Raw genomic sequence first — 55642 nt, 5'->3', positions numbered from 1 at the left:
GGCACCAGCTTGAAGTCGACCGGCTTGCCGACCGCAACCTTCTGCGGATTCGCGCCGAGCTGCCCCGTTTCGGCATCGCGGCTGAACACGTAGAACGTATCGCTGTCCTGGTTGCCGACGATCAGCCACTTGCCGGTCGGATCGATCAGGAACTCGCGCGGCGTCTTGCCGAGGCTCGACTGGCGGCCGACGTGCTTGAGCCGGCCGTCGGCCTTGTTCACCGCGTAGATCACGATGTCGTTCGCGTCGCCGCGGTTGCTCGCATACAGGAAGCGGCCGTCCGGCGACAGATGAATCGCACCGCCGCCGACCTTGCCCTTGAAGCCCGGCGCCGTCATCGGCACCGTCTCGACCGGCGTCAGCTTGCCGTCGTGGTAGCCGAACACCTCGACCGACGCGTTCAGCTCGCTCGTCACGTACGCGAACCGGCCGTCGGCGCCGAACACCATGTGACGCGGGCCCGAACCGACCTTCACCGTCGTGTAGCGCGTGTCGGTCGGGCCGATCAGCCCGCGGCTGCCGTCCACCGTGTAGCGGTAGCCGTAGATCTTGTCCGCGCCGAGATCCTGCACGAACAGGTAACGACCGTCCGGCGAAAACACCGTCGAGTGCACGTGCGCGCCGTCCTGGCGGCCCTTCACGGGCCCCGTGCCTTCATGGTGCACGGTCAGCACGGCCTGGCCGACCGCGCCGTCGTCGCGCAGCGGGAACACCGCGAAGCTGCCGCCCGGATCCGCCGCAACCGAATAGTTGGCCGTCACGAGGTACTTGCCGTCCGGCGACAGCGCGAGATAGCAAGGATCGTTCCCCTCCGACGACACGCGGTCGATGAAGGTCAGCGCGCCCGTCTTCGCGTCGAAGCGGAACGCGCTGACGCCGCCGCGCTGCGTCGCCGGCCCGTCGTCGCCGGGCAGTTCGTTGACCGCGTAGACGGTGCGACCGTCGCGGCTCGGCAACAGATAGGACGGATTCACGGTCTTCGCCGACGACACCGGCGCGACGCTGCCGGTTTTCGTATCGAAGCGGTAAACATAGATCCCGTCGCTGCCGCCACCCGTATAGGTGCCGACGAGCAGGTTGTAGACGCCGTCGGCCGGGGCGGGCGATTGCTGCGCAAATGCATGGGTCGCGGACAGTGAAAGCACGATCGCGAAACCTTTCATCCAGTGAGCGAGCCTAAGCGGGAACCCTCGTGTCGAAGCGCGTGCGTCATGCTCGCGTAAACGGTTGGGCATTGAATCCTCCTTGCATCGAGTCGCTTCAAGTGTTGAGATAGGACGAAACGCCGGCCGTTCACGCGCTCCGCCGCCCGGCCGAGTATACGGGGCGCAGCGCCGGCACGTGAAGCCCGGGCGCCGCCGTCCGCATTGTGAACTCGAAACCAAGGATCGCCTGCCCATGCCCGCCCTGATCGAAGACTACGCCCTCGTCGGCGACGGCCACACCGCCGCGCTGATCGCAAAAGACGGCTCCGTCGACTGGCTGTGCTGGCCCCGCTTCGATTCGGGCGCCTGCTTCGCGGCGCTCGTCGGCACGCCCGAGCACGGTCGCTGGCTGCTCGCGCCGGCCGACGCCGCCGCGATCACGCACACGACCCGCCGCTATCGCGGCGACACGCTGATTCTCGAAACCGATTACGAAAGCGCCGACGGCGCCGTCACCGTGATCGACTTCATGCCGCCCGGCAACGGCTGGTCCGAACTCGTGCGGATCGTCGTCGGCCGCCACGGCACGATGAAGATGCGCATGGAGCTCGTGTTGCGCTTCGACTACGGCTTCTCGGTCCCGTGGGTCACGCAACTGACCCGCGAGGACGGCATGAAGGCGATCGCCGGCCCCGACACCGTCGTGCTGCGTACGCCGGTGCCGCTCACCGGCAAGAATCTCCATACGATTGCGGAATTCACGGTGAGCGCCGACGAACGCGTGCCGTTCTCGCTCAGCTACGCGGCATCGCACATGCGGCTGCCGCCCGCGCGCGATCCGCTGTCGATGCTCGCGCGCACCGAGAACTACTGGCTCGAATGGTCGGGCCGCTGCCAGGTGCAGGGCCGCTACGCGGCCGCCGTGCGCCGTTCGCTGATCACGCTGAAGGCACTCGCGTACGAGCCGACCGGCGGCATCGTCGCGGCGCCGACCACGTCGCTGCCCGAGAAGATCGGCGGCAACCGCAACTGGGACTACCGCTACTGCTGGCTGCGCGACGCGACGATCACGCTGCTCGCGCTGATGCGCGGCGGCTACTACGACGAGGCGCGCGCATGGCGCACGTGGCTCGGCCGCGTGATGGCCGGCTCGCCCGAGCAGATCCAGATCATGTACGGGATCGCCGGCGAACGCCGGCTGCCGGAAATGGAACTCGACTGGCTGCCCGGCTATCAGGACTCGAAGCCCGTACGCATCGGCAACGGCGCCGCGAACCAGCTCCAGCTCGACGTGTTCGGCGAGGTGATGGCCGCGCTGCACCTCGCGCGCGTGGGCGGGCTGCAGGCCGACGACACGGTCTGGTCCGTGCAGTGCGCGCTGCTCGACCATCTCGAGAAGATCTGGCAGGAACCCGACGAGGGGGTCTGGGAAACGCGCGGCGGCCGCCGTCATTTCACGTTCTCGAAGGTGATGGCGTGGGTTGCGTTCGACCGCGCGATCAAGTCTGCGGAAATGTTCCGGCTGCCCGGCTCGCTCGACCGCTGGCGCACGCTGCGCGAGCGGATCCATGCCGACGTATGCGACAACGCGTGGCACAAGGACAAGCAGGCGTTCGCGCAGAGCTACGGCAGCGACGAGCTCGACGCGAGCGTGCTGCTGATGCCGCTGCTCGGCTTCCTGCCGCCGGAAGACCCGCGCATCGTCGGCACGGTCGAAGCGATCGAGCGGGAATTGCTGCACGACGGGCTCGTGATGCGCTACCGCACGACCGAATACGACGACGGCCTGCCGCCCGGCGAAGGCACGTTTCTCGCGTGCAGTTTCTGGCTGGTCGACAACTACGCGCTGCTCGGCCGGATCGACGACGCGCACCGCCTGTTCAGCCGGCTGCTCTCGCTGTCGAACGATCTCGGGCTGCTCGCGGAGGAATACGACCCGGTTGCCGGGCGGCTCGTCGGCAACTTCCCGCAGGCGTTCTCGCACGTGGCGCTCGTGCATACCGCGATGAACCTGATGCACCACGAAGACGCAATGGCGCGCGCGGCCGGCCAGCCCGCACCGGCGATGGCCACGGGGCGCTGAACGAGGCGCGGGCAGCTTTTTCAGAGAACGTCAAATCGCAAAATTTTGATGAAAAATCGCGGAAATGTTGCATTGCAACATTCATCGTTGTCCGATATGATCGACACGATTGACCGGCCGCAGTGCAACATGGCCGGCCGCTGACCCCCACGGCACGCCGCGACGCCCCACGCCGCCCTTGCGCACCGTCCCCCACGCGGGAGTAGTCTGCATGCTTTACCAACTGCACGAATTCCAGCGGGCGATGCTGAGCCCGCTCACGGCCTGGGCCCAGGCCGCCTCCAAGTCGTTCGCCAATCCGTCCAGCCCGTTCTCGCTGATGCCGGGCGCGACGCGGATGGCCGCCGCGTACGAACTGATGTACCGGCTGGGCAAGGATTACGAGAAGCCCGAATTCAACCTTCACCAGATCGTCAAGGACGGCCACAACATCCCGATCGTCGAGCAGACGATCGTCGAGAAGCCGTTCTGCCGGCTGCTGCGTTTCAAGCGCTATTCGGACGACGCCGACGCCGTCACGCAGTTGAAGGACGAGCCGGTCGTGCTGGTCTGCGCGCCGCTGTCGGGCCACCACTCGACGCTGCTGCGCGACACGGTGCGCACGCTGCTGCAGGATCACAAGGTCTACATCACCGACTGGATCGACGCGCGGATGGTGCCGGTCGAGACCGGCCCGTTCCACCTGCACGACTACGTCGCGTACATCCAGGAATTCATCCGTCACATCGGCGCGCGCAACCTGCACGTGATCTCGGTGTGCCAGCCGACGGTGCCGGTGCTCGCGGCGATCTCGCTGATGGCGAGCCGCGGCGAGGACACGCCGCTCACGATGACGATGATGGGCGGCCCGATCGACGCGCGCCGCAGCCCGACGTCGGTGAACTCGCTCGCGACGCAGCACTCGACCGCGTGGTTCGAGAACAACGTGATCCACACGGTGCCCGCGAACTATCCGGGCGAAGGCCGCCACGTGTATCCGGGCTTCCTGCAGCACACGGGTTTCGTCGCGATGAACCCGGAGCGGCACGCGCAATCGCACTGGGATTTCTACCAGAGCCTGCTGCGCGGCGACGAGGACGACGCCGAGGCGCACCGCCGCTTCTACGACGAATACAACGCGGTGCTCGACATGGCCGCCGAGTATTACCTCGAGACGATCCGTGTCGTGTTCCAGGAATTCCGGCTGGCCGAAGGCACGTGGGATGTCGAAGGTGAGCGCGTGCGTCCGCAGGACATCAGGCACACCGCGCTGATGACGATCGAGGGCGAACTCGACGACATCTCGGGCAGCGGCCAGACGCACGTCGCGCACGAGCTGTGCACGGGCATCCCGCAAGACCAGCGCCGCAGCCTGACCGCCGAGAAGTGCGGTCACTACGGGATCTTCTCGGGCCGCCGCTGGCGCACGATCATCTACCCGCAACTGCGCGACTTCATCCGCGAGCATGCGCCGGAACCGAAGCCCGGCGCGACGAAGGTGCAGCCCGTCGCACCGGCGGCCGCGACGCTCGCGGCCGTGCCGGCCGGCAACGCGCAAGCCGAAACGACACGTGCCGCCACGGCGAAGCGCACGCGCGCGAAGGCAACGGTCACGGCCGCCGCGCCCGCCAAGGCCGCACCGGCCGCGAAACGTGCCGGCAGCAGCCCGCGTGCAAAAGCCGTACGCACGCGCAAGGCCGCCTGACGCACCGCGTTCCGACGAAAAAACGCCGCCGTTGCCTGCGCACGGCGGCGTTTTTGCATCCGGCTGGCGCTGGTCGGCGCGTCAGCGCCGCAGCAGATACGCGAGCAGCACCTCGGTGTTCATCCGGACCATTTCCGCGCGCTCGTCGGTATCGGTGAAGTCACGGCCGAGCGTCGCGGCGAGCGTGAAGCGGTTCGACACGATGTAGTAGCCGAGCCCCGACAGCGTCACGTAGAAGCGCAGCGGATCGACGTCGCTGCGGAACAGCCCGGCCTTCTGGCCACGCGTCAGCACGTTGCCGAGCTTCGCGACGATCGGCGACATCATCTCGCGGATCCGCGTCGACTTGTGCAGGTAGCGCGCTTCGTGCAGGTTCTCGTTGTTGATGAGCCTGAGCAGCTCCGGGTGGTCGCGGTAGTAATCCCAAACGAAATGCGCGAGCCGCGTGACGGCTTCGACCGGCGCGACGCCGTCGAGATCGAGCACGCGCTCGGCCTCGGTCAGCGCGGAGAACGCGTGTTCGAGCACGGCCGTAAACAGCTGCTCCTTGCTGCCGAAGTAGTAATAGAGCATGCGCTCGTTGGTTTCGGCCCGGCGCGCGATCTGGTCGACGCGTGCGCCGAACAGCCCTCCACTTGCGAACTCTTCGGCTGCCGCCATCAGGATGCGACGGCGCGTACCTTCAGGATCTCTTTTGATTTTTGGCTGATTCATGGTGGCGTTTTGCTATGTGAGCCGCGTGATCCGGACCGGCACCCCCACCGCCTCGGCGCCGGCCGCCGTGGAACGGGCGCGCCGCGTGCGGCCGCCCTCCTGCTGAGCCCCTGCAAAAAAGCGGTTCGATTATGCGCACAGACGGCGTCCAGCGCAATGCGGGAAATCGGCGATAATCAAGCTTTGGCAAACCTTTCCGGCCGCGCCCCGCGCGGCCGAGAGCCATTCGGCGCCGCTGCGCCCGTTGTCACCGTGACCGACTCCAAAACACTCGCAGATCGCATCGAAGATCTGCTTCCCCAGACGCAATGCACGAAGTGCGGCTATAACGGCTGCCGCCCGTACGCCGAGGCAATCGCCGCCGGCGATGCGAACTACAACCAGTGTCCGCCCGGCGGCGCCGAAGGCATCGCGCGCCTCGCCGGCCTGCTCGGCAAGCCGGCGATTCCGCTGAACCCCGTCAACGGCAGCGAGCATCCGCGTGCCGTCGCATTCATCGACGAAAGCCTGTGCATCGGCTGCACGCTGTGCATGCAGGCGTGCCCGGTCGACGCGATCGTCGGCGCACCGAAGCAGATGCATACGATCGTCGAGTCGCTCTGCACGGGCTGCGACCTGTGCGTGCCGCCATGCCCCGTCGACTGCATCGCGATGCTGCCCGTGACCGGCGATCGCACGGGCTGGGACGCGTGGTCGCAGGAACAGGCCGACGCCGCGCGCGAACGCCATGACCTCCGGCTCGCCCGCCAGCGCCGCGAACGCGAGGCCGCCGAAGCGCGTGCCGCCGCACGCCGCGCGGCCAGTGCCGGCGCGGCGAAGCCGGCCGCAGAACAACCCGCAGCGCAGCCGGGCACGCCGGCCGCCGCACCGGCCGTCGACGATGGCGACGCGAAGAAACGCGCGATCATCGCCGCCGCGCTCGAACGCGCGCGCAAGAAAAAGGAAGAACTCTCCGGGCAAGGCGCCGGGCCGAAGAACACCGAAGGCGTGAGCGCGGCCGTCCAGGCGCAGATCGACGCGGCCGAGGCCCGCCGCAAACGGCTCGCCGAACAGCAGGCGCAGCGCGACGCCGAAGCCGCCGCGGCGGAGCGCGACGAGCACGCCGCAGGCAACGACGACCCAGGCGGCCCGTCCGCACCGCCCGACCAGAACGCTCCATGAACGCCAGCAAAAGACACGCGATCTACGAAACGCTGCAGAGCCTCAATCCGCATCCGACCACCGAGCTCGAATACACGACGCCGTTCGAGCTGCTGATCGCCGTGATGCTGTCCGCGCAGGCGACCGACGTGTCGGTCAACAAGGCGATGCGGAAGATGTTTCCAGTCGCGAACACCCCGCGACAAATCGTCGCGCTTGGCGAGGAAGGCGTCACCGAGTACATCAAGACGATCGGTCTTTACCGAACCAAGGCGAAGAACGTGGTCGCGACGAGCCAAATTCTGCTCGACCGCTACGACGGCGAGGTGCCGGCCGATCGCGAAGCGCTCGAAAGCCTGCCGGGCGTCGGCCGCAAGACCGCGAACGTCGTGCTGAACACCGCGTTCGGCCAGCCGACGATCGCGGTCGACACGCACATCTTCCGTGTCGCGAATCGCACGGGGCTCGCGCCGGGCAAGGACGTGCGCGCCGTCGAGGCCGCGCTGGAGAAGTTCACGCCGAAGGAATTCCTGCAGGACGCGCATCACTGGCTGATCCTGCACGGGCGCTATGTGTGCAAGGCCCGCAAGCCCGAATGCTGGCACTGCGCGATCGAGCCGCTGTGCGAATTCAGGCCGAAGACGCCGCCGCCCAACGAGTAAGCGTCAGGCCCGACAGAGGCACATCGCGCCGGCCCGCCACGCAGGCTCCGTCACGACGCGCACGCCCTTCCCCTCCCGACTACGCGTTGGACGTCGCGGTCGCATCGTCGGCCGCCGCGCCGCCCGCGCGCACGAGCGCCAGCACGGCCGCAAGGATCGCGACGCCACCCGCCCACTGCAGCGGCGACAACGCTTCATCGAACAGCAGCGCCGCGAGCGCGACCGTCACGACCGGTTCCAGCGTCGACAGCATCGACGTGCGCGCGGCCCCGAGCCGCTCGAGCCCGGCGAAGAACGCGAGCATTGCCGCGACCGTCGACACGAGCGCGATCGCGAGCATCGACGCCCAGCCGCCGGCCGTCGCGGGCCAGCGCGGCGGCGCGCCGAACGCCGCGGTCCGCACGACGGCGATCGCCACGAGCGTCGCGGTCGCCGACAGGCAGATGATCGCGGTGGTCGCGAGCGGATCGACGCCGCGCGTCGCCTTCGTGCCGCCGACGATATACAGCGAATAGATCACCGCGGCCGCCAGCGCGAGCGTGATCCCGAGCGGCTCGCCGTGCCCGCCGCCGACCATCAGCGCCGAACCCGCGACGCACAGCACGAGCGCGACGGCCTTCGCGCGCGTGAGGCGCTCGCCGAGCCACCACGCAGCCAGCAGCGTGACGAACGCCGGATACAGGTACAGCAGCAGCGCGACGAGGCTCGCCTGCGCGTGCTGCAGCGCGCTGAAATAGCAGAACGACTGGCCGACGTAGCCGAGCGCGCCCATCGCCACGAGCGGCGCGAGCGCGCGTCCGCGCGGCCATGCGACACGGCGGTGCCGCGCGATCGCGGCGAGCACCGCGCCGCCGATCGCGAAGCGCACGATCAGCAGCCCGAGCACGTCGACGCCGGCCGCGTATGCGTACCGGCCGAAGATCGCCATCGCGCCGAACGCGGCGGCGGACAGCGCGACGTAGAGCGTGCCCTGCAGGGCGGCGGACGATGAGCGGGCGGTGGCGGTCATGACGGAACGGATAAGAACGGCGCGGTGAAGGGAATCGTCGGAGTTTAGCGGCGCGGCGGCGGCAAGCCTAGGGCCTGTTCACGCTTACCCGCTTCGCCGACCCGGTACGGAGCGGCCGCAACCGGCTGCGGATTCCACCGGCCATCGCCGCGCACCCACACCGCCAGGCAGTCCGCCCCGCTGCCGCTTGCCGCGCCAACCGCTCCGGCCCGCCGCCCGGCCGTCTCCAGCGCCTTCCGCCGACCCGGCGTACAATGCGCGACGCGGCACGACGCCGCCCGAATCACGACGTTCCCCCACCATGTTCAATCCAAGCCGCGACGAAGTGCGTCGCTTTTTCACCGAGACCTGGCGCAAGCAGCGCGCGGGCGAGATCCTGACGCCGCTGGAAGCGATGGCGGCCGACTGGATCGTCGAGCATCCCGAGTACCACGCCGAACTCGACGATGCCGACGGCGCGGCCGCGCGCAACTACACGCCCGAGGAAGGCCGCACGAACCCGTTCCTGCATCTGTCGATGCATCTCGCGATCAGCGAGCAGTTGTCGATCGACCAGCCGCCCGGCATCCGCGCCGCGCACGACAAGCTGGCGGCGAAACTCGACTCGACCCACGACGCGCAGCACGCGATCATGGAATGCCTCGGCGAGACGATCTGGGAAGCGCAGCGCACCAACACGCCGCCCGACACCGACGCGTACCTGCAGCGCATCCTGCGCCGCGCGTCGCGCGACTGAGCGCCGCGGCGCCGGCACGCAGCCCCCGGGCCGCGGACAAAAAAATACCCCGCCGCGGCGGGGTATTTTTGCTGCGCGAGCCCGACAGGCCCGTCGCGCTTACTTCTTGAACACGAGATCGGTCTCTTTCAGCGATTCGATGTAGGCCGCGATGTCCTTCATGTCGCTGACCGACAGGCTCTGCACCTGCGCCTGCATGATCGCGTTGTTGCGGCCGATCAGCGGGTTCGTCAGGCCCATCTGGTACTGGCGCATCGCCCACACGAGGTAGTCGGCATGCTGGCCGGCGAGGCGCGGATATTCGGCGTTGATCGGCTTGTTCATCTGCGCGCCGTGGCAGGCCGCGCAGTTGTGCGATTCGACCAGTTCCTTGCCCTTCGTGGTGTCCGCTGCGTGCGCGGTACCGATCGCGAGGCCGGCCGCCAGTGCAACCGCCGCCGTCTTGAATGCGTTGTTCATGAATGCTCCTGTCCCGCCGGAGAGATCGGCGGCGCGCGCTTTACTTGTAGGGATTGTCCTTCGTGTCGGCCTTCTGGGCGGCGTAGTAAGCCGCCAGATCCGCGATGTCCTGGTCCGTCAGCGAACCGGCGATCGCGTTCATCGACGGGAAATGACGATCCTTCTTGCGGTAGGCCTTCAGCGCGTTCTCGAGATATTGCTGGTTCTGGCCGCCGAGGACAGGCACCCGGTAGACCTCCGGGTACGCCGCGCGGTAGTCCTGGATGCCGTGGCAACCGATGCACATGGCGGCCTTGCTCGCCCCGTCCTTCGGGTTGCCGACCACACCGGCCGCCTGCGCGCTGCCCGCGAGCGCCACGAGCGCTGCGACAACGACGTGTTTGCCGACGAATTTGTTCATAGCTCTTGTAACCTAGCTTGAGGGGAAACTGGCGCCTAAGCGGCAACGGCCCGCGCCGTTTTGCTTATCGGATCGCCACGCAGGCCAAAAAAAACGGCCAGATTGTACCGCGTCGGCGGGGAACGCGTCCACCCGGCGCCCCGGTCCGCCCCGCCACAGCCCCGCTACGATACGCGGGCGCGGCCCAACCGCACAGCCCTTCTGACTTATACTGGGTTTTTTTCCCGAGAAAGAAGAGCGCCGCCATGCGTTTCGAAGGGTCCTCGCACTACGTCGCCACCGACGATCTGAAGCTCGCGGTCAATGCCGCGCTGACGCTGCAACGCCCGCTGCTGATCAAGGGCGAGCCCGGCACCGGCAAGACCATGCTCGCCGAGGAAGTGGCCGCCGCGCTCGACATGCCGCTGTTGCAGTGGCACATCAAGTCGACGACGAAGGCGCAGCAGGGCCTGTACGAATACGACGCCGTGTCGCGGCTGCGCGACTCGCAGCTCGGCGACGAGCGCGTGAAGGACATCTCGAACTACATCGTCAAGGGCGTGCTGTGGCAGGCGTTCGATGCCGAGCACCCGAGCGTGCTGCTGATCGACGAGATCGACAAGGCCGACATCGAATTCCCGAACGACCTGCTGCGCGAGCTCGACCGGATGGAATTCCACGTGTACGAGACGCGCGAGACGGTACGCGCGAAGCACCGCCCGCTCGTCATCATCACGTCGAACAACGAGAAGGAGCTGCCCGACGCGTTCCTGCGCCGCTGCTTCTTCCACTACATCCAGTTTCCCGACCCGTCGACGATGCAGAAGATCGTCGCGGTCCACTTCCCCGACATCCGCGAGGAACTGCTGCGCGCGGCGCTCGAGAGTTTCTTCGAATTGCGCGGCGTGTCGGGCCTGAAGAAGAAACCGTCGACGTCCGAGCTGCTCGACTGGCTGAAGCTGCTGCTCGCCGAGAACCTCCCGGCCGACGCGCTGCGCGGCACGGACGCGAAGCAGATCGTGCCGCCGCTCGCGGGCGCGCTGCTGAAGAACGAGCAGGACCTGAGCCTGCTCGAACGGCTCGTCTACATGAACCGGCACAACCGGTAATCCCCCCACCCGCGAAGGCCCGGCCATGCTGCTCAATTTCTTCTACGCGCTGCGCGCAGCCAAGCTGCCCGTCTCGGTGAAGGAATACCTGACGCTGCTCGAATCGCTGAAGGCCGGGCTGATCTCGCCGTCGATCGACGCGTTCTACTTCCTCGCGCGGATGACGCTCGTCAAGGACGAGCAGTACTTCGACAAGTTCGACCAGGCGTTCGGCGTATATTTCCACGGCGTGTCCGCGCTGCCGTCCGAAGCGTTCGACATTCCGCTCGACTGGCTCGAGAAGCGCCTCGAGCGCGAGCTGTCGCCGGAGGAGAAGGCGCAGATCGAAGCGATGGGCGGGCTCGACAAGCTGATGGAGCGCCTGAAGGAACTGCTCGACGAGCAGAAGGAACGCCACGAAGGCGGCAACAAGTGGATCGGCACGGGCGGCACGTCGCCGTTCGGCCACGGCGGCTACAACCCGGAAGGCGTGCGCATCGGCGGCCCGTCGAACGGCAACCGCACCGCGGTGAAGGTGTGGGAAGCGCGCGCATACCGCGACTACGACGATTCGGTCGAGATCGGCACGCGCAACATCAAGGTCGCGCTGCGGCGGCTGCGCCGCTTCGCGCGCGAAGGCGCGGCCGAGGAGCTCGACCTGCCCGGCACGATCCGCAGCACGGCCGCGAACGCGGGCTGGCTCGACCTGCGGATGGTGCCCGAGCGCCACAACAACGTGAAAGTGTTGATGCTGCTCGACGTCGGCGGCTCGATGGACGACCACATCAAGCGCACCGAAGAGCTGTTCTCGGCCGCGAAGGCCGAATTCAAGCACCTGGAATTCTTCTACTTCCACAACTGCGTGTACGACCACCTGTGGAAGAACAACCGCCGCCGCCACTCGGAGCGCACCGCGACGTGGGACGTGCTGCACAAGTTCACGCCCGACTACAAGCTGATCTTCGTCGGCGACGCGACGATGAGCCCGTACGAAGTGCTGCAGCCCGGCGGCTCGGTCGAATACAACAACCCGGAAGCCGGCGCCGTATGGCTGCGCCGCCTCGCCGACCAGTTCCCCCATCATGCATGGCTGAACCCCGAGCCCGAGCGGCTATGGGAATACCGGCAGTCGGTCGCGGTCATCCGCGACCTGCTCGGCCATCGCATGTATCCGCTCACGCTCGCGGGCCTCGAAACCGCGATGCGCGCACTCAGCAAGTAACGAATCCAACCAGCAGACACGAAGGCCGCGTCCACGCGGCCTCCTCCCGGAGATAGCATGAACCCCTTGCCCACCGCGAGCGCAGGCCGCGCCGGCGGCCGCCGCTTTTTCGCCGACACGTCCGTCTCGGCGCTCGTCGCCGGCTTCGTCGCGATGATGACGGGCTACACGAGCTCGCTCGTACTGATGTTCCAGGCCGGCCGCGCCGCGCACCTCACCGATGCGCAGATCTCGTCGTGGATCTGGGCGCTGTCGATCGGCATGGCGCTGACGACGATCGGCCTGTCGCTGCGCTTTCGCGCGCCCGTCGTCGTCGCGTGGTCGACGCCCGGCGCCGCGCTCCTGATCGCGTCGCTGCCCGGCGTGCCCTACGCCGAGGCGATCGGCGCATTCGTCGTGTGTGCGCTGCTGCTGACGGCCATCGGCGTGAGCGGCCTGTTCGACACGCTGATGCGCAAGATTCCGGCCGGCATCGCCGCCGCGCTGCTCGCGGGCATCCTGTTCGAGATCGGCATCGAGATCTTCCGCGCCGCGCAGTTCCAGACCGCGCTCGTGCTCGCGATGTTCTTCACGTACCTGATCGTCAAGCGGCTTGCGCCGCGCTATGCGATTCCGACGACGCTGATCGTCGGCACGGCGGTGGCCGGCGGCCTCGGCCTGCTCGACTTCAGCCGCTTCCACATCGCGCTCGCGCAGCCCGTGTTCACGATGCCGGCGTTTTCGATCGCGTCGATCGTCAGCATCGGCATTCCGCTGTTCGTCGTCGCGATGGCGTCGCAGAACGTGCCGGGCATCGCGGTGCTGCGCGCGGACGGCTATCAGACGCCGTCGTCGCCGCTGATCGCGACGACCGGCCTCGCGTCGCTGCTGCTCGCGCCGTTCGGCTCGCACGGCGTGAACCTCGCGGCGATCACCGCCGCGATCTGCACGGGCCCCGAAGCGCATGAAGATCACGCGAAGCGCTACACGGCCGCCGTGTGGTGCGGCACGTTCTACCTGGTCGCCGGGATCTTCGGCGCGACGATCGCCGCGCTGTTCTCGGCGCTGCCGAAGGCGCTCGTCGTGTCGGTCGCCGCGCTTGCGCTGTTCGGCTCGATCATGAGCGGGCTCGCGAACGCGATGCAGGACGTGAAGCAGCGCGAAGCAGCGCTCGTCACGTTCATGGTCACCGCGTCGGGCCTCACGCTGCTGTCGATCGGCTCGGCGTTCTGGGGGCTCGTCGCGGGGATCGTCACGCAGGTGATCCTGAACGCGCGACGCCCGGCGTGACGCGGCTCGCCGACCGCTGCGGCGGTTGCCGTGCCCGCCCCGGGGCATCCCAAAACGTGCCCGACACGAATCGGGCCTAAAATGATGGGTCGAAAGCGGCGCCCGGCGCCGCTTCGCTTCGCCGCCGCGCTCGCGCGGCCCGTGAGAACCCGGCGCCCCGCGCCCTTCTTCCGAATCGCCATGACTACCGCACTCGACCAGCTGAAGCAGTACACGACCGTCGTCGCCGACACGGGCGACTTCCAGCAGCTTGCGCAATACAAGCCGCAGGACGCGACCACGAACCCGTCGCTGATCCTGAAGGCCGTCCAGAAGGATGCGTACAAGCCGATCCTCGAGAAAACCGTCCGCGATCACCGCAACGAAAGCACCGCCTTCATCATCGACCGCCTGCTGATCGCGTTCGGCACCGAGATCCTGAAGCTGATCCCGGGCCGCGTGTCGACCGAGGTCGACGCGCGCCTGTCGTTCGACGCAAAGCGCTCGATCGACAAGGGCCGCGAGCTCATCAAGCTGTACGAAGCAGCCGGCATCGGCCGCGAGCGCATCCTGATCAAGCTTGCGTCGACGTGGGAAGGCATCCGCGCGGCCGAGGTGCTGCAGAAGGAAGGGATCAAGTGCAACATGACCCTGCTTTTCTCGCTCGTGCAGGCCGCCGCGTGCGCGGAAGCCGGCGCGCAACTGATCTCGCCGTTCGTCGGCCGCATCTACGACTGGTACAAGAAGCACGCCGGCGCGGAATGGGATGAAGCGAAGGACGGCGGTGCGAACGATCCGGGCGTGCAGTCGGTGCGCCGCATCTACACGTACTACAAGACGTTCGGCTACAACACCGAAGTGATGGGCGCGAGCTTCCGCACGACCAGCCAGATCATCGAACTCGCCGGCTGCGACCTGCTGACGATCAGTCCCGATTTGCTGCAGAAGCTGCAGGACAGCAACGAGACGGTTTCGCGCAAGCTGTCGCCGGAAGCGCTGCAGGACAAGCCGGCCGAACGCGTGGCAATCGACGAGGCATCGTTCCGCTTCCAGCTGAACGACGAAGCGATGGCAACCGAAAAGCTCGCCGAAGGCATCCGCGTGTTCGCCGCCGATGCGGTGAAGCTCGAGAAGCTGATCGACGCGCTGCGCTGAGCCGCGACAGGCGTCAGCGGCTGTCAGCAATACTGACAACAGCCGTCAGCAAGCGCGCCGCAAACGGCCGCGAACATCATGTTCGCGGCCGTTTTATTTTTCATCCCATCGTCAAGCACGCGCACTACAATCCCCGTCACGGGTGCGCCGGCCGCCTCTCGACGTGCCCTTTCCCAGTCGATCTTGCACGACGCCGAACTCGCACCGACGCGCGGGCCCGGCCCATTACAGGAGACAACGATGCAAGTCCAACCGTATCTGACGTTCTACGGCCGCGCAGACGAAGCCCTTCGATTCTACGAAAAGGCGCTCGGCGCGAAGACGATGTTCAAGATGCACTTCAAGGATGCGCCGCCGAATCCCGAACACGCGATCACGCCCGAGATGGCCGACAAGGTGATGCATGCGAGCTTCACGATCGGCGACTCGATGATCATGTGCTCGGACGGCGACTGCAGCCAGCCGGCCGGCACGCACGCCGGCTATTCGCTGTCGCTGAACCCGGCGACGGTCGAGGAAGGCAAGAAGCTGTTCGATGCGCTCGCCGACGGCGGCGAAGTGACGATGCCGTTCGGCAAGACGTTCTGGGCGCTCGGCTTCGGGATGGCGAAGGACCGTTTCGGCGTGCACTGGATGGTCAACGTCGAGGATCTGTCGCAGCGCGAGGAACTCACGAAACGCGCGCAGGGCTGACGTAAAAAAACGCCCGCCACCTCACGGTGGCGGGCGTTTTCGTTGTTGCGTCAAGTCGCCCGCGTCAGCCTTCGACGACGTCGAGATAATCCTCCGGCCGCGTGCGATCCTCCGCATGCGCCATGCCCATCACGCGCACCAGCACGCTCACCACGATCGACACCACGAGGTTCACGATCAGCGACCACACGGCCGCGTAGCCGGGAATCGCGAGGCCGAACAGGTGGATCGTGAAGATCGAGCTCGCGAGCTTCAGCGACACCGCCATCCACGTGCCGCACACGATGCCGGCCGCCCAGCCGATCAGCAGGCCGCGATGGTCGAGCAGCCGCGTGTACAGGCCGAGCACGATCGCGGGCAGCGTCTGAATGATCCAGATCCCGCCGAGCAGCTGCAACTGGATCGCGTAGGTCAGCGGCAGCCCGAGAATGAACGCGACCGCACCGACCTTCACGATCAGCGAAGTGAGCTTCGCGACGTGCGTCTCCTGGTCGTGCGTCATGTTGCGGTTGATGAACTCGCGGTGGATGTTGCGCGTGTACAGGTTCGCGGCCGCGATCGACATGATCGCCGCCGGCACCAGCGCGCCGATGCCGATCGCCGCGAACGCGACGCCGACGAACCACGACGGGAAATACTCGAGGAACAGCGCGGGCACCGCGAAGTTCGGGCCGAACGCCTTGAAGTACGGCGCGTATTGCGGCATGTCCTTCACGCCCGCCGCAAGCGCCATGTAGCCGAGCAGCGCGAGCAGGCCGAGCACGAACGAGTAAGCGGGCAGCATCGCCATGTTGCGGCGGATCGAGTTGCCCGACGACGACGACAGGATCGCCGTGACCGAGTGCGGATACAGGAACAGCGCGAGCGCCGAGCCGATCGCGAGCGTTACGTACGCGCTGTAGCCGTTCATGCTCATCGCGTCCGGCGCCTTCAGCAGCAGCTTCGCGGGCGGCACATGAGCGAAGATCTGTCCGAAGCCGCCGAGCTTCGCGGGAATCACGATGACCGCCGCGGCGATCGTCACGTAGATCAGGACGTCCTTCACGATCGCGATCATCGCGGGCGCGCGCAGCCCCGACGTGTACGTGTACGCGGCGAGGATCGCGAACGCGATGATCAGCGGCAGGTCGCCGACGAAGCCGGTCGTGTCGAAACCGAGCGCACCGATCACCACTTCGATGCCGACGAGCTGCAGCGCGATGTACGGCATCGTCGCGAGGATGCCCGTCACCGCGATCGCGAGTGCGAGCATCCGGCTGCCGTAGCGCGCGTTGACGAAGTCGGCGGCCGTCACGTAGCCGTGCCGCTTCGCGATGCTCCACAGCTTCGGAAACACGACGAACGCGAACGGATAGATCAGGATCGTGTACGGCAGTGCGAAGAAACCCATCGCGCCGGCGCCGAACACGAGCGCGGGCACCGCGACGAACGTATATGCGGTGTAGAGATCGCCGCCGAGCAGGAACCACGTGACGATCGTGCCGAAGCGGCGTCCGCCGAGGCCCCATTCGTCGAGATGGGCGAGATCGCCGCGCCGCCAGTTCGCGGCCAGGAAACCGATGATCGTGACGCCGATGAACAGCAGGACGAAGACGAAGGTTGCGCCGAGATTCATCGCGCACCTCCCTGCGGGCCGCTCGCCTTCCACGCGTTCTTGGTCTTGAAGTACACGAACGCGGTGATCACCGCGCTAATGAAGACCCACAGCAGCTGGTACCAGTAGAAGAACGGAAAGCCGAGCCATTGCGGATCGACCTTGTTGTACGACGGCACCCAGACCATCGCGATCAGCGGCAGTACCAGCAGCCAGAGCCAGCGCTTGGCGGCCCGGTTGGCGTCGGCATCGTGAGCCATGACGTCTCCTCATCTTTCCCGGTTATCGATCTTGTTGAGCGGGTACGGCGGCGAGAGGAGCGGCAAAACGGGTAGGCTGCGGCTCCGCTGGCTTCGCGCCAGTATAGGAGCCGCGAGCACGCGGTCAAGCGGGGGCGAACCCGAGGTGATCCGCCCCTTGTCGTGCGGTTGCACCGGCATGCCGCCGGTGCATGAAGCGTCAGATCGCGAACGAGGTATCGCGTGCGCCGATCGTTTCTTTCAAAGCTTTCACCCACTTGCGCGCGGGCAGCTTCAGCGTGTCCTCGATCAGCTTCGCGCGTGCGTCGAGCTGCGCGAACGGCACGTCGAGCGCGGGGCCCGAGAACGCGATCGCGATCCGGTTGCCGTCGTGCACTTCGGGCAGCGCGATCACGCGATGATCGAACGCCGCGTTCAGATGCTTCATGTTGCGCACGAAGCTCGGATGATCGCCGAACAGGTTGATCGTCGCGATGCCCGCGTCGGCGAGGCAGCCGCGCACCGCGCGGTAGAACGCGACGCTGTCGAGCACCGGGCCGCGCGCGGTCGCGTCGTACAGGTCGATCTGGATCGCGCCCGTCGTGCCGCGGTTGGCCGGATCGTTGACGAAATCCCAGGCGTCGGCTTCGTGCACGGCGAGGCGCGCGTCGTCGGGCGGCATCGCGAACATCGTGCGCGCGGCGACGATCACGGCCGGGTTCAGCTCGACGGCCTCGACCTTCGCGTGCGGCAGGAAGCGGTGCGAGAACTTGGTCAACGCGCCGGTGCCGAGCCCGAGCTGGACGATCCGCTCGGGCGTTTCGAGGAACAGCAGCCACGCCATCATCTGCTGCGCGTATTCGAGTTCGATATGCAGCGGCTTCGAAATCCGCATCGCACCCTGCACCCATTCGGTGCCGAAGTGCAGGAAGCGCACGCCGCCCTCTTCGGAGAACGTGACGGGCGCGAAGCGCGGCTTGCGCGGCGCTTCGAGCACGGGCACGTCGTCGTGTTCGTCGATTTCCGGGCGGCGCTTCACGCGCGGCGGCTGGAGTTTTTCGGAGCCGTTGTAGGAGGACGGCTTGCCTTGCTTGAACGCACGCGCCTCGGCGGACGCACGCTTGATCAGTCGGGTCATGATTGAATCTCGTTGGGTGACGCTGGATGAGCGGACGAGAGGATAGCATTGGTGCGGGGTGGCGCCTGTTGGAGGCAGATTCACCGCTACGCTCCGTTGATCGGTATGCGTGCACCCATGGTCGGCGTGAACGATAATGCATCGCATCGGCGTTAGAGGAAGTTGCCTGATGGAGACCGCCGCCTTTCCGCCCGTCCACGTCGAGCCGCAACTGCTCGCTGCGATGCGTGATCGCCAGCGGCAAGCTCGCTGGCGGAACGGTCCGCGTCACGACCGTCGAACGACGACGGACCACATGGCCTCGCACGACAGGAAGCGTTGCTGGAATGGCTCATACTGGAAAACCTGGAGGTTTCAATGGCCGATCACGACAGACAACATCCACTACGCCCGTTCCTGAAAAATTGGGTTTGGGAGCACGGCCGAATCGGGACTCGCTATCTGGACTGCGTCGATGGCGAAATCAAGTTCGATGAAGGCAAGAAATCGCATTTCGCTGCCGAGAAAACTATTTACGTGCCGCTGGGCAAGAACGCTGACGACGATGCATCTGCGGATGGTCCTGCGATCCACGAGTCGGGACTCGCCCGCTTCTTGCGGGCTGCGCAGCTGGGCACGCCGGAGGAAGCCGGTTCCGTGGCGGAGGTTCAGCGCGCAGTGCAGGACTGCGTGGAGATCGGCCTGTTCAGCGCGTATCAATCGGAGGCTCGACAGGCATTTGCCCGCTACGCGCAGGAACCCATGTTCGAGGACGAGATCCGCGCGGCGGTTGTCGACGACATCCGGCGAATTTACGTCGGCATGAGAGAGCAGCTGGCGCTGTACGATTTCACTGTGCTCTACGGCTTGCCCACGCCGCTGCTGATCAGCGATACACCCTTCACCGACTGGCGCGTGATCGCCAGTCCGGCACTTCCGTTCGTGTCGCTTCCGCTGGGACCTTACTGCCTGCTGGTAGGCGCGCCGTCGGGCAGGAGTAGTCGAGTCGGCCCGGTGGTCTGGAAGGCCGCTGCCGCGATGGGTCCATTGAAGGACCACAACCGTCGGATCGAAGAGCACGCACGTCTGTGGCTGGTGGCGACCACCGATGACCAACTCGTCGCTGCACAAAGTCGCATTGCCGCGGCCATGGGCGCCAGGCAAGGCGATGCGAAGCCCTGACCCGTGGAGTCGAGTCGTGGCGCGGCAGCATCAGGTTCGGTTTGTCCGTTGCCGCGCCTTTCGATTTCGCAACCGGCCGTTCGGCGCGGAGAAGTCGAACGGCACTGAAGGTTCGCGAGGCACGATCGCGTACTGCTGCATCGCGACGCGCCTCTCCCGGCATCCATAGTATGTCGATCGGGAGGATCGATGGACCGCCGCCATTTCCTCAAGTCGTCGACCTTTTTCACGATTGCGGCAGCCACCGGTACGCTTGGCGTTCCACGGTCGGCCCCGTCCGCCGGCACGGTGCGCAAAGGCCGCTATCGGTTCCCGCAGGGCGTCGCCAGCGGTGATCCGCGCGATCGCTCCGTCGTGTTCTGGACGCGCTGCGTGCCGGTCTTCGAGGACGCGCGGCATCGCGCAAAAGGCGTCGCGCACACGGTACCGTTACGGCTCGAAGTATCGACGCGGCCGGATTTCTCGGCTCTCGTCGCCAGCGTACCGCTGAGGGCACGCGCCACCTATGACTTCACCGTGCGCGCGAAGGTAACGGAGCTCTCACCGAATATCACGTACCACTACCGGTTCGTCGCCGGCGACGACGTGAGTGCCAGCGGCGTCGCGCGCACGGCTCCGGATGCCGATGAGGCCAACGACCGCGTTCGCTTCGCATGGCTCACCTGCCAGGACTGGAGCATCAATCACTGGCAAGCCATGAGCCTGCTGGCAGCCGAAAGCGATCTCGATTTCGTCGTGCATGTCGGCGATTACATCTATGAAACGGTCGGGGCCGCGAGACCCGGCGCGGTCGAGGCGGCGCATCCTCCGCTGCGCCTGCCTGACGGAAAGCCTGTCGCCGATGGCCGCGTGTATGCCGATACGCTCGAAGACTATCGGACGCTCTACCGCACCTATCGCACCGACCCGCGCTTGCAGACGCTGCACCGGCGCCTGCCGATGATCGCGATATGGGACGACCACGAATTTTCCGACGACGGCTGGCAGGATCATCAGGTCTACACCAACGAGGAAAGGCAGGAGACGCAGCGCCGCCGCAACGCCAGTCGCGCGTGGGCGGAGTACATGCCGGTGGACTGGAGCGACGTGCGCTTCGAACCGGACAATCCGTCGTACACCAACATTCGTATCTATCGCGAATTTCGCTTCGGCATGCTGATGCATCTCGTGATGACGGATGAGCGGCTGTATCGCGACGACCATGTCGTCAGCGAGGCGGCTGTCGCGCGCGCACACGGACACGACCCGGTCAATGGCGATGACGCAGCCGGCTCGCGCTACTTCGTCAACCAGAACGTGCTGCAGCGCTTCGAGGCGCGGGGTACCGCGCAGCTTGGTCGCGCGCCGTCGATGCTCGGCCCGGAGCAGACGCAATGGTGGAAGGCCACGCTAAAGGGTTCGCCTGCGACCTGGAAGGTGTGGGGCAACGAGGTGATGTTGAACCGTCTGTGGGCCGTGATGCCGGGCGCGCCGAAGACACCGGCAGCACGCCTCGTGGTCGATTGCGACGCATGGGACGGCTATCCGGCGCACAAGCACGAACTGCTCTCATACCTGAACGAACAGGGGATCCGCAACGTCGTCGCGATCAGCGGCGACCTGCATGCGTTTCAGTGCGGCGTCGTGCGGGACGACCCCGACCCGGAAAAAGGTACGCCCGTGGCCGTCGATTTCGTGTGCGCAGGCATCAGCAGCGCGTCCTTCTATTCCTACCTGAAAGCCGCATGGGCCGGCACGCCGCTTGTGTCGCTGGCCGCCACCCCGGCCAAACTCGACACCTTCCTGATGACGAACAACCCCGATCTGGGCTACGCCGACCACGACGCACAGGGTTATGCGTCAGCCACCGTCACGCCGGAGCGTTTTTCCGTGGTGTTCAACAAAGTGAGGCCGTTGAACCCGGACGGCACCGCGCCCGCGGATGCCCTGCTCGAGCGCACGCGGCTGACCGTGCCCAAGGACTCGGTCGAGGTACGCGTCGAGCGCTTCTAGCTTCACTCTTCAGCGATGGCGCATGCGCGCGATCAGGATTCGACTTCGCGCCAACGCAGCAGCTTTTGCTCGAACGAAAGCGAAGCATTCGCCGGGCTCGAAGACGGCAGGACGAGCGTTTCGTAACCGGCGGCGCCGATCACTTCAGCAAACCGCCCCGCCGTCTTGCCGTTGAAGCAGACCTTCTTCAGCAACGGCGCATGCTCACGCAACGAGTCGAAGTCGTTCGGCTTCGCATTCCGGATCGCCGAATCGAGACTGCCTTCGCGATGGCACGCGGCGAGCACGTCCCAGATGCCGATGCCGTGCTTCAACACGCGTTCGAGCCGCGCATCGTAATCGAGCGCGTGCAGTTCCGGCTCACGCAGAACCGCCCCCAAAAGCCGCCAGAACTGATTGCGCGGATGCGCGTAGTACTGCGCGGCATCGAGCGACGCCTCGCCCGGAAAGCTGCCGAGGATCATCGTATGCGTATTCGGCCCGACCACCGGCCCGAAGCCCTGCAGCATCACGCGCCTCCGCCCTGGCCGCCCGAGCGCGGCCCGTCGCCATGCGCGTCGAGATGACGCCACAGCGCCGGCAGCATGCACTCGGTGACCATCAACGGTTTGCCGTGACGCTGGAACACCGAGCGCCGCGCCACGAACGCGTGCGGCGCGCGCGCGCCTACGCCGAGCGCATGGCTCGCGAGCGCATACAGCGGATGGCCCGCGATCACGCGCCGGCTGACGAGCGCCGAGCGCTCGACCTGCGGATCGCTGTACAGCAGCTCCGCCAGCGGCCGCGTGCGCAGCCGCCGCATCGCCTGCCACACGCCCTTGCTTGCGGCGAGCGGCGCGATGCTGTGCGCGGCGACGTACGGCGTTCCGTCGACCGACAGGAGCACCTCGCGCACCCACATCGGTGCGCGCGGCGAACTGGCCAGCGCGTCGGGCTCGTCGAACCACGGACAGTCGACGGCCTCGCGCGTCACGCGCACGTTCACGCGGCCGAGCCGCGCGAGATGCGCGGTCAGCGATCCGCCGCGCGTCAGCCAGTCGCGCTGATCGAGCGTGCAGCCAGGCCGCGGCGTCTCGCGCCAGCCGGCCTGACCGCCGTCGAATCGCATGCGTGCGTTCACGCGGCGCGCGACAGCAGCAGCGCGTTGGTCCGCTTCACGAAGCTCGCCGGATCGTCGAGCATGCCGCCTTCGGCCAGCAGCGCCTGGTCGAACAGCAGATGGCACCAGTCGCCGAAATCGGCGCTGTCGGCGTTCAGTTGCTTCACGAGCGCATGCTCGGGGTTGATCTCGAGGATCGGCTGCATCGCCGGCGCGTTCTGGCCGGCCGCCTTCAGCATCCGCTGCAGGTAGCCGCTCATGTCGTTGTCGTCCGCGACGAGGCACGACGGCGAATCGGTCAGGCGGAACGTGACGCGTACTTCCTTCACCCTGTCGCCGAGCGCTTCCTTCATCTTCTCGACGACGGGCTTGATCGCCTCGCCCGCTTGCTCCTGCGCCTTCTTCTCTTCGTCGTTCAGTTCGCCGAGATCGAGGTCGCCGCGCGCGACGCTCGCGAGCGGCTTGCCGTCGAACTCGTTGAGGAACGACAGCATCCATTCGTCGACGCGGTCGGTCAGCAGCAGCACCTCGACGCCCTTCTTGCGGAACACTTCGAGATGCGGGCTGTTCTTCGCGGCCTGCCACGTATCGGCCGTCACGTAGTAGATCTTGCTCTGCTCGGGCTTCATGCGCGACACGTAGTCGGCGAGCGACACGTCCTGCGCGTCGGTGTCGCCGTGCGTCGACGCGAAGCGCAGCAGCTTCGCGATGCGCTCGCGGTTCGCGTGATCCTCGCCGAGGCCTTCCTTCAGCACCTGGCCGAACGCGCCCCAGAACGTCTTGTACTTTTCCTTGCCGGCATCCTCTTCCGCGTTCGCGAGCTCTTCGAGCATCGACAGCGCGCGCTTCGTCACGCCTTCGCGGATCGCCTTCACGTCGCGGCTTTCCTGCAGGATCTCGCGCGACACGTTCAGCGGCAGGTCGGCCGAATCGACGACGCCCTTCACGAAGCGCAGGTATTGCGGCAGCAGCTGCTCGGCGTCGTCCATGATGAACACGCGCTTCACGTACAGCTTCAGGCCACCGCGATAGTCGCGGTTCCACAGGTCGAACGGCGCGTGCGACGGCACGAACAGCAGTTGCGTGTATTCGCTGCGGCCCTCGACGCGGTTGTGCGTCCACGTGAGCGGATCCTGGTGGTCGTGCGCGACGTGCTGGTAGAACTGCGTGTACTGCTCGTCGGTGATGTCGCTCTTCGACCGCGTCCACAGCGCGCTCGCCTGGTTGACGGTCTCGTCCTCGTCCTTCAGGACCATCTCGCCCTTTTCCTGATCCCATTCTTCCTTCTGCATCAGGATCGGCAGCGCGATGTGGTCGGAGTACTTCTGGATGATCGACTTCAGGCGGTGCGACGACAGCAGCTCGTCCTCGCCTTCGCGCAGATGCAGCGTGATCGTCGTGCCGCGCTGCGCGCGCTCGATCGCGTCGATCGTGAAATCGCCCTCGCCCGCGCTTTCCCAGCGCACCGCTTCGTTCGCCGGCAGGCCCGCGCGGCGCGTCTCGACGGTGATCTTGTCCGCGACGATGAAGCCCGAGTAGAAGCCGACGCCGAACTGGCCGATCAGCGCCGCGTCCTTCTGCTGGTCGCCGGACAGTTTCGTGAAGAATTCCTTGGTGCCCGAACGCGCGATCGTGCCGAGGTTCGCGATCGCCTCGTCGCGGCTCATGCCGATACCGTTGTCGTCGATCGTGATCGTGCGCGCGGCCTTGTCGAAGCCGATGCGGATGCGCAGGTTCGGATCGTTCTCGTACAGCGCGTTGTCCGCGAGCCCCTCGAAACGCAGCTTGTCGGCCGCGTCGGACGCGTTCGACACCAGTTCGCGCAGGAAGATTTCCTTGTTGCTGTAGAGCGAATGAATCATCAGGTGGAGGAGTTGCTTGACCTCTGCCTGAAAGCTCATCGTTTCGTGTGCCATGGATGCTGTTTCCTCTTACTTGAACTTGAATGGTGTGCCGCAGGCGCCCGGCGCGCGATACCGGCAAGCCCGTGAAGGACGACCGCGCGGCGCCAGCGGTTTGCGCGCGTATCTGGGGACGGGCGACGGGATTTCAAGGGCCGGCGGCCCGCACCGCGTCACGACGCCCGCCGCACCGCCGAATCGATATAGCGCGCGAGAAACCCCGGCAACGCCGGATCGCCACAGTTCGCGACGTTGAAGCGCGTCCACGTCGACGGCGACTGCTGCGGCGAAAACAGGCTGCCGGGCGTCAGCAGGAACCCCTCTTCGTGCGCGGCGGCCGCGAGCGCGTCCGAATCGACGCCCGTGTCGGCCCACAGGAACATCCCGGCCGCCGGCATCGTGAAAAGCCCCAGCCCCGTGCGCTCGAGCATCCGCGCGGTCTTGTCGCGCACGCCGTCGAGCCGCGCGCGCAGCCGCTCGACATGGCGCCGGTAATGCCCCTCGGTCAGGATCTTGTAAAGCACGCGCTCGTTGAGCTCGGGCGTCGTCATCCCGACCAGCATCTTCTGGTCGGTGACCGCCTTCGCGATCTCCGGCGCGCACGCGACATAACCGACCCGCAGGTTCGCCGCGAGCGTCTTCGAATAGCTGCCGAGGTAGATCACGCGCTTCAGCTGGTCGAGACTCGCGAGGCGCGTGGCCGGATAGCTCGGCGGGCACAGGTCGCCGTACACGTCGTCCTCGACGACGAGAAAGTCGTATGCCTCCGCGAGCTTCAGGATCCGGAATGCCTGCGCGGCCGACAGCGACGTGCCGGTCGGGTTCTGCAGCACCGAGTTGATCACGAGCATCTTCGGCCGCCACATCTGCACGAGCGTCTCGAGCGCGTCGAGATCGGGGCCGTCCGGCGTGTACGGCATCCCGACGAGCTGCGCGCCCTGCGACGCGAAGCGGCCGAACATCTGGAACCACGCGGGATCGCCGACGATCACCGCGTCGCCCGGCCGCACGTAGATCCGCGAAATCAGGTCGATTGCCTGCGTGATCCCCGATACCAGCACGAGCTGGTCGGGGGTCGCGCCGATCTCGACTTCGGCGAGGCGCGTCTGCAGTTGCTGGCGCAGCGGCAGGAAACCCTGCGCCGTGCCGAAGCCGAGCATCTGCGCGCCGGACTGGCGCCCGAGCGCGCGCAGCGCGCCGGTGATCAGCTCGCCGTCGAGCCAGCGGCCCGGCAGGTAGCCGAGACCGGGCCCCTTTTCCGGGCTGACGGTGTGCAGCATGTTGCGCAGCAGCCAGACGACGTCGATCGTGTTGTGCACCGGCGCGGCTTCGGATCCGCGCGCCACGTTGTCGACCGGCTGCGGGCCGGCCGTGCGCTCGCGCACGTAGAAACCGGAGCCGCGCCGCGAGTCGAGGTAACCCTGCGCGACGAGGCGCTCGTACGCCTCGACGACGGTAAAGCGCGACACGCTCTTGTCGAGCGCGAGCTTGCGGATCGACGGCATCCGCATGCCGGGACGGAACACGCGTTCGTCGATGCGCCGCCGGGCCCACTGGACCAGCTGGTCGACGAGCGTGAGCGTGGCCGTATCGTGCGGCACGGGAATCTGGGCGAGTGGAACGGTGGACATGGGGCGGCAACTCCAACTGTACCGAAGGCTATCGCGCCGATTGTACCGTTACTGTGCCGGTGCCGACGATTACAGTTGACCGCAACGGCGACCGTGCGGCCGCCGTTCCGGCCCTGCCGCACCTGGAGCCGCGCCGGCCAGCCTGATCCGCGGCCCGTGCGCCGGCCGGTCCGGCAACCGCCCGGCGCAACGCCCGCCTACCATGACACTTTCGCTTCCCGACCGACGTTCATGCCAGCCCGTTCCCTGACACTCGACCATCTCGTGATCGCCGCGCGCACGCTCGACGAAGGCGTGCGCCATGTCGCCGACGCGCTCGGCATCGAACCGGCCGGCGGCGGCCGCCACCCGCTGATGCGGACCCACAATGCGCTGTTCGGCGCATGGGGCGGGCTCTACCTCGAAGTGATCGCGATCGACCCCGATGCCCCCGCCCCGGACGATGGTGCAGCGCCGCCGCGCGCACGGCTGTTCGCGCTCGACGATCCGGCGATGCACGCCCGGCTCGCGCAGGGCCCGTTTCTCGCGCACTGGGTCGCGCGCGTCGACCGTCCGCGCCAGCTCGCGCTGTGGCAGAGCCAGTATCCGGCCCGCATCCCGCCCGTCGTCGCGATGCGGCGCGGCGACCTGAGCTGGGGCCTCACGGTGCCCGACGACGGCGCGTTCCCCGCATGGCAGGGTGCGGGCGACGGTCTCGTGCCGTCGCTGATCCAATGGGACAGCCCGCACCATCCGGCCGAATCGCTGCCGCAAGACGGCGTCGCGCTGAAGTCGCTCAAGGGCGCCCACCCGCGCGCCGAGGTCATCCGCGAGCAGCTCGACTGGCTCGGTGCCGCCCACCTGCTCGACCTCGAAACCGGCGACGGCCCGCCCGCGCTGGTCGCCGAATTCGATACGCCGCAGGGCGCACGCACGCTGCGCTGAAAGCCCGTCCATTACAACCACCCTGCAATTCGGAGACACCTTCGACATGAATTCGCGCGAAACCCGGGGCATGCTGCTCGGCCTGATCGGCGTGATGATCTTCAGCCTGACGCTGCCGATGACGCGCATCGTCGTGTCCGAACTCAATCCGCTGCTCAACGGGCTCGGCCGCGCGCTCGCCGCCGCCGTGCCGGCCGGCCTGCTGCTGTGGTGGCGCCGCGAGCCGCTGCCGACCCGCGCGCAGCTGAAAAGCCTCGCGATCACGTCGGCCGGCGTGATCATCGCGTATCCGGTGTTCTCGGCATGGGCGATGAAATCCGTGCCGGCCTCGCACGGCGCGGTCGTCAACGGGCTGCAGCCGCTGTTCGTCGCGCTGTATGCGGCATGGCTGTCGCACGAGCGGCCGTCGAAGGCGTTCTGGGCCAGCGCGGTGGCCGGCAGCGCGCTCGTGATCGCGTTCGCGCTGCGCGACGGCGGCGGCACCGTGCAGGCCGGCGACGCGCTGATGCTCGTCGCGGTCGGCATCGGCGCGCTCGGTTATGCGGAAGGCGCGCGCCTCGCTCGCCAGATCGGCGGCTGGCAGGTGATCTGCTGGGCGCTCGTCGTGTCCGCGCCGTTCCTCGTGCTGCCGGTCGGCTGGCTCGCGTGGCTGCAGCATGCCGCGCATCCGGGCCCGCTCGCGCTGCGCACGTGGCTCGCGTTCGGCTACGTGACCCTTTTTTCGCAGTTCATCGGCTTCTTCGCGTGGTACGCGGGGCTCGCGATGGGCGGCATCGCGCGCGTCGGCCAGGTGCAGCTGCTGCAGATTTTCTTCACGATTGCATTTTCCGCGCTGCTGTTCGGCGAAACGGTCACGCCGTCGACGTGGCTGTTCGCGGCCGCCGTGATCGCCACCGTGGTGCTCGGGCGCCGCTCGGCGGTCGCCACCGCCGCGCAACCGGCTCGCGCCGGCTGAACAGGTGCGCCATAATGACTGTTTTGCCTGATCGGTTTTGCCCACCCGGCCGCGAAGGCTCGACCGCGCTCGCGCATGCCCACCCGGCGGCGTCGAAGCGATCCGCCCGAACGACCTTTCTTGACTGACCACGATATCCGAACGAGGAGACTATGAATCCGAGCGACCTGCATCCGCCGCACTGGCAGCTTTCCGAACGCGCCCGCAAGCTGACGAGCTCTGCGATCCGCGAGATCCTGAAGGTCACGGAACGCCCCGAGGTCATCTCGTTCGCCGGCGGCCTGCCCGCCCCCGCGACGTTCCCGGCCGAGCGCATGCGCGCCGCCGCCGACCGCGTGCTGCGTGACGCGCCGGCCGCCGCGCTCCAGTACAGCGCGACCGAAGGCTACCTGCCGCTGCGCGAGTGGATCGCCGAGCGCTACAGCGTGCGCGTGTCGCAGGTGCTGATCACGACCGGCTCGCAGCAGGCGCTCGACCTGCTCGGCAAGGCACTCATCGATCCGGGCAGCCCGATCCTCGTCGAAACGCCGACCTACCTCGGCGCGCTGCAGTCGTTCTCGCTGTACGAGCCGCGCTACGTGCAGGTGCCGACCGACGAGCAGGGCCTGCTGCCGGAAGGCCTCACGCCCGAGCTCACGCAAGGTGCGCGCCTCCTGTACGCGCAGCCGAACTTCCAGAACCCGACCGGCCGACGCCTGCCCGTCGAGCGCCGCCGCGCGCTCGCCGCGTTCGCGCAGTCGAGCCCGTTCCCGGTGCTGGAAGACGATCCGTACGGCGCGCTGAACTACCGCGGCGAGCCGCTGCCGACGATGCTGTCGATGGCGCCCGACCACGTCGTGCACCTCGGCACGTTCTCGAAGGTGCTCGCACCGGGCCTGCGGATCGGCTACATCATTGCCCCCGAGGAACTCCACTTCAAGCTGGTGCAGGCCAAGCAGGCCACCGACCTGCACACGCCGACCCTGACCCAGCGCATCGCGCACGAAGTGATCAAGGACGGCTTCCTCGACGAGCACATCCCGACGATCCGCGAGCTGTACAGCGCGCAATGCGACGCGATGCTCGGCGCGCTCGCGCGCCACATGCCGGAAGGCGTCACGTGGAACCGCCCGGAAGGCGGGATGTTCATCTGGGTGAACCTGCCCGCGCAGATCGACAGCATGAAGCTGCTCGCCGCGGCGGTCGACAATCACGTCGCCTTCGTGCCGGGCGCGCCGTTCTTCGCGGACGACGCGCAGCAGAACACGCTGCGCCTGTCGTTCGTCACGGTGCCGCCCGAGAAGATCGAGGAAGGCGTGGCTCGCCTCGGCAAGCTGCTGCGCGAGCGCCTCTGATCCCACCCTTTTCCTGTCACGACTCTCTACGAGGAATCGAACGCATGGCTAACGTCTACGACAAACTGAAGTCGCTCGGCATCGAGCTCCCGACCGCCGGCGCACCGGCCGCCGCCTACGTGATGAGCGCGCAAAGCGGCAACACGGTCTACCTGTCGGGCCACATCGCGAAGAAGGACGGCAAGGTCTGGGCCGGCAAGCTCGGCGCGGATCTGCAGACGGAAGACGGCAAGGCGGCCGCACGCTCGATCGCGATCGACCTGCTCGCGACGCTGCACGCGCACACCGGCGACCTGAACAAGGTCACGCGCATCGTCAAGCTGATGAGCCTCGTCAACTCGACGCTCGACTTCACCGAACAGCACGTCGTGACGAACGGCGCGTCGGAACTGATCGCGGAAGTGTTCGGCGATGCGGGCAAGCACGCGCGCTCGGCCTTCGGCGTCGCGCAGATCCCGCTCGGCGCGTGCGTCGAGATCGAGCTGATCGCCGAAGTCGCGTAACAGGCGCAGCGCGATGCCCGGTCATCTGGTCCGCTTCAAGCAGGTCGACGTGTTCACGTCGGTGCCGTTCAAGGGCAACCCGCTCGCCGTGGTGTTCGACGCCGATTCGCTCGGCGACGACGCCATGCTCGAGATCGCCCGCTGGACCAACCTGTCGGAAACGACGTTCGTCTGCACACCGACCGATCCGGAAGCCGACTACCGTGTACGGATCTTCACGCCGTGCGGCGAACTGCCGTTCGCCGGCCACCCGACGCTCGGCACCGCGCATGCGTTCCTCGAAAGCGGCGCGCAGCCGCGCACGCCGGGCCGGCTGATCCAGCAGTGCGGGGTCGGCCGGGTCGCGCTGCGCGAGCAGGCCGACGGCTGGGCGTTCGCCGCGCCGCCGGCACGCGTCACGCCGCTCGACCGTTCGGACTACGCGGCGCTGGCTGCCGCGTTGCGCAGCGACGCGATCGACCTGGATGCCGAGCCGTGCGCGGTCGACAACGGCGCGCCGTGGCTGGTCGTACGGCTGACGTCGGCCGACGCATGCATCGGCCTGGCGCCCGATCCGGCCGCGCTGGAAGCGCTCACGCACCGCTACGGCGCGGACGGCCTCGCGGTCTACGCGCCGCACGCCGAAGGCGGCCCCGCGACGTTCGAAATCCGCTGCCTGATGACGGGCGGCAACTTCGGCGTCGGCGAGGACCCCGTCACGGGCAGCGCCAACGCCGCGCTGGCCGGGCTGCTGACGCGGCAGGAACGCCGGCCCGGCAGGTCGTATACGGCCCGCCAGGGCACGGCGATCGGCCGCGACGGCCGCATCTTCGTCAGCTACGACGAAGACGGCACGACGTGGATCGGCGGCCACGCCGTCACGGTCGTCGACGGCACGTTCAGGTCACCTGTCTGACATTTCGCGATGTGCGATGGCGCCGGCCCGTCCGGCGCCCCTCCGATTCGCCCAACTATCGCAAAAACGTTCCAGCCAGTAATATCGGGCCTAATCCGTTGTTTCGGAGGTCTGTCCATGGTTGCGCATCCCGCGGACGAACAGACGCCGGAGCGACCCCAACCATAGCCGGCCATCCCGACGGATGGCGCACGCGAGCAGGACGCCACCCTCTTCGATGAGCTCCGCCCGGTCCAACCCTACGCCGCCGACCCGGCCGCTGCGCGCGCCGCGCAAATCGCGCCGGCGCGCGCTATTCGCGATCCCGCTGCTCGGGATGCTGGCGCTTGCGCTGCTGTGGGCCGTGATCGTCGCGCGTCTGTCGGTCGAGAAGGACAGCGCGTACAAGGAAGCGGCGGCGTCCGCGGCGATCCTGTCCTCCGCGCTCGAGCAGCATACGGTCAAGGCGATCCACCAGGTCGACCAGATCACCCGCTTCGTCAAGTTCGAGTTCGAGAAGTCGCCCGCGCGCTTCAATCTCGCGAGCACCGTCGAGAAAGGCGTCGTGCCGAGCGACACGCTGATCCAGGTGTCGCTCGTCAACGCGAAGGGCATCCTGTTCGCGAACACCGCCGAGATCCATCCGCAGCCGATCAACCTGTCCGATCGCGAGCACTTCAAGGTCCACCTCGCGCACAACGACGACCGCCTCTACATCAGCAAGCCCGTGCTCGGTCGCGTGTCGAGCCACTGGACGCTGCAGATGACGCGGCGCCTGAACAACCCGGACGGCAGCTTCGCGGGCATCGTCGTCGTGTCGGAAGACCCGAGCTATTTCACGAACGACTTCTACAACAACGCGGCGATCGGCAAGGAAGGCGTGATCGCGGTCGTGTCCGACACGGGCGGCGTGCTCGCGCGGCGCACGGGCTCGCTCAGCAACGCGCCGGGCGCGTTTTCCGCATCGGGCGTCTACCCGATCGCCGAGCGCGTGACGGGCACGATCATCGACCCGATCGACGGCGTGACGCGCATCGTGTCGTACCGCCACCTCGACGGCTACCCGCTCGCGGTGATGGTCGGGCTGTCGCAGACCGAGGAATTCGCGGATTACTACCACACGCGCAACGTCTACCTGCTGATGACGAGCTTCATCACGCTCGCGATGCTCGCGTTCTTCGGCGTCGCGACGGGCCTGATCGGCAAGCTGCTCGGCCGCGAGCGCGAGATGACGCAACTCGCGGAATTCGACCTGCTCACCGGCCTCGCGAACCGCTATGCGACGCTGCGCGGGCTGCGCAACGACGTGTCGATGCCGACGAGCCTGTCGCGGCTCGGCCTGCTGTTCATCGATCTCGACAACTTCAAGACCGTCAACGACACGCTCGGCCACAACGCCGGCGACATCGTGCTGCAGATGACCGCGTCGCGCCTGTCCGATGCGGTCGGCGACGAAGGCTCGCTCGCGCGCATCGGCGGCGACGAGTTCGTCGTCGTGATGAAGGGCGACGACGTCGAGCGGCGCGCGGTGCGGCTCGCGGAAGCGATCATCCGGATGTTCGGCGAACCGTTCGACGTGCGCGGCAGTTCGTTCGTGCTGCATGCGAGCATCGGCATCGCGCTGCACTCCGTCGCGAACGAGAGCGAGATCGACCTGCTGAAGAAGGCAGACCTCGCGATGTACAGCGCGAAGGACGCCGGCAAGAACTGCTACCAGTTCTATGCGCCGCACCTGTCGCACCGTGCCGACCACCTGATGCGCTGGGAACAGCAATTGCGCGTCGCGCTCGCCGAGGGGCAGTTGTTCCTCGCATACCAGCCGAAGATCGACCTCACGCACCGCTACATCACCGGCTTCGAGGCGCTCGCGCGCTGGGACCACCCCGAGCACGGGATCATCTCCGCGAACGAATTCATTTCGATCGCCGAATCGACGGGCCTGATCGTGCCGATCGGCGACTTCGTGATCCGCACCGCGTGCGAGCAGATCGCGCGCTGGCGCGACGAGGGCCACGACACGCTGACGCTCGCGGTCAACATCTCGCCCGTGCAGTTCTGGCGCGGCGACCTGATCGAGACGATCTCGAGCACGCTGCAGGAAACCGGCATCGACGCGAACCGGCTCGAACTCGAGATCACCGAAACCGCAATGATGGAATATCCGGAACTCGTGTCCGAGAAGATCGTCGCGCTGAAGAAGCTCGGCATCCGGATCGCACTCGACGATTTCGGCACCGGCTATTCGTCGCTGTCGTACCTGCACCGCTTCTCCGTCGACACGCTGAAGGTCGACCGCTCGTTCGTGCAGGCGATCCCGAACGATCGCAGCGTGTGCGTGATGGTGTCGTCGATCGTGCATCTCGCGCGCTCGCTCGGCCTGACCGTCGTCGTCGAAGGCACGGAAACCGAGGAGCAGATCACGTGGCTGTCCGCGCTCGGCGAGATCGAGGCGCAGGGCTTCCTGTTCTCTCGCCCGGTGCCGGCCGACGCGATTCCCGCGCTGATCGCGCGCTTCGGCGTGCGCGGCGACCATCCGAACGTCATCGCACATCGCGCGACCGGCAGCACGGGCGCCTGAGCGCACCGCGGCCCGGCTGCGGCGCGCGTTGCGCGCTGCCGCAATTATTTCGTTTTCCGATCCGATTGTTTAGTTCATTAACTAGCGTTTTCGCGCATGGCGGTGTCACGATGCGCGGCGGACAATTGGGAGGGCCAACGTATCGGCGGGCCGCCGGCACGCTCACACGCGCGAGATCCGGCCCTGCGCCAACACCACAATCATGACAACCGTCGAAGTCGAAGCGACCGCTCGTGTCGAAGAGGCACAGGCATCCCTATGGACCTTGTTCAAGGTCGTCGCCGGCATTTCGGCGATCTCGTGGGGCGGGCTTTCGATGATGGCGCAACTCGAACGCCACTACGTGGAACGGCTGCAGCGCATCGAACCGCACGTATTCGGCGATCTCGTCGCGCTCGCGTGGCTCGTGCCGGGCCCCGTCGGCTGCAATGTTGCGGTGCAGGTCGGCCAGACGCTGCACGGCCGCGCCGGCGCATGGGTCGCCGGCATCGCGAGCGTGCTGCCGTTTTCCATCTTGATGACGCTGTTCGCGATCTTCTATCGCACGCCGCTCGTGCGCTCGCTTGCCGCGCCGATGCTGATCAATCACTTCGGGATGGTGCTCGCCGCGCTGATCGGCGTCACGTGGGTCAAGCAGTTGCGCATGCTCGCGCGCACGCGGCTCGAACAGGCGATCGCCGCGCTGTCGACGATTCTGCTCGCTTTCGCGCATAGTCCGGCCGCTTTCGTCGGGATTCTTTTCGCTGCGTTTGCAGCGGGCTGGCTGACCGGGCCGACGCAACGCGACGCGGTCGATTTCACGCTGTCGAGACGCGACCGCAACCTGCTCGTGCTGCTCGGCGTGCTCGTCGCGCTGTTCGCGGTGCCGCTGCCAGGCGATTACCAGGAGCAACTGCTGTGGCCGCGCCTCGCGGGCGCCGGCATGACGCTGTTCGGCGGCGGCTTTTCCGCACTGCCGGTGCTCAAGACGCTGTTCGTCTCGCCGGCCACCGGCATCTCCGATCACGACTTCACGCTGGCGTTCGCGCTGTCGCCCGTGGCGCCGGGGCCGCTGCTGAACGTCGTGCCGTTTCTCGGCTACCTGACCGACGGCTGGGTCGGCGCGCTGCTCGCCACGGCCGCGCTGTTCATTCCGTCGGGTTGCCTCGTCGTGTTTGCGCAGAACCACCTGTCCCGGCTCAAGCGCCATTCGCGCTTCGAGCACGGGATGCGCCTGCTGCGCGCGGCGACGACGGGCTTTCTCATCGTCGCCGTCGTGAAGATCCTGCATCGCGAGCCGGGCGACCCGATTTACTGGTTGACGGGCGCGTTCGCGACGCTGTGCTTCACGCGCCTCAAGGTGCCCGTCTATGCCGTCTACGGCGCGGTCGCGGTTGTCTGCGGCGTGTGGCTGTGGGCCGCGCGCTGACGGGCGGCAGCCGTCACTCTAGTGGACTCAACCGGCACTCACCGGCACCAGGCGACTTCAACCCGCCTGCACCGCGACCCGGCGTGCCATCCAGCGGGCGCGCAGCGCGTCGTACGCGAGGTTGAAGCAGAACGTGTACGGCAGGAAGAACAGCACGATGCCGAGGTCGAGCAGCAGCGCCTCGACGAGGCTCACGTTCAGCCACCACGCGGCAACCGGCACCACCATCGCGACGAGGCCGAGCTCGAAGACGACCGCGTGCGCGATCCGCATGCCGAGCGTGCGCGACAGCCCCGCGCGCCGTTCGAAGCGGTCGAACAGCGTGTTGAAGGTCATGTTCCACGCCATCGCGATCAACGACACCATCACCGTCAGCACGCCGACGTGCGATACCGGCATGTCGAGCAGCCACGCGCCGATCGGCGCACACAGCGCGATCGCGACCAGCTCGAACGTCAGCGCATGCAGCAGCCGTTCCGTCACCGTTTTATTTATCTGTTTCATGATTCCCTCCAATTCGTAACGTCATTCATGTCGGTCATTTTGATCGGCACAACCGTATGAATCCAGTTTGATATCATCGGTTTTACCGATATAACGAAGTCTGGAGCGCCACATGCGCCACGCCCCCGAAGCCCTGCTCGCATTCGCCGAAGCCGCGCTGCTCGGCTCGTTCACGGCCGCCGCGCGCAAGCTAGGCAAGCGTCAGTCGACCGTGTCTGAGGCGATCGCGAACCTCGAGATCGATCTCGGCGTGCAGTTGTTCGACCGCTCGACGCGCGCACCGACGCTGACCGACGCCGGGCGCGCGCTGCTGCCGCAGGTGCAGCGCACACTCGAGGCCGGCGCGGCGATCGACCGCACGGCCGCGCGGCTCGCACGCGGCGAGGAAGCACGGCTGACGCTCGTCGTGTCCGATACGTACCAGTCGAAGCGCTACGAGGAAACGTTGATGGCGCTCGAACGGCGCTTTCCGGCGCTCGAGCTCGAATGCCAGATCGCCGAGCACGAAGACGTGCTCGACCTGATCCAGCAGGGTCGCGCGCAGCTCGGGCTGATGGCCGCGCGCGCTGCCTACCCGGCCGATATCGGCGCGGCGACGGTGGCGGAGGAATCGGAGATCGGGCTGTTCGTCGGGCGCACGCATGCGCTTGCGGAATACGGCGATACGGAAGTGCCGCACGCGGCGCTGCGCGACGTGCGCGAACTGCGCCTCAACACCTATGTGAAAACGGAGGGCCGCAGCGCCGACGACCGGATCGTCGTCGGCACGCAGCACTGGCTGGCGCCGAGCTACCTGATGCTGCTGGAGATGGCGGTGCTGGGGTTCGGCTGGGCCGAGCTGCCGCGCTGGATGGTCGACCACTTCGCGCGCGATCGCCTGTGCGAACTGCGCGCACGCGGCTGGCCGCGCCGTGTGCGGGTGGATGCGGTATGGTCGCGCAACCGCCCGCTCGGCCCGGCCGGCTCCTGGCTGCTCGACGCGATGCTAGCCGCGTAGCGGCGCATGCCGGCGCGCCCGCGGTTGGCGCCAGCCGGTGCCTGAAGATCAGAAGCCGCGCGACAGCACGGCCGCACCGACCGTGACGACACCGAGCACAAGATTGACGACGACGAGCAGGCGCACCGCGTTCACCGCGCGCGCGCCGTCCGGCCAGTTCTGCGCCTGCACCGCGCGGCGGATGCGCGGGAACAGCGCGAAGCGGATATGCCCGAAGATCAGCATCATCACGACGCCGAGCCCGGCCATCGCGTGCAGCGACCACGTCGCGTGCGCGCCGCCGAACTCCATCAGCAGGAAGCCGCCGGACAGCAGGATCACGATCACGGAACCCGCCACCCAGTTGAAGAAGCGGCCGAACACACCTTCGATCAGCGGCAACCGGAGCTGCGGCGACAGGTCGGACAATGCCGGACGCAGGCAGAAGTTCGCGAAGACCATCCCGCCCACCCACACGGCAACGGCCAGCAGATGAAGAAACAGCGCGACGGCAACAGCGTGGGACATGGCGGCAATCCTGTGATGGGGTGGGTGCTGCGAACGGCCGCGTCGTACGCGGCATCGAACGTCGTTCGACCGGCCCGTCGCCGCGCGGTTCAGGCCCCACGCGCGATTTCACAATATTTTGCAAGTTCCGCGTGACAGCGCCACGCTTGCTTACCCGAATCACCCGAATCCGCGGTCCCAAAGAAAAGGCCGCACGTCCGCCGAAGCGGAGGTGCGGCCTTCGATCGCGATCGAACCGGACGATCGCGCGCGGCGTCAGCCGAGCAGCGGACGCAGCTCGTTGACGACCTTGAGCTTCGACTCCGGCGCGCGGCCCTTGCGTGCGCGCTTGCCGATATGCGGCGCGAGCCCCGCATACGACAGCGTGTCGTCCTGCGCCTTGCCGCCGCGGCCGGTGCCGATCAGCACGACGCCCGCCGGATCGATCGCGAGCGCCTGCACGAGCGTTTCCTTGTCGTCGAGCGCCATCAGGATCACGCCGCGGCCGCCGCCGGACAGCGTCTTCATCTCGTCCATCCCGAACACGAGCAGGCGGCCGCCGCTCGACAGGCACGCGACCTGCGTCGCGTTCGGCAGCACGGGCATCGGTGCGAGCGGCACCGCGCCCGTATCGATCGTCATGAACGACTTGCCGGCCTTCACGCGGCTCACCATGTCGCCGACCTTCGCGAGGAAGCCGAAGCCGTTGCTCGATGCGAGCAGCAGTTGCTGATCGGCCGGCGCCGCGTAGTAGTGCATCAGATGCGAGCCCGATTCGAGCTCGATCAGCGACGTGACCGGTACGCCGTCACCGCGCCCGCCCGGCAGCACCGATACGTCGACCGAATACACGCGGCCGCTGCTGCCCCATGCGATCAGGCGATCGGGCGTGCGGCACTGGAACGCCGCATACAGATGATCGCCGGCCTTGAACGTGAAGCCGGCCGGGTCGAGCCCGTGGCCCTTCAGCGCACGCACCCAGCCTTTCTGCGACACGACGACCGTCACCGGCTCGTCGACCACCTTCGCCTCGAACGTCGCGCGCTTTTCCTGCTGGATCAGCGTGCGACGGTCGTCGCCGTACTGCTTCGCGTCGGCCTCGATCTCCTTGATCATCAGCCGCTTCATCGCGCTTTCGTTCGCGAGCAGCTCCTCGAGCTTCGCCTTCTCGTCGCGCAGCGCTTCGAGTTCCTTCTCGATCTTGATCTTCTCGAGCCGCGCGAGCTGGCGCAGGCGGATTTCGAGAATGTCCTCGGCCTGCCGCTCGGAGAGGCCGAACGCGCTCATCAGCGCGGCCTTCGGCTCGTCCGACTCGCGGATGATGCGGATCACCTCGTCGATGTTCAGGAAGACGATCATCCGCCCTTCGAGGATATGGATGCGGTCGTCGACCTTCGCGAGACGATGGCGGCAACGGCGCGTCATCGTCAGCTGGCGGAACTTCACCCATTCGTCGAGGATCGTCAGCAGGCCCTTCTGGCCCGGCCGGCCGTCGGCGCCGATCATCACGAGGTTCAGCGTCGCGTTCGATTCGAGGCTCGTGTACGCGAGCAGCGTGTTCACGAATTCCGTCTGGTCGATCGTGCGCGACTTCGGCTCGAACACGAGCCGCACCGCCGCTTCCTTGCCCGACTCGTCGCGCACCGCGTCGAGCAGGTCGAGCATCGCCTTCTTCGTGTTGAGCTGTTCGGGCGTCAGCGTCTTCTTGCCGAGCTTGAGCTTCGGGTTGGTCAGTTCCTCGATTTCCTCGAGCACCTTCTGGCCCGACGTGCTCGGCGGCAGCTCGGTGACGACGAGCTGCCACTGGCCGCGCGCGAGATCCTCGATCTTCCAGCGCGCGCGCACCTTCAGGCTGCCGCGGCCCGTTTCGTACGCCGCCGCGATTTCCGTGTCGCTCGAAATGATCTGGCCGCCGCCCGGGAAATCCGGGCCGGGGATCAAATTCATCAGCTCCGCGTGCGAAAGCTTCGGATTGCGGATCAGTGCAACCGCCGCGGCCGCGACTTCGCGCAGGTTGTGCGACGGGATTTCCGTCGCGAGGCCGACCGCGATGCCCGACGCGCCGTTCAGCAGCACGAACGGCATGCGGCTCGGCAGCGTCTTCGGTTCGTCGAACGAGCCGTCGTAGTTCGGCATGAAGTCGACCGTGCCCTGGTCGATCTCGTCGAGCAGCAGCTTCGCGATCGGCGTGAGCCGCGCTTCGGTGTAACGCATTGCCGCCGCGCCGTCGCCGTCGCGCGAGCCGAAGTTGCCCTGCCCGTCGATCAGCGGGTAGCGCAGCGAGAAATCCTGCGCGAGACGCACGAGCGCGTCGTACGCCGACTGGTCGCCGTGCGGGTGGTATTTACCGAGCACGTCGCCGACCACGCGCGCCGACTTCACCGGCTTCGCGTCCGGGCCGAGGCCCATTTCGTTCATCGCGAACAGAATCCGGCGCTGCACCGGCTTCTGGCCGTCGCATACGTCGGGCAGCGCGCGGCTCTTCACGACGCTGACCGCGTAGCTGAGATACGCCTGCTCCGCGTAGTTGCCGAGCGTCAGCGCGTCGCTCTCGGGCGCGTCGGGGCTGGCAAAGAGATCGGAAGTGTTGTCGTCCATCTGAATTCCGTATTCGTAAGTGGCGTGAGGCCGGGCCGGGCGTCATGCCCGGCCGCGCGCGGGGCTTTAGATGTCCGCTTCGACGTCGTTGCCCTTTTCCTCGAGCCAGCCGCGCCGCGCGGCTGCCTCGCCCTTGCCCATCAGCATCGTCATCCGCGCGACGGTCGCGTCGAAGTCGAGCTCGCCGAGCTTGATCGGCATCAGGCGGCGCGTGTCGGGGTTCATCGTCGTGTCCCAAAGCTGCTCGGCGCTCATTTCACCGAGACCCTTGAAGCGGCTGATGCTCCACTGCGTCTCGCGCGCGCCGTCCTTGCGCAGCTTGTCGAGGATCGCTTCCAGCTCGCCGTCGTCAAGCGCATACAGCTTCTGCGCGGGCTTCTTGCCGCGTGCGGGCGCATCGACGCGGAACAGCGGCGGCCGTGCGACATACACGTGGCCGCGCTCGATCAGTTGCGGGAAATGCTTGAAGAACAGCGTGAGCAGCAGCACCTGGATGTGCGAGCCGTCGACGTCCGCGTCCGACAGGATGCAGATCTTGCCGTAGCGCAGGTTCGACAGGTCGATGGTGTCGTCCGGGCTGTGCGGATCGACGCCGATCGCAACCGAGATGTCGTGCACTTCATTGTTCGCGAACAGGCGGTCGCGCTCGGTTTCCCAGGTATTCAGCACCTTGCCGCGCAGCGGCAGGATCGCCTGGTACTCCTTGTCGCGGCCCATCTTCGCGGAGCCGCCCGCCGAATCGCCCTCGACGAGGAACAGCTCGTTGCGCTCGATATCCTCGGTCTCGCAGTCGGTCAGCTTGCCGGGCAGCACCGCGACGCCCGAGCTCTTGCGCTTCTCGACCTTCTGGCCCGCGCGCGTGCGCGCCTGCGCCTGCTTGATCACGAGTTCGGCAAGCTTCTTGCCGTGCTCGACGTGCTGGTTCAGCCACAGTTCGAGCGCGGGACGCGAGAACGACGACACGAGCTTCACCGCGTCGCGGCTGTTCAGGCGTTCCTTGATCTGCCCCTGGAACTGCGGATCGAGCACCTTCGCGGACAGCACGAACGACACGCGCGCGAACACGTCTTCGGCGAGCAGCTTCACGCCCTTCGGCTGCAGGTTGTGCAGCTCGACGAAGCTCTTCACCGCCTGATAGAGACCGTCGCGCAGCCCCGATTCGTGGGTGCCGCCTGCCGGCGTCGGGATCAGGTTCACGTACGACTCGCGCACGAGCGAGCCTTCCTCGCTCCAGGCGACGACCCACGACGCGCCCTCGCCCTCGGCGAACGTATCGTCGCCCGAACGCGAATCGGCGAAACGCTCGCCTTCGAACAGCGGGATCAGCAGCTCGCTGCCGTTCATCTCGTCGAGCAGGTAGCCGCGCAGGCCATCCTCGTATTTCCAGGTCTGGCGCTCGCCGGTTTTCTCGTTGACGAGCACGACCTCGACGCCCGGCAGCAGCACGGCCTTCGAGCGCAGCAGGCGCTGCAGTTCGCCGAGCGGCAGGTTCGGCGAATCGAAGTATTTCGGGTTCGGCCACACCTGCACGCGCGTGCCGGACTTCTTCTCGCCGCGGCCCGCACCCTGCGTCGCCAGCGGCTTCACGACGTCGCCGTCGGCGAAGCCGAGCTCGGCAATCTTGCCGTCGCGCCAGACCGTTACGTCGAGGCGCGTCGCGAGCGCATTCGTTACCGACACGCCGACGCCGTGCAAGCCGCCCGAGAACGTATAAGCGCCGCCCGCGGCCTTGTCGAACTTGCCGCCCGCATGCAGGCGCGTGAACACGATCTCGACGACCGGCACGCCTTCTTCGGGGTGCATGCCGAACGGGATGCCGCGGCCGTCGTCCTCGACCGATACCGACTGGTCGGTGTGCAGCGTGACCGTGATCTGCTTGCCGTAGCCGCCGAGCGCCTCGTCGGACGCGTTGTCGATGACTTCCTGGATGATGTGCAGCGGATTCTCGGTACGGGTATACATGCCGGGCCGCTGCTTGACCGGCTCGAGACCCTTGAGCACCTTGATCGATGCTTCGCTATAGGCCGCGCTGGGTTTCTTCGTTGACATAGGCGCTGAATTTCGTCATTCATCGGGACGTTGTCCACACCTCGTGTGGATAACGTCGTGGACAAAACGTTGAGTTCCGTAAAAAAGCGAATCGAAACAACGGTGTGCTTGGACTGCTCCGAAAGCGGGCGCGCGGCGTGCTGCGCTACCCGGGACGCGCGGTATTTTACTGGTTCCGCGTGGCACGCCAATCGCGAGATCGTCGCGCGGCCATCGCCGGCCGCGCGGCGCGTGACGCGTTATGCCGGCTTGCGCTTCGCCTCGAGCGTTTCCCACCGTTCGAGCGCGGCGAGCAATTCGTCGTCGATCGCCGCGAACCGCTCGGTCAGGCGCGTGCCTTCCTGCGGATCCTTCGCGAAAATCGAGCCGTCCTCGAGCTGCGCATTGATCGTCTTCTGCTCCTCTTCGAGCGCGGCGATCTTCTCCGGCAGCGAATCGAGTTCGCGCTGCTCGTTGAACGACAGCTTCACCGTGCGCTGCGCATTGCGGCCCGCGGCGCTCTTCGCCGGCTCTTCCTTGACGGGCGCCGCTTCCTTGACCGCGCGCTTCGCGGCTTCCTGCTGCGCGAGCTGCTCCGAGCGCTCGCTCTGGATCTGCCAGTCGGTGAAGCCGCCGACGTATTCGCGCCACTTGCCGTCGCCTTCGGCCGCGATCACCGACGTCACGACGTTGTCGAGGAACGCACGATCGTGGCTGACGAGCAGCACCGTGCCGTCGTAGTCGGCCAGCAACTCTTCGAGCAGTTCGAGCGTCGGGATGTCGAGGTCGTTGGTCGGTTCGTCGAGCACCAGCACGTTGGCCGGACGCGCGAACAGGCGCGCGAGCAGCAGCCGGTTGCGCTCGCCGCCCGACAGCGACTTCACCGGCGAACGCGCGCGTTCCGGCGCGAACAGGAAGTCGCCGAGATAGCTCATCACGTGCTTGCGCACGCCGCCGATCTCGACCCATTCGCTGCCGGGGCTGATGGTATCCGCGAGGCTCTTGTCCTGGTCGAGCTGCGCGCGCATCTGGTCGAAATACGCGACTTGCAGGTTCGTGCCGGTGCGCACCGTGCCTTCGTCGGGCTTCAGCTCGCCGAGGATCAGCTTGAGCAGCGTGGTCTTGCCCGCGCCGTTCGGGCCGATGAAGCCGATCTTGTCGCCGCGCATGACCGTCGTCGTGAAGCGGTCGACGACCGTGCGGCCGCCGTAGCGCTTCGTCACGTCTGTCAGCTCCGCGACGATCTTGCCGGACTTCTCGCCCTGCGCGACGTCGAGCCTTACGTTGCCCTGCGAATTGCGGCGCTCCGCGCGCTCGTGACGCATCTGCTCGAGCCGCGCGATGCGGCCGACGCTGCGCGTGCGGCGCGCCTCGACGCCCTTGCGGATCCACACTTCTTCCTGCGCGAGCAGCTTGTCGAACTTCTCGTTTTCCACGCGCTCGACTTCGAGCTGTTGCGCCTTGCGGGTCTGGTACGCGGAGAAATTGCCCGGGTACGACAGCAGCCGGCCGCGGTCGAGCTCGACGATGCGCGTCGCGACGCGATCGAGGAACGCGCGATCGTGCGTGATGAACAGCAGGCCCGCGCGCTGCGCGACGAGCAGTTCTTCGAGCCAGCGGATGCCGTCGAAGTCGAGGTGGTTGGTCGGTTCGTCGAGCAACAGCACGTCGGGCTGCAACACCAGCGCGCGCGCCAGCGCGACGCGCTTCTGCATCCCGCCCGACAGCGCGTCGACGCTCGCATCGCCGTCCGGCAGGCCGATCTGCGCGAGCGTCATCGACACGCGCGTGCGCCAGCTCCATGCGTCGTGCGCGTCGAGCGACGACTGCAGCGCGTTCATCCGCGCGAGCAACGCATCGTGCTCGGCGCCTTCCGGTATGTCCGCGAGGCGGTGCACGATCGAATCGTATTCTTCGAGCAGTTCGCGCGTGTGCGTGAGCCCCGACGCGACCGCGTCGAACACCGTCGCGCCCGGCTCGAATTCGGGCTCCTGCGGCACGTAGACGGTCACCAGTTCCTGCTGGCGCGTGACCAGCCCGTCGTCGGGCTTCGCGAGGCCGGCGACGATCTTCAGCAGCGACGACTTGCCCGCGCCGTTGCGGCCGATCAGGCCGACGCGCTCGCCGGCTTCCAGCGAGAAATCCGCGTGATCGAGCAACGCGACGTGACCGAACGCGAGCTGCGCGCCGGTAATGGAATAGAGCGACATGGGGAGACGGCGGAGAGAGAGGAATCGGAAGCGCTCATTGTACCGGTCGCGGACGCCGCCACCGGTATGGCCGGACGGACTAGCCCTGCGAGCGGCGCTCGCACCGCGTCGACGCGGTGCGATGGGGCGGTGCCATGTACGGCTTGCGGCCGGTTTCCGGTGCCGGATGCCGGCCGCGGCCGGGTGAACAGGCGAATGCCGGCCCGATGCCCGCGGCCGGTCGATCTACCATCCCGCGCGTGGCGCAACGGGCGCCGGCACGGGATGCTGCGGTTACTTCACGTTGACCGTGATCGTCGAACTCATTTCGAGACCGTACGAACGGTGCGCACCGTCGCCGAGTTGCAGCGTCAGCGTGTGCGGGCCGGGCGGCAGCTTCACATCGGTTTCGGTCTGGCCCTTGCCGAAATGCAGCGAATGGTCGGACGCCGGGATCACGTCGCCCTTCGGCACCGACTTGCCGTCGATCAGCAGGTGATGATGGCCCGTATTCGGCGTCATGTCGCCGGCCGGCTTGAGTTCCATGCCTTGGAGACCGAACTTCACGTGCACGGGGCTGGACACCGTCGCGCCGTCCTGCGGCTCGACAAAGAACACGCGCGCTTCGGCGCGCGCGAGCGTCGACACGGCCAGCGCCGCGACACAAACCGCACCCGCGATCCACTTTCTGTTGAGCATCGTTTCCTCCTTCAGATTGACAGGCCCACGAAGCATACACTGCAAGCCCGCCGCACGCGACGACACCCATTGTTCGCGATGCGTACGTTTAAAACGACGTTGCGCAGGCGTTCGGCGAAATTCCGGTAACATTGCGCCTTTCGTCCGCCGGCGAGGCTGCGGACGGCATTACCGAGTTTTCATTATCACGAGCGCTACATGAGCGAAGTAACCGAATACCAGAGCTGGGTCTGCCTGATTTGCGGGTGGGTCTACAACGAAGCGGAAGGGCTGCCCGACGAGGGCATCGCGCCCGGCACCCGTTTTGCCGACATTCCCGCCGACTGGCGGTGCCCGCTGTGCGACGTCGGCAAGGAAGATTTCGTCGTCGTCGATTTCTGATCGCCGCTGACCGCGCGATACGCGCATCGGCGTGCAATCCGCCCGCCGATGCGCCGCGCGTTTGCTATACTCTGCGCGCTGTCCACATCGCCGTCCGGTTCGCGTTTTTCGCGCGATCGCCCGGACATGGCTCTCCCCGTAGTTCAATGGATAGAACAAGCGCCTCCTAAGCGCTAGATACAGGTTCGATTCCTGTCGGGGGGACCATCTAAGTTCCCAACACTTCCCAAGTTTGCCCAAAAAGTCGCGCACAGCCTTGTGTCGCCTGGACTTTTGCTGCCATCATTGCCCAAGGTTGCCCAGTACAAGCAACCTAACTTGGGGGCATCTTTTGGGACATGCCTCCATGCCCCCAAACTCGATGCCCCCACGCCATGCCGAAGCGCGCCACTCCACTGACCGAGATGCAGATCCGCAAGGCCAAGCCGGCCGAGAAGCCGTATCGTCTGGCTGACGGGAAGGGGCTGTATCTGGAGGTAATGCCGAACGGATCGCGGTACTGGCGCATGAAGTACCGCTTTGACGGTAAAGAGAAGCGCGCCGCCTTCGGCGTCTATCCAGAGGTGACGCTCGCTGAGGCTCGGCAGGCCTGCCTCAATGCGCGGAAGCAACTGGCCGCCGGCACCGATCCGACCGAGCAGAAACGGGAAATCAAACGCACCCGGGCGATCGAGGCCGCGTCGACGTTTGAGGCTGTCGCGCGCGAGTGGTTTGCGGCCCAGACGGATGGCTGGACCGAAGTGTGACCCTCCAGCAAAAGCGCGTGCTTGCATTAGCGATCGCGAAGTGCAATCCCAAGCTCAAAATTTTGCTCCATAAGGCGACCAGCCCCGATCCCGCGACGGGGATTGCACCGGGGTGGCCAGTGCGCATCACCGCTCAGGAATTTCTCGAAGCCTATCCGTCGATCGATGCCAAGCATGCCTATTCGGACCTCAAATCGGCCGCAGAGAGCCTGTACGAATGCAGTGTCGAGTGGACTGTCATTCAGACTGAGCGCGGCAAGAAAGTGCCTGTACGTAAGGTCGCCCGGTGGATCTACGAAAGAGCGGACACGAGCACGTCCGGCTGGGTCGAACTGAAATTTACGCCGACGATTGCGCCGTACCTTCTGGGCATCGAAAGGGCCTATACAACCTACAAGCTCAAACATGCGGCCGATCTGAGATCGATGTATAGCTGGCGATTGCTCGAAATGATGGCTCAGTTCCGCGATACCGGGCTCTTGGTCATCGGTTACGACGAGTTTTGTGAAGCGATGGGTGCACCGGCCAGTTGTATCAAAGATGCCGGCCAGCTTCGGCGTCGAGTCATCGACGTGGCCGTAAAGGAATTGCAGGAGAAAAACGGGCTGAAAATCGAATGGGAACCGACAATCCCCGCCGGCCGTAAGATCACTGGCTTCAAGTTTACCTTTCAGCCGGACCCTCAAGGACGCTTGTTCTGACGTGGTGGATGCATGTCAGGCTCACCACGAAAACGTCAGAACCGGGGTGCCGTCAAGAAGCGGATTTTTTCGTACGTTAGTCGCAAGATTGTCAGGCTTGGGTCTTGGCTATTGAGGGCACGGCGTCAGGCAATGACGAAATCGGCTCTAATCTGACGTGTTTCGCGCGCCTGCCTGACGTCCAGTTGAGGTGTAACTCAGGCTAAGGACTTCGAGCCGGAAAAATACTTCGCCGATGGCAAGATTTTTTACGGTCTGGACGAACACGACCAGCCTATCTATTTCGACCTGAAAGAGTTCTTCACCACGCACCACGCGATCCTTGGCCCGACGAGTTACGGCAAGGGTATCGTGCTGCAAGGCGTGTTCAAGCAATGCATCCGGTTCGGATTCGGCGTGTTCTACATCGATCCGAAAGGCGACGATTACCTGCCGTACCTGCTGCAAAACGAAGCGCAGGCGGCCGGCCGGCGCTTCGTCTATCTCGACCTGAATCCGGGCGGCAAGGGCGTGTGGCATCCGTTCCTTGGCGGCGATTTCCGGCAGCGCCGCACGCGGATCGTGCGCGCTTTCAATCTCGACTCGGCCGGCACCGATGCCGATGTCTACAAGGCCAAGGAACGGGCGCTGCTCGATGACGCGCTCGAAAACACTGACGGCACAATCAAGTCGCTACTGGCCTACGTGAAGGATCACGGGAATGCCGGCGACCGTGATCTGTCCACGTTGCGCGACTCGCTGCGCGAGTGGTCGCGCGTCGATACCTTCGCCCAGCCGGCCAAGCGTAAGGGCCATTCGATCGAAGCGTGCCTGTTGAATAATGCTGTCGTCTACGTTCGCGGCGACCTGGCTGACCCGGTTGTGAAGGCTGCGACAAAGGCTTACATCGCGGAGCTGACGGCGGAAATCAAGCGTCTGTTGCCGAAGCGGCCGGCGCATGTGACGCTCGGCATTGACGAATTGAAGTTCCTTGCGTGCGCGGAAATCAATGATGCGCTGGCGACGATCCGGCAAAACCGCTGCAATATGTTGCTCGCTGCGCAGTCGATCGCGAACCTTGAAGCGCCGGATGACAAGCGCCTCGACGGCAAGGCATTGGCGCGGGAATTCGAGGTCAACACGCCTATCAAGTTCGTCTACCGGGCAGCTGATGAACGCACAGCCGAATGGGCGGAAAAGCTCTCGGCAACCCAATGGCTGAACGTGGTGCAACGCGAAACCACGAAAACCAACGTGCATGGCGGCGAACAATGGGAGGGAAACCGGATGGTGGGCAAGCTAGAACAGCCCATCATTTCGCAAAGCACGCTGCTCAGCCTGCCGGCGCGGATTGCCATCGCCTACATGCCCGGCCGCAACGCGTCGAAGCTCTACACCTGCCACGCGCACATCGATCGCAGCGTGGCGTCGTGGATCACACCAGCAGCACCGGCCACGCCGGCCGCCGCTGCTGAATCAACGGAATCGGCGGAATAACTTTGGCGTCAGTCGGGGGTTATACGCCGGAACCGCCGAAAATTTCGTTCGGGTGTCAGGGGACAACGAAACGGCCAACTGATTTGAACGACGCGCAGGGTATACACGTTCACATTTCTCGAACTGGGCGTACCCGGAGTAAAATGTGCTTGCTAATCGGATGATTGGCACTTGGGCCGCAAGGAGTTGCGGTTAATTATCTTGCATGGAGTTGCAAATGAATCAAGTTACCGGAAAAATCACATCCATCGCCACCATCGGCGAGATTTTTCAGAAATCCCCGACGATCAATCGCCTGATATTGAAGCACGTTGGTCAATCGGCTTGGGAAATCACCAAGTGTGACGGCGAACGGCCAAATAACCTGCGTGAAGTTGCCGAACGTTCGGCGGGTAAGTTCGCCTACGAACGCAACATCAAGCGGGGTTTCGAGGCACTGAGCGGATACGACATCGACAGCGACGAGCAGATCAAGGTCGTGTACCGCCTACCGAGCGATTGAGGCGCTGTCCGCCGGAACCGCTGAGAATTCCGACGCAAAACCTCAGCGGTTCCGGCGGACACCCCCAGTCGGTCGAAAACTCCCGCCCTTCTAACTCGGCACGACGACAGCGTGATACGCCGCCAAGCCACCGACGAAAAAGGCTGCGAAAGAGCCGATGGCAAGGCCGATGGAGATCACGTTGGCCATGGCGCCGCAACGCACCCACCAAACGCTGGTTTTCCCCCAATGCGTGCTCCCGTACGCGTACTGCGACAAGTATCTGAAGCCGGACGCGACCCCTGCTATCCCTGCACCAACCATGAACCATAAAAGTGCTGTCCCGATTTGCGTAAGGAGCGGCGCTCCCGCAACCAGTAGCCCCTTTGCAATCGCGTTGCCGGCGAATGCAAGGACGGTTGCCGCTGCTCCGCCATTTATAACGATCGCGGACCGAAGAGCCGTCTGACCAGCCTCGACTGTCGCCTTGAGCATCTCGACGCTCATCGTCGAGCTTCTCGACAATTCCGCTTTCCACACTTCAAGCTGGTGGTTAGCTTGGGCTTCCGTGATGGAAGGTTCGCCCTGCTCTTGCTGAAGGGCCGTAGCCGATACGTTGGCGAGATAGGCATTCAGATTTGCGATCAGCAATTCCTTCGCTCCGGTTTTCTCTACTTCAAGAACCGCGTCTTGTATTTGTTTGACTGCTTCTGAAGCTTTCATGGCGTGGCATTCGAGTTGACGTGCCGCACACAGTAGCACGGGTTCTAGGCCCTTCGATCTGTCCATCTGGGGGATCCCTAGTGGCCCGCCGAAACGGGCCGGGTCTGGATCATTCGCCGGTCAGCAGCTCGTCGAGCTGCGGACGCAGCCACGTCGCCGTATTGATCGCGGCCGGCGTGAGCTTGCGGACATAGGTCGATTTGCCGGCTGGCGACCGGCTCGGGCTGTATACGAAGCCGTTGCGCTTCATCAGGTCGCGCACGGGCTTATCCGGCTTGGCGTCGAACACAAACGCGGCGCGGTTGTCCTCCACGTCCTCGCGGTACGTGTAGCCTTGCCTCTGTTCCTCGCGATCGCGGCGCTCCGCGATCTTTTCGAGCGCCGCGATACGGTCGCGTATGCGCCGGATATTGGCGCTGCTGTTGGTCAGCTCGTAAGATGCGAAGCCGGCGCGGCCTCGATAGTCCGGCCTGAACAGCTTCTCGATGGCGTCGGCCGTGTAGCCAAGCGCAGCAAGGCCGGCGCGATCCTCGCGGCGGATCAGCGCATTCGTGCGTTTCATCCGCTCGTGCCGTTCCTCCAGCTCGGCCACCTTCACGCGCAGCTTGTCTACCGCTTCCGGATCATCGCTCGATATGCCGCCCCTGCCGACAGCCGCGGCGCGGCGCTCCAGTTCCTTCGCCTGGTCTTGCAGCGCGAACGCCTTGCCGAACGTGTTGTGAATCCGTGCGCGATAGTTGCGGTCGCGGCGCTCAGAGTGGTGGCCGCGCAAAATGGGCTGGCCGAACGGGATAGCAGACGCCATAACCTCGGCGCGTGTATAGGTCATGTTCGACGCCGACCGGGCGCGATCGGCGCGAGCCTCCAGGCGGTCGCGGCGGGCTTGCTGCTTGGCTTCGTACTTGTTCACGGTCTATCTCCTATGCAGTGCCGGGCCGACTGGCCCGGCTTGGGTGGCGGCTCACTCGCCGATCTTGCGCAGTTGCTCGAAGTAGTGACGCGATGACTTGGCCAGCTCCATCATTCGGGCATGGGCGCTGCCGTCGCGGCGTAGACGCCTGGCGAGCGCGAGGCTCGCGGCGTGATTGGTGCGGTGGTAGGTACTGAGCTTGGTTGCCATGACGAGCGCCCCTGTCAGCACCAGACGACGCGGGCGTAATCGACCGTGCGGCGGTAGTAGTTCCGGCCATCCCAAGGGGTGAACGTGTATTCCATGTAGGCACACGTAAGGACTACTATCCAGTGATGAAGTGAGAGCGGGTTCATATCGACCTCCAGAAAAAGGGGTTGCCTTTACTGCTGACCGGGTTCCTAGATTCCGAGTCCCGGAGTGGAGTGGTTTGGCGAGGCTGGGGAACTTGACCGTCTTGCCGCCGTTTCCCTGAGTTCGTCGTCCCGCGACGGGGTTAGCCGGCCCGGTGTGGCTGTCAAGGGTGAAACCGGAGGCCGCATGCCCGCGCAGCGAAGCGAGCAGGAACGGGCGAGGATTTCAGCGCGCAGCGCGGCCCTTGATGGCCGCACCGGGTTGGCTATGGTCGCGAAAAGGACGGCGAACTCAGGGAAACGGCCAGGGCGATTGCCGGAGCCGAGATGAACCGCCGCGCGGCGAGCGCCTACGTGCGGCCGACTGGCCGCACCTGACCAGGGGGTTGCGTTAGGGATTGAAGCCCGTAGGGGCGAGACTCGGAACGAGGCTCGACGCGCAGCGCGAAAGCCCGGCCCGAAGCAAAGCGCAGGGAAACGCCCATCACACGTGCACAGGGTTATCCACAGAAATTGTGGATAACGACGCTCATGTTGATGCGGTTGGCATCCACATTGGACACCGGCTTTTTTTGATCTAGAATCGTCACGTGTTGTTTGACGTTCCGCCATTCGTGGAACGTCAAACGACGCTCCCGAATGGCCTTTCTTTTTTGGAGGCCATTATGTTCACGGTAACAACTGTCGCTACAGGCAATCTGTTTAACCTGCCCGGTACGGATCGTTTTCGTAATAACTGGACTGCTTCACGTGGGACACCGTTGATGTTGGGTTCGGTTGGAATCGGCGAGTCAGTCATGCCGGTTCTGGCCTTGCTGGAGATCGCGGCACATCCTCGTGCAGTAGGAACGAAGTCGTTGAAACTGAAGTTCGGTAGCGACGATCTACGTTACGAGGGCGAACTGTGGTGCACCGATCGGCGTGGGTGGCATGACGGCGAACTGCCCGAAGGCGAAAAGCCGGACGATCCCGATTACGAAGGCTATGTTTCGCTGGTCCCGTATGTAGGCAATGAGCATATGACGGAAGACGCTCAGTTTCGGTTGGGGTCACTCTCGATCGAAGGCCGCAGGGTCCGGAATGCGGATGGTTCGGTGCGGATCGCGTTGTGGATAGGGTCCAAGGCTATGGAAGACTCGGACCAACTGAGGGCGGGTGTTCCTGTGTGACACGGGGGAGGCTTTTTAGCCGCCATGAGAAGGGGAAAGGCTACGGCCTTTCCCCTTTTTTATGCGTCAGAAAAGCGACGCCTGTTCGCCGGCCGGTGCGGCCGGCTGCTCGGTGCAGCGCATGCGTACCATGATCGGCACCCCTAGATGCCTTCGTCAAAGAAGGCCGTCATAGCGGTTGCGAACCAAAACAACTGGCTTTCGTTAAAGTCTTCCCTGATCCAATCGGGCAAACTGTGGCGCGGGAACTGGAGCTGACCAAGTGCAGTTGCGAGTTGCTGCAACTTTATGTTGATGCGCGTTTCGAGGTCGGCGGTCTCGATGCCAACGGCGAGAGCTTTAGCAAGCGCCAGTAGCACTTCCAAGAATACAAAGTCGGCGGCGCCTGGATTGTCCGGCTGACCGATGAACGCCCAGAAATCCTTACCGATACGTCGATAGACTCGAATCGAGCCAGTCTGGGTGTCGATTAAGACACCGGGCTTATTAATGCGATCCTCCTCTGCGAAACCGTTTTGCAGGAGCTTGACCAGAATTTGATTTTCTTTGTTATTGGTCGTGCAGTCCGTTCCATAAGTGAGACCAAGCACCACGTCGATTTCCGTCACTTCCGGGTAAGTGATCTGTGTTTGCCTTAGCCAAGCACGGTGATTGTCGATGATGGCCCTGGTCATGCCTTGGACCTGGGTATCGTTGATTGTGTTCGGCCCGCTTTTGATCGAGGTCATGTAGCGCCGGTGGCCGACGACGACTGACTTATCAATCTCGCGCCAAACAGAGTCAACTCGACGCTGGGCCTTCTCTTCGTTACTCAGGCCGATCAGGGCGTCGAATTCCGCCCGCTTCTCTGGCGCCTCAATCCACTTGTTGGGCGAAACAATCGGATATTGGCTGACGAAGGCCGCCTCAATCGACTTGCCGAATGAGGTTTCGAGTCCCATGTAGAGCTTGCTGTTGAAAAGAAACGCCCCGAAAGCACGCGGATCATCCAACCGCATTACGCTCGCGGAGGTCATCAATACGTAGGGGTTAGTCCGATAGTCGGACAGACCTGCTCTCCGCTCAAAAGCCAAGGGTAAATTGGTGCTGATGTATCCAGCCAAAGCTTTCGCAAGCGTTTCAACTCTCTCTTCGGTAACGTTCGCAAATAGCTCGATGATTTCTTGAACGTTGAAGTGATGCGTTTTTGATTTAAGAGCAGCGAAAAAGGGGTTAGCCGTAGCGCGTGTTGCCATTTTTTTTATCCAATTGCACTGATTTTTCTAAGTGTTTGTGGTGCTTCGTAGGTGGCAAGCGTATTGTTTTCGCCGTCCTCCCAAACCAAGGTTTTTCCGTCCTTGAACCATTGCCGGGTGCGGACGTGGGATTGAACGTAGACGATCCGATAATCCAACGGTTTTTCAGCGGCCGCAAGCCAGTTGTGCTTCTTCAGCACATCCAGTTCCTTCGCGATCACATTACCTGCCACCTGACCCAGCCGTACTGGCACGGCGTTACCAACCTGCGCGTATTGCTGGCTCGCTGTGCCCCGGAATGACCAGTCTGCCGGAAACTCTTGGATTAGAGCGTACTCCTTAAGCGAGAGCGCCCTAACTTCCCCAGGGTGACATAGCGCGGTGCTGGCGTGATTTGGCATCGTGACGAGGGTCGGGCACGGCAGGTCGTAACTAAGACGACGCCACCAGCCTGAACGGCCTCCTTTGGCGAACCAGGCACGCCCCATGGATTCCTGTTGCTTTTCGACCGGCAAGCTGCGCCAATTGGACCCTGGGGGCACCAAGCTCAAAAACGACTTTTTACGCGGGCTGAAATCCATGATGACTTCGCCGGGATCGCTGAGGCCGCCTATAGCGTCGCGCAGCGTGCGCCAAGGCTTCAAGTCTTTCGCGTCGAAGAGCCCGCCCTGCGATCCTTCAGGGACATACGAGGGGCCGTGCGTCGGATCCGGAAAGTTCACAACGGTGTTGTACCTGTTGCCGACGAACAGCGCCCGCTCTCGAAGCTGAGGTGCACCATAGTTGACAGCGTTCACCTCGAAGCAGTCCATGTGATAGCCGGTGCCGCTGGCGCTGGACAGATTCTGCAGATCTTCGGCGAAAAGCCGAACCACGGAGCCGGGCATTTCGTCTCGCTCAAGGGGAGGGCCGCCCTTTTCGGGTCGCAGAGCGATAGGCCGGTGCTTCAATGCGGCCGACAGCAGACCACGTACGTTCTCCATGAGGAAGAATCGAGGCTGCATATATTCGACAAAACGGAGATATTGCCAAAGCAACGTCCCGCGCGGGTCTTGCGTAGCCATGCGCCGTCCGGCGGTGCTGAAGGACTGACAGGGTGGCCCGCCAACCAAAACATCCAATTCGCCTGGCTTTAATCCACATGCTGCAAGTACATCTGCCGGATCGATGTTGGTGATGTCGCCTTCAAAGACCTTCAGGTCTTTATGCAGGTGTCCAAGTGCATGGTTAGCTCGAATGGTGGCGCAGAAGCTGGGTACCTTTTCTACGCATGCTAGAACCTCAAACCGGTCGGTCTGTTCAAGCCCGATATCGAGCCCCATTGCGCCAGAAAATAGGGAGATGACCTTGTACTTCGTTGTTGGTTTTTTGCGTTGTTCACGCATGGGGTTTCTCAATTTTAGAATTTGCCTCAAACAGCGGATAGCGCTCGCTCACATACTTTTCGGCAGCGTCGCGAATGATCCATGCAACTGAAACCTTGCGCTCCTTCGCGAGGCGTTCGAGCGTGTCGTACAAGTCTCGCGGGAAGCTCACGGAGGCGCGCGCACTCTTGGCCTCATGGCCAGAACTTGGTAATCGATTGATTTTGCTTAGCATAAGCACTCTCCTGAACTGCACCACATTACATCACTTCGGTGCTGGTTGGTGCAACGTTTTGCGGTAGTTGATCTGTTCAGAGAGGTTCATTGAGGGGTGCCGTCAGGATTCGGAGAGGTGGCATGCCGGTGCGGCACTCGGCGACGAATCGCGCGCCGGCCTCGGGCATCAGCTCGGGCGGGAACGTGGGCGGTAGGCCAAACGAAACGAGTTCAAGTTTCATCGTTTCCCTCTCTATATGTATACGGCTCTACGCGGCGCGTTCTGCGCGCTGCGACAACAGCCGGAACAACGTCGATCGGTGGATTCCGAACAACGCGGCGATTTCCTGCATGCTCGTGTTGCCCTCGTCCGCGAGGCGATAGATATGGTCGAGCTGCGCCGGCGTGAGCGTCGGCTTGCGGCCGAACTTCGTGCCGCGCGCCTTGGCCGCTGCTCGGCCGCTGCTCGTGCGTTCAACAATCAAGCTGCGTTCGAACTCGGCGATCCCGGCGAACACGGTCAACACCATACGGCCGGCCGGCGTCGTCGTGTCAGCCCACGGCTCGGCGAGACTGCGTAGGCCGGCGTTCGCGGTGTGGATGTGTTCAACAATGTCGAGCAGGTCGCGGATGCTCCGCGCGAGCCGATCGAGGCGAGTCACAACCACGACGTCGCCGGCACGCAGGTGGTCGAGCAAGCGATCGAGCTGCGGGCGAGCGCGGCGTGTTCCGGTTATTTTCTCCGCGAAGATCCGGCCGCACCCGGCCGCGCGTAGCTGCGCCTCCTGATTGGTCAAGTCCTGGTCGCGCGTCGAGACACGGGCGTATCCGATCAGGAATGCGCCCGTCTCGATATCGCGCGTAGCAGTGTCCGTTGGGTCTCTCATTTCAGCTTTATTTTTCACAATTTTTCGTTACGCGATTTACGTAACGGTTAAACGCTGCATCATCGTCTCCAAAGGACCGCACGATGCTGTCATCGGCCCACCAGAGCAGGCGCTCAATCACCGCGCGTTTCGGGAGCCCGTGATGTACCGCCAGCCGCTCAAGTGAAAAGTACTCGCGCACGCCAAGCGTCACCACCAGCCTCTTCTCGTCCAGTTCGGTCGTGTCCGGCACCGGCTGGACCAACACCGTTGACGCAGCACGCAGTACGCCCTCACCCACCTCGCGGCGGGGGTGCTTTGCGACCGCGCGACGCGCCTGCGCCAGTTCTTCGCGCAGTCGCTCGCATTCGAGCACAAGCTCATCATGCTTATTTTTCGTTACAGTAACGGATTCTCCTACCGTCTTGTGCCGCGCCCGAAATGCCGCCTGGCGCTGCGCGTTCGTCATGGCGTCGGGCTTTCGTGGCCGGCCCCGGCCACGTTTTTCCGGTACGGAACGATCCTGTAACGAAATATCTTTGCCACGTGCCATGCTCGCCCCTGCCTGTCTGGAGACTCTATTTTGCGTTACATAACGATAAATTAATAGGTCACCCCACCGTTCGCGGAATGTTGCACATCATAGTCGCGCATGTATCCGTATACAAGACTATGTTTTGCAACATCGCGCGGCTCGACCGTGCGGGACTTTGGCCGTGGCCGACGCGTCGTTGCATAACTTAGGAGTTTTGCAACGGGACGCTCAGCGTTG

At 65.3% G+C, this 55642-nt stretch carries 53 protein-coding genes and 1 tRNA gene (1 of these 54 cut by a window edge); 27 read left to right on the top strand and 27 right to left on the bottom strand.

Going from position 1 to position 55642, the window contains the following annotated elements; all coding sequences use genetic code 11:
• A protein-coding gene (locus ACM6JT_RS05140) for a lactonase family protein (protein ID WP_414856064.1) crosses the window boundary here: on the bottom strand, window positions 1–1235 show its 5' portion. It extends 10 nt beyond the left edge of the window; the window shows 1235 of its 1245 coding nt (coding positions 1–1235); the start codon lies at window positions 1233–1235; its stop codon lies beyond the left edge, outside the window.
• 163 nt (window positions 1236–1398) lie between these two features.
• Here ACM6JT_RS05140 and ACM6JT_RS05135 point away from each other — a divergent pair, with 163 nt between their 5' ends.
• Complete coding sequence (locus tag ACM6JT_RS05135) at window positions 1399–3228, top strand: glycoside hydrolase family 15 protein (protein ID WP_175749733.1); 1830 nt, start codon at window positions 1399–1401, stop codon at window positions 3226–3228.
• A 211-nt stretch (window positions 3229–3439) separates the two neighbouring features.
• Window positions 3440–4912: a polyhydroxyalkanoate depolymerase gene (locus ACM6JT_RS05130; RefSeq protein ID WP_414856063.1), complete on the top strand. Its 1473-nt coding sequence runs from the start codon at window positions 3440–3442 to the stop codon at window positions 4910–4912.
• An 81-nt stretch (window positions 4913–4993) separates the two neighbouring features.
• Here the strand turns inward: ACM6JT_RS05130 and ACM6JT_RS05125 are convergent, their stop codons facing one another.
• Window positions 4994–5626: a TetR family transcriptional regulator gene (locus ACM6JT_RS05125; RefSeq protein WP_034184817.1), complete on the bottom strand. Its 633-nt coding sequence runs from the start codon at window positions 5624–5626 to the stop codon at window positions 4994–4996.
• Window positions 5627–5782: 156 nt separating this feature from the next.
• On the opposite strand from ACM6JT_RS05125, the gene rsxB reads away from it, so the two are divergent.
• Entirely contained in the window at window positions 5783–6787 is a 1005-nt protein-coding gene (gene rsxB, locus ACM6JT_RS05120) for an electron transport complex subunit RsxB (protein WP_414856062.1), read from the top strand.
• The gene (gene nth / locus ACM6JT_RS05115; protein ID WP_034184815.1) at window positions 6784–7428 is read left to right on the top strand and encodes an endonuclease III; all 645 of its coding nucleotides are present in this window, start codon (window positions 6784–6786) and stop codon (window positions 7426–7428) included. The genes rsxB and nth overlap by 4 nt, the downstream gene beginning before the upstream one ends.
• 79 nt (window positions 7429–7507) lie before the next feature.
• Here nth and ACM6JT_RS05110 read toward each other — a convergent pair whose 3' ends face one another.
• Window positions 7508–8437 carry a DMT family transporter gene (locus ACM6JT_RS05110; RefSeq protein ID WP_414856061.1) on the bottom strand — a complete coding sequence of 310 codons (930 nt, stop codon included), beginning with the start codon at window positions 8435–8437 and terminating at the stop codon, window positions 7508–7510.
• A 301-nt stretch (window positions 8438–8738) separates the two neighbouring features.
• Here ACM6JT_RS05110 and ACM6JT_RS05105 point away from each other — a divergent pair, with 301 nt between their 5' ends.
• Window positions 8739–9173, top strand: a complete 435-nt coding sequence (locus ACM6JT_RS05105) for a DUF1841 family protein (protein ID WP_034184813.1) — start codon at window positions 8739–8741, stop codon at window positions 9171–9173.
• Window positions 9174–9272: 99 nt separating this feature from the next.
• On the opposite strand, the gene ACM6JT_RS05100 is transcribed toward ACM6JT_RS05105, so the two are convergent.
• A complete protein-coding gene (locus ACM6JT_RS05100) occupies window positions 9273–9632 on the bottom strand; it encodes a c-type cytochrome (protein WP_034184812.1) in 360 nt (119 codons plus the stop codon).
• 40 nt (window positions 9633–9672) lie between these two features.
• Window positions 9673–10032, bottom strand: a complete 360-nt coding sequence (locus ACM6JT_RS05095; protein ID WP_011885616.1) for a c-type cytochrome — start codon at window positions 10030–10032, stop codon at window positions 9673–9675.
• Window positions 10033–10277: 245 nt separating this feature from the next.
• Here ACM6JT_RS05095 and ACM6JT_RS05090 point away from each other — a divergent pair, with 245 nt between their 5' ends.
• The 5 genes from ACM6JT_RS05090 (at window position 10278) to ACM6JT_RS05070 (ending at window position 15417) form a co-directional block, all read left to right on the top strand.
• Window positions 10278–11120 carry an AAA family ATPase gene (locus ACM6JT_RS05090; RefSeq protein WP_034184811.1) on the top strand — a complete coding sequence of 281 codons (843 nt, stop codon included), beginning with the start codon at window positions 10278–10280 and terminating at the stop codon, window positions 11118–11120.
• A 25-nt stretch (window positions 11121–11145) separates the two neighbouring features.
• The gene (locus ACM6JT_RS05085) at window positions 11146–12321 is read left to right on the top strand and encodes a vWA domain-containing protein (protein ID WP_414856060.1); all 1176 of its coding nucleotides are present in this window, start codon (window positions 11146–11148) and stop codon (window positions 12319–12321) included.
• 57 nt (window positions 12322–12378) lie between these two features.
• Window positions 12379–13590, top strand: coding sequence for a benzoate/H(+) symporter BenE family transporter (locus tag ACM6JT_RS05080; RefSeq protein ID WP_034184809.1), 1212 nt, complete (start codon window positions 12379–12381; stop codon window positions 13588–13590).
• A gap of 180 nt (window positions 13591–13770) precedes the next feature.
• The gene (gene tal / locus ACM6JT_RS05075) at window positions 13771–14724 is read left to right on the top strand and encodes a transaldolase (protein WP_414856059.1); all 954 of its coding nucleotides are present in this window, start codon (window positions 13771–13773) and stop codon (window positions 14722–14724) included.
• A 240-nt stretch (window positions 14725–14964) separates the two neighbouring features.
• The gene (locus ACM6JT_RS05070; RefSeq protein ID WP_034184807.1) at window positions 14965–15417 is read left to right on the top strand and encodes a VOC family protein; all 453 of its coding nucleotides are present in this window, start codon (window positions 14965–14967) and stop codon (window positions 15415–15417) included.
• 64 nt (window positions 15418–15481) lie between these two features.
• Here the strand turns inward: ACM6JT_RS05070 and mctP are convergent, their stop codons facing one another.
• The 3 genes from mctP to ACM6JT_RS05055 form a co-directional block, all read right to left on the bottom strand.
• Entirely contained in the window at window positions 15482–17032 is a 1551-nt protein-coding gene (gene mctP / locus ACM6JT_RS05065; RefSeq protein ID WP_034184806.1) for a monocarboxylate uptake permease MctP, read from the bottom strand.
• Window positions 17029–17271, bottom strand: coding sequence for a DUF3311 domain-containing protein (locus ACM6JT_RS05060; RefSeq protein ID WP_034184805.1), 243 nt, complete (start codon window positions 17269–17271; stop codon window positions 17029–17031). Before ACM6JT_RS05060 ends, mctP begins: the two co-directional genes overlap by 4 nt.
• A 199-nt stretch (window positions 17272–17470) precedes the next feature.
• Window positions 17471–18388, bottom strand: a complete 918-nt coding sequence (locus ACM6JT_RS05055; RefSeq protein ID WP_034184804.1) for a spermidine synthase — start codon at window positions 18386–18388, stop codon at window positions 17471–17473.
• 357 nt (window positions 18389–18745) lie between these two features.
• On the opposite strand from ACM6JT_RS05055, the gene ACM6JT_RS05050 reads away from it, so the two are divergent.
• Entirely contained in the window at window positions 18746–19549 is an 804-nt protein-coding gene (locus ACM6JT_RS05050) for a hypothetical protein (protein ID WP_414856089.1), read from the top strand.
• 189 nt (window positions 19550–19738) lie between these two features.
• Window positions 19739–21541 (top strand): alkaline phosphatase D family protein, encoded by a 1803-nt coding sequence (locus ACM6JT_RS05045; RefSeq protein WP_414856058.1) that lies wholly within the window; start codon window positions 19739–19741, stop codon window positions 21539–21541.
• Between the two features lie 32 nt (window positions 21542–21573).
• On the opposite strand, the gene ACM6JT_RS05040 is transcribed toward ACM6JT_RS05045, so the two are convergent.
• The 4 genes from ACM6JT_RS05040 to ACM6JT_RS05025 form a co-directional block, all read right to left on the bottom strand.
• Entirely contained in the window at window positions 21574–22050 is a 477-nt protein-coding gene (locus ACM6JT_RS05040; RefSeq protein WP_105391009.1) for a DNA-deoxyinosine glycosylase, read from the bottom strand.
• Window positions 22050–22649, bottom strand: a complete 600-nt coding sequence (locus tag ACM6JT_RS05035) for a chorismate--pyruvate lyase family protein (RefSeq protein ID WP_105391020.1) — start codon at window positions 22647–22649, stop codon at window positions 22050–22052. Before ACM6JT_RS05035 ends, ACM6JT_RS05040 begins: the two co-directional genes overlap by 1 nt.
• Window positions 22650–22657: 8 nt before the next feature.
• Window positions 22658–24556 (bottom strand): molecular chaperone HtpG, encoded by a 1899-nt coding sequence (gene htpG / locus ACM6JT_RS05030; protein ID WP_175749739.1) that lies wholly within the window; start codon window positions 24554–24556, stop codon window positions 22658–22660.
• 158 nt (window positions 24557–24714) lie between these two features.
• The gene (locus ACM6JT_RS05025) at window positions 24715–26172 is read right to left on the bottom strand and encodes a PLP-dependent aminotransferase family protein (protein ID WP_034184798.1); all 1458 of its coding nucleotides are present in this window, start codon (window positions 26170–26172) and stop codon (window positions 24715–24717) included.
• 231 nt (window positions 26173–26403) lie between these two features.
• On the opposite strand from ACM6JT_RS05025, the gene ACM6JT_RS05020 reads away from it, so the two are divergent.
• The 7 genes from ACM6JT_RS05020 (at window position 26404) to ACM6JT_RS04990 (ending at window position 34748) form a co-directional block, all read left to right on the top strand.
• Entirely contained in the window at window positions 26404–27096 is a 693-nt protein-coding gene (locus ACM6JT_RS05020; protein WP_217591080.1) for a VOC family protein, read from the top strand.
• A gap of 46 nt (window positions 27097–27142) precedes the next feature.
• Window positions 27143–28051: a DMT family transporter gene (locus ACM6JT_RS05015; protein WP_034184796.1), complete on the top strand. Its 909-nt coding sequence runs from the start codon at window positions 27143–27145 to the stop codon at window positions 28049–28051.
• Window positions 28052–28203: 152 nt separating this feature from the next.
• Window positions 28204–29385, top strand: a complete 1182-nt coding sequence (locus ACM6JT_RS05010; protein WP_034184795.1) for a PLP-dependent aminotransferase family protein — start codon at window positions 28204–28206, stop codon at window positions 29383–29385.
• 44 nt (window positions 29386–29429) lie between these two features.
• Window positions 29430–29888: a RidA family protein gene (locus tag ACM6JT_RS05005; RefSeq protein ID WP_006478174.1), complete on the top strand. Its 459-nt coding sequence runs from the start codon at window positions 29430–29432 to the stop codon at window positions 29886–29888.
• Window positions 29889–29901: 13 nt separating this feature from the next.
• On the top strand, window positions 29902–30783 hold the full coding sequence (locus ACM6JT_RS05000; RefSeq protein WP_414856057.1) for a PhzF family phenazine biosynthesis protein: 882 nt from the start codon (window positions 29902–29904) through the stop codon (window positions 30781–30783).
• Between the two features lie 217 nt (window positions 30784–31000).
• The gene (locus ACM6JT_RS04995; protein ID WP_034184793.1) at window positions 31001–33340 is read left to right on the top strand and encodes an EAL domain-containing protein; all 2340 of its coding nucleotides are present in this window, start codon (window positions 31001–31003) and stop codon (window positions 33338–33340) included.
• Between the two features lie 202 nt (window positions 33341–33542).
• Window positions 33543–34748 carry a chromate transporter gene (locus tag ACM6JT_RS04990; protein ID WP_105391015.1) on the top strand — a complete coding sequence of 402 codons (1206 nt, stop codon included), beginning with the start codon at window positions 33543–33545 and terminating at the stop codon, window positions 34746–34748.
• 57 nt (window positions 34749–34805) lie between these two features.
• Here ACM6JT_RS04990 and ACM6JT_RS04985 read toward each other — a convergent pair whose 3' ends face one another.
• A complete protein-coding gene (locus ACM6JT_RS04985) occupies window positions 34806–35252 on the bottom strand; it encodes a multidrug/biocide efflux PACE transporter (protein WP_034184791.1) in 447 nt (148 codons plus the stop codon).
• Window positions 35253–35364: 112 nt separating this feature from the next.
• On the opposite strand from ACM6JT_RS04985, the gene ACM6JT_RS04980 reads away from it, so the two are divergent.
• On the top strand, window positions 35365–36249 hold the full coding sequence (locus tag ACM6JT_RS04980) for a LysR family transcriptional regulator (RefSeq protein ID WP_034184790.1): 885 nt from the start codon (window positions 35365–35367) through the stop codon (window positions 36247–36249).
• Window positions 36250–36297: 48 nt separating this feature from the next.
• Here the strand turns inward: ACM6JT_RS04980 and ACM6JT_RS04975 are convergent, their stop codons facing one another.
• The 5 genes from ACM6JT_RS04975 to ACM6JT_RS04955 all read right to left on the bottom strand — a co-directional run bounded on the left by ACM6JT_RS04975 (window position 36298) and on the right by ACM6JT_RS04955 (window position 44249).
• A complete protein-coding gene (locus ACM6JT_RS04975; RefSeq protein ID WP_034184789.1) occupies window positions 36298–36756 on the bottom strand; it encodes a CopD family protein in 459 nt (152 codons plus the stop codon).
• A 255-nt stretch (window positions 36757–37011) separates the two neighbouring features.
• Window positions 37012–39333, bottom strand: a complete 2322-nt coding sequence (gene parC / locus ACM6JT_RS04970) for a DNA topoisomerase IV subunit A (protein ID WP_034184788.1) — start codon at window positions 39331–39333, stop codon at window positions 37012–37014.
• Between the two features lie 66 nt (window positions 39334–39399).
• Entirely contained in the window at window positions 39400–41382 is a 1983-nt protein-coding gene (gene parE / locus ACM6JT_RS04965; RefSeq protein ID WP_034184787.1) for a DNA topoisomerase IV subunit B, read from the bottom strand.
• 239 nt (window positions 41383–41621) lie between these two features.
• The gene (locus tag ACM6JT_RS04960) at window positions 41622–43571 is read right to left on the bottom strand and encodes an ATP-binding cassette domain-containing protein (protein ID WP_414856056.1); all 1950 of its coding nucleotides are present in this window, start codon (window positions 43569–43571) and stop codon (window positions 41622–41624) included.
• Window positions 43572–43844: 273 nt separating this feature from the next.
• A complete protein-coding gene (locus ACM6JT_RS04955; protein WP_414856055.1) occupies window positions 43845–44249 on the bottom strand; it encodes a DUF4399 domain-containing protein in 405 nt (134 codons plus the stop codon).
• Between the two features lie 198 nt (window positions 44250–44447).
• On the opposite strand from ACM6JT_RS04955, the gene ACM6JT_RS04950 reads away from it, so the two are divergent.
• The 4 genes from ACM6JT_RS04950 (at window position 44448) to ACM6JT_RS04935 (ending at window position 46077) form a co-directional block, all read left to right on the top strand.
• Entirely contained in the window at window positions 44448–44630 is a 183-nt protein-coding gene (locus tag ACM6JT_RS04950; RefSeq protein ID WP_006398668.1) for a rubredoxin, read from the top strand.
• Between the two features lie 132 nt (window positions 44631–44762).
• Window positions 44763–44837, top strand: a tRNA-Arg gene (locus ACM6JT_RS04945).
• Between the two features lie 167 nt (window positions 44838–45004).
• Window positions 45005–45376, top strand: a complete 372-nt coding sequence (locus ACM6JT_RS04940) for an Arm DNA-binding domain-containing protein (protein WP_414856054.1) — start codon at window positions 45005–45007, stop codon at window positions 45374–45376.
• The gene (locus tag ACM6JT_RS04935) at window positions 45373–46077 is read left to right on the top strand and encodes a replication initiation protein (RefSeq protein ID WP_414856053.1); all 705 of its coding nucleotides are present in this window, start codon (window positions 45373–45375) and stop codon (window positions 46075–46077) included. The genes ACM6JT_RS04940 and ACM6JT_RS04935 overlap by 4 nt, the downstream gene beginning before the upstream one ends.
• 147 nt (window positions 46078–46224) lie before the next feature.
• On the opposite strand, the gene ACM6JT_RS04930 is transcribed toward ACM6JT_RS04935, so the two are convergent.
• Complete coding sequence (locus ACM6JT_RS04930) at window positions 46225–46437, bottom strand: hypothetical protein (protein WP_414856052.1); 213 nt, start codon at window positions 46435–46437, stop codon at window positions 46225–46227.
• On the opposite strand from ACM6JT_RS04930, the gene ACM6JT_RS04925 reads away from it, so the two are divergent.
• Complete coding sequence (locus ACM6JT_RS04925) at window positions 46429–47553, top strand: TraM recognition domain-containing protein (protein WP_414856051.1); 1125 nt, start codon at window positions 46429–46431, stop codon at window positions 47551–47553. The genes ACM6JT_RS04930 and ACM6JT_RS04925 overlap by 9 nt on opposite strands.
• Before the next feature lie 217 nt (window positions 47554–47770).
• Window positions 47771–48055, top strand: coding sequence for a hypothetical protein (locus tag ACM6JT_RS04920; protein WP_167397622.1), 285 nt, complete (start codon window positions 47771–47773; stop codon window positions 48053–48055).
• Between the two features lie 90 nt (window positions 48056–48145).
• Here ACM6JT_RS04920 and ACM6JT_RS04915 read toward each other — a convergent pair whose 3' ends face one another.
• The 3 genes from ACM6JT_RS04915 to ACM6JT_RS04905 form a co-directional block, all read right to left on the bottom strand.
• A complete protein-coding gene (locus ACM6JT_RS04915) occupies window positions 48146–48757 on the bottom strand; it encodes a hypothetical protein (protein WP_414856050.1) in 612 nt (203 codons plus the stop codon).
• Between the two features lie 109 nt (window positions 48758–48866).
• Window positions 48867–49667, bottom strand: a complete 801-nt coding sequence (locus ACM6JT_RS04910) for a DUF3560 domain-containing protein (protein WP_414856049.1) — start codon at window positions 49665–49667, stop codon at window positions 48867–48869.
• A gap of 51 nt (window positions 49668–49718) precedes the next feature.
• Window positions 49719–49877, bottom strand: a complete 159-nt coding sequence (locus ACM6JT_RS04905) for a hypothetical protein (RefSeq protein WP_211145476.1) — start codon at window positions 49875–49877, stop codon at window positions 49719–49721.
• Between the two features lie 733 nt (window positions 49878–50610).
• On the opposite strand from ACM6JT_RS04905, the gene ACM6JT_RS04900 reads away from it, so the two are divergent.
• Window positions 50611–51189, top strand: coding sequence for a hypothetical protein (locus ACM6JT_RS04900; protein WP_414856048.1), 579 nt, complete (start codon window positions 50611–50613; stop codon window positions 51187–51189).
• 143 nt (window positions 51190–51332) lie between these two features.
• On the opposite strand, the gene ACM6JT_RS04895 is transcribed toward ACM6JT_RS04900, so the two are convergent.
• The 5 genes from ACM6JT_RS04895 to ACM6JT_RS04875 form a co-directional block, all read right to left on the bottom strand.
• Window positions 51333–52424 carry a PmeII family type II restriction endonuclease gene (locus tag ACM6JT_RS04895; RefSeq protein WP_414856047.1) on the bottom strand — a complete coding sequence of 364 codons (1092 nt, stop codon included), beginning with the start codon at window positions 52422–52424 and terminating at the stop codon, window positions 51333–51335.
• Window positions 52425–52429: 5 nt separating this feature from the next.
• Window positions 52430–53809 (bottom strand): DNA cytosine methyltransferase, encoded by a 1380-nt coding sequence (locus tag ACM6JT_RS04890; protein WP_414856046.1) that lies wholly within the window; start codon window positions 53807–53809, stop codon window positions 52430–52432.
• Complete coding sequence (locus ACM6JT_RS04885; protein WP_414856045.1) at window positions 53802–54023, bottom strand: CopG family transcriptional regulator; 222 nt, start codon at window positions 54021–54023, stop codon at window positions 53802–53804. The genes ACM6JT_RS04890 and ACM6JT_RS04885 overlap by 8 nt, the downstream gene beginning before the upstream one ends.
• 250 nt (window positions 54024–54273) lie before the next feature.
• Complete coding sequence (locus ACM6JT_RS04880) at window positions 54274–54891, bottom strand: recombinase family protein (protein ID WP_414856088.1); 618 nt, start codon at window positions 54889–54891, stop codon at window positions 54274–54276.
• A gap of 7 nt (window positions 54892–54898) precedes the next feature.
• Window positions 54899–55339 (bottom strand): hypothetical protein, encoded by a 441-nt coding sequence (locus ACM6JT_RS04875; protein ID WP_414856044.1) that lies wholly within the window; start codon window positions 55337–55339, stop codon window positions 54899–54901.
• Window positions 55340–55642: the final 303 nt, after the last annotated feature.

The sequence above is a fragment of the Burkholderia sp. IT-111MI5 genome (assembly GCF_949752865.1).
GTDB classification, from domain to species: Bacteria; Pseudomonadota; Gammaproteobacteria; order Burkholderiales; family Burkholderiaceae; genus Burkholderia; species Burkholderia pyrrocinia_C.
This window is presented reverse-complemented; position numbering and strand designations above follow the sequence as displayed.

What these genes read in the sequence shown, in the direction of transcription:
- tal (WP_414856059.1), top strand. Translation starts at nt 13,771, where the DNA reads ATGACTACCGCACTCGACCAGCTGAAGCAGTACACGACCGTCGTCGCC.
- ACM6JT_RS04950 (WP_006398668.1), top strand. Translation starts at nt 44,448, where the DNA reads ATGAGCGAAGTAACCGAATACCAGAGCTGGGTCTGCCTGATTTGCGGG.
- ACM6JT_RS04990 (WP_105391015.1), top strand. Translation starts at nt 33,543, where the DNA reads ATGACAACCGTCGAAGTCGAAGCGACCGCTCGTGTCGAAGAGGCACAG.
- ACM6JT_RS04955 (WP_414856055.1), bottom strand. Translation starts at nt 44,249, where the DNA reads ATGCTCAACAGAAAGTGGATCGCGGGTGCGGTTTGTGTCGCGGCGCTG.
- ACM6JT_RS05060 (WP_034184805.1), bottom strand. Translation starts at nt 17,271, where the DNA reads ATGGCTCACGATGCCGACGCCAACCGGGCCGCCAAGCGCTGGCTCTGG.
- ACM6JT_RS05000 (WP_414856057.1), top strand. Translation starts at nt 29,902, where the DNA reads ATGCCCGGTCATCTGGTCCGCTTCAAGCAGGTCGACGTGTTCACGTCG.
- ACM6JT_RS05010 (WP_034184795.1), top strand. Translation starts at nt 28,204, where the DNA reads ATGAATCCGAGCGACCTGCATCCGCCGCACTGGCAGCTTTCCGAACGC.
- ACM6JT_RS05005 (WP_006478174.1), top strand. Translation starts at nt 29,430, where the DNA reads ATGGCTAACGTCTACGACAAACTGAAGTCGCTCGGCATCGAGCTCCCG.
- ACM6JT_RS05105 (WP_034184813.1), top strand. Translation starts at nt 8,739, where the DNA reads ATGTTCAATCCAAGCCGCGACGAAGTGCGTCGCTTTTTCACCGAGACC.
- ACM6JT_RS05025 (WP_034184798.1), bottom strand. Translation starts at nt 26,172, where the DNA reads ATGTCCACCGTTCCACTCGCCCAGATTCCCGTGCCGCACGATACGGCC.
- ACM6JT_RS05050 (WP_414856089.1), top strand. Translation starts at nt 18,746, where the DNA reads ATGGCCGATCACGACAGACAACATCCACTACGCCCGTTCCTGAAAAAT.
- ACM6JT_RS05090 (WP_034184811.1), top strand. Translation starts at nt 10,278, where the DNA reads ATGCGTTTCGAAGGGTCCTCGCACTACGTCGCCACCGACGATCTGAAG.
- ACM6JT_RS04895 (WP_414856047.1), bottom strand. Translation starts at nt 52,424, where the DNA reads ATGGCAACACGCGCTACGGCTAACCCCTTTTTCGCTGCTCTTAAATCA.
- ACM6JT_RS05055 (WP_034184804.1), bottom strand. Translation starts at nt 18,388, where the DNA reads ATGACCCGACTGATCAAGCGTGCGTCCGCCGAGGCGCGTGCGTTCAAG.
- ACM6JT_RS05045 (WP_414856058.1), top strand. Translation starts at nt 19,739, where the DNA reads ATGGACCGCCGCCATTTCCTCAAGTCGTCGACCTTTTTCACGATTGCG.
- ACM6JT_RS05125 (WP_034184817.1), bottom strand. Translation starts at nt 5,626, where the DNA reads ATGAATCAGCCAAAAATCAAAAGAGATCCTGAAGGTACGCGCCGTCGC.
- ACM6JT_RS05095 (WP_011885616.1), bottom strand. Translation starts at nt 10,032, where the DNA reads ATGAACAAATTCGTCGGCAAACACGTCGTTGTCGCAGCGCTCGTGGCG.
- ACM6JT_RS04875 (WP_414856044.1), bottom strand. Translation starts at nt 55,339, where the DNA reads ATGACGAACGCGCAGCGCCAGGCGGCATTTCGGGCGCGGCACAAGACG.
- parC (WP_034184788.1), bottom strand. Translation starts at nt 39,333, where the DNA reads ATGGACGACAACACTTCCGATCTCTTTGCCAGCCCCGACGCGCCCGAG.
- ACM6JT_RS04995 (WP_034184793.1), top strand. Translation starts at nt 31,001, where the DNA reads ATGAGCTCCGCCCGGTCCAACCCTACGCCGCCGACCCGGCCGCTGCGC.
- parE (WP_034184787.1), bottom strand. Translation starts at nt 41,382, where the DNA reads ATGTCAACGAAGAAACCCAGCGCGGCCTATAGCGAAGCATCGATCAAG.
- ACM6JT_RS05020 (WP_217591080.1), top strand. Translation starts at nt 26,404, where the DNA reads ATGCCAGCCCGTTCCCTGACACTCGACCATCTCGTGATCGCCGCGCGC.
- ACM6JT_RS04920 (WP_167397622.1), top strand. Translation starts at nt 47,771, where the DNA reads ATGAATCAAGTTACCGGAAAAATCACATCCATCGCCACCATCGGCGAG.
- ACM6JT_RS04985 (WP_034184791.1), bottom strand. Translation starts at nt 35,252, where the DNA reads ATGAAACAGATAAATAAAACGGTGACGGAACGGCTGCTGCATGCGCTG.
- rsxB (WP_414856062.1), top strand. Translation starts at nt 5,783, where the DNA reads ATGCGGGAAATCGGCGATAATCAAGCTTTGGCAAACCTTTCCGGCCGC.
- ACM6JT_RS05015 (WP_034184796.1), top strand. Translation starts at nt 27,143, where the DNA reads ATGAATTCGCGCGAAACCCGGGGCATGCTGCTCGGCCTGATCGGCGTG.
- ACM6JT_RS04890 (WP_414856046.1), bottom strand. Translation starts at nt 53,809, where the DNA reads ATGCGTGAACAACGCAAAAAACCAACAACGAAGTACAAGGTCATCTCC.
- ACM6JT_RS04975 (WP_034184789.1), bottom strand. Translation starts at nt 36,756, where the DNA reads ATGTCCCACGCTGTTGCCGTCGCGCTGTTTCTTCATCTGCTGGCCGTT.
- ACM6JT_RS05070 (WP_034184807.1), top strand. Translation starts at nt 14,965, where the DNA reads ATGCAAGTCCAACCGTATCTGACGTTCTACGGCCGCGCAGACGAAGCC.
- mctP (WP_034184806.1), bottom strand. Translation starts at nt 17,032, where the DNA reads ATGAATCTCGGCGCAACCTTCGTCTTCGTCCTGCTGTTCATCGGCGTC.
- ACM6JT_RS04915 (WP_414856050.1), bottom strand. Translation starts at nt 48,757, where the DNA reads ATGAAAGCTTCAGAAGCAGTCAAACAAATACAAGACGCGGTTCTTGAA.
- nth (WP_034184815.1), top strand. Translation starts at nt 6,784, where the DNA reads ATGAACGCCAGCAAAAGACACGCGATCTACGAAACGCTGCAGAGCCTC.
- htpG (WP_175749739.1), bottom strand. Translation starts at nt 24,556, where the DNA reads ATGGCACACGAAACGATGAGCTTTCAGGCAGAGGTCAAGCAACTCCTC.
- ACM6JT_RS05080 (WP_034184809.1), top strand. Translation starts at nt 12,379, where the DNA reads ATGAACCCCTTGCCCACCGCGAGCGCAGGCCGCGCCGGCGGCCGCCGC.
- ACM6JT_RS05085 (WP_414856060.1), top strand. Translation starts at nt 11,146, where the DNA reads ATGCTGCTCAATTTCTTCTACGCGCTGCGCGCAGCCAAGCTGCCCGTC.
- ACM6JT_RS04960 (WP_414856056.1), bottom strand. Translation starts at nt 43,571, where the DNA reads ATGTCGCTCTATTCCATTACCGGCGCGCAGCTCGCGTTCGGTCACGTC.
- ACM6JT_RS04885 (WP_414856045.1), bottom strand. Translation starts at nt 54,023, where the DNA reads ATGCTAAGCAAAATCAATCGATTACCAAGTTCTGGCCATGAGGCCAAG.
- ACM6JT_RS04905 (WP_211145476.1), bottom strand. Translation starts at nt 49,877, where the DNA reads ATGGCAACCAAGCTCAGTACCTACCACCGCACCAATCACGCCGCGAGC.
- ACM6JT_RS04880 (WP_414856088.1), bottom strand. Translation starts at nt 54,891, where the DNA reads ATGAGAGACCCAACGGACACTGCTACGCGCGATATCGAGACGGGCGCA.
- ACM6JT_RS05040 (WP_105391009.1), bottom strand. Translation starts at nt 22,050, where the DNA reads ATGCTGCAGGGCTTCGGGCCGGTGGTCGGGCCGAATACGCATACGATG.
- ACM6JT_RS05035 (WP_105391020.1), bottom strand. Translation starts at nt 22,649, where the DNA reads ATGCGATTCGACGGCGGTCAGGCCGGCTGGCGCGAGACGCCGCGGCCT.
- ACM6JT_RS05110 (WP_414856061.1), bottom strand. Translation starts at nt 8,437, where the DNA reads ATGACCGCCACCGCCCGCTCATCGTCCGCCGCCCTGCAGGGCACGCTC.
- ACM6JT_RS05130 (WP_414856063.1), top strand. Translation starts at nt 3,440, where the DNA reads ATGCTTTACCAACTGCACGAATTCCAGCGGGCGATGCTGAGCCCGCTC.
- ACM6JT_RS05135 (WP_175749733.1), top strand. Translation starts at nt 1,399, where the DNA reads ATGCCCGCCCTGATCGAAGACTACGCCCTCGTCGGCGACGGCCACACC.
- ACM6JT_RS05100 (WP_034184812.1), bottom strand. Translation starts at nt 9,632, where the DNA reads ATGAACAACGCATTCAAGACGGCGGCGGTTGCACTGGCGGCCGGCCTC.
- ACM6JT_RS04940 (WP_414856054.1), top strand. Translation starts at nt 45,005, where the DNA reads ATGCCGAAGCGCGCCACTCCACTGACCGAGATGCAGATCCGCAAGGCC.
- ACM6JT_RS04980 (WP_034184790.1), top strand. Translation starts at nt 35,365, where the DNA reads ATGCGCCACGCCCCCGAAGCCCTGCTCGCATTCGCCGAAGCCGCGCTG.